Annotated in this window: 41 protein-coding genes and 2 pseudogenes (1 of these 43 only partly in view); 27 read left to right on the top strand and 16 right to left on the bottom strand. The window is 39.1% G+C overall.

Annotated elements, in window-relative coordinates:
• The 15 genes from QNI22_RS22980 to QNI22_RS23050 all read left to right on the top strand — a co-directional run.
• On the top strand, nt 1-198 hold the end of the coding sequence (locus tag QNI22_RS22980) for a DUF1896 family protein (protein WP_313996161.1). It extends 246 nt beyond the left edge of the window; 198 of the gene's 444 nt are visible here — the last part of the coding sequence; its start codon lies beyond the left edge, outside the window; the stop codon is at nt 196-198.
• A 70-nt stretch (nt 199-268) separates the two neighbouring features.
• Nucleotides 269-4,723, top strand: coding sequence for a helicase-related protein (locus QNI22_RS22985; protein WP_314514191.1), 4,455 nt, complete (start codon nt 269-271; stop codon nt 4,721-4,723).
• A 27-nt stretch (nt 4,724-4,750) separates the two neighbouring features.
• On the top strand, nt 4,751-5,821 hold the full coding sequence (locus tag QNI22_RS22990) for a hypothetical protein (RefSeq protein ID WP_314514193.1): 1,071 nt from the start codon (nt 4,751-4,753) through the stop codon (nt 5,819-5,821).
• Between the two features lie 12 nt (nt 5,822-5,833).
• Entirely contained in the window at nt 5,834-6,163 is a 330-nt protein-coding gene (locus tag QNI22_RS22995) for a DUF4133 domain-containing protein (RefSeq protein WP_314514195.1), read from the top strand.
• A gap of 68 nt (nt 6,164-6,231) precedes the next feature.
• Nucleotides 6,232-8,697, top strand: coding sequence for a TraG family conjugative transposon ATPase (locus tag QNI22_RS23000; protein ID WP_314514196.1), 2,466 nt, complete (start codon nt 6,232-6,234; stop codon nt 8,695-8,697).
• 30 nt (nt 8,698-8,727) lie between these two features.
• Complete coding sequence (locus QNI22_RS23005; RefSeq protein ID WP_314514197.1) at nt 8,728-9,402, top strand: conjugal transfer protein TraI; 675 nt, start codon at nt 8,728-8,730, stop codon at nt 9,400-9,402.
• Nucleotides 9,403-9,435: 33 nt separating this feature from the next.
• Entirely contained in the window at nt 9,436-10,086 is a 651-nt protein-coding gene (locus tag QNI22_RS23010; RefSeq protein ID WP_314514198.1) for a hypothetical protein, read from the top strand.
• A 16-nt stretch (nt 10,087-10,102) separates the two neighbouring features.
• Nucleotides 10,103-10,735, top strand: coding sequence for a TerB family tellurite resistance protein (locus QNI22_RS23015; RefSeq protein ID WP_314514199.1), 633 nt, complete (start codon nt 10,103-10,105; stop codon nt 10,733-10,735).
• Between the two features lie 15 nt (nt 10,736-10,750).
• A complete protein-coding gene (traJ, locus tag QNI22_RS23020; RefSeq protein WP_314514200.1) occupies nt 10,751-11,959 on the top strand; it encodes a conjugative transposon protein TraJ in 1,209 nt (402 codons plus the stop codon).
• Between the two features lie 27 nt (nt 11,960-11,986).
• On the top strand, nt 11,987-12,604 hold the full coding sequence (gene traK / locus QNI22_RS23025) for a conjugative transposon protein TraK (RefSeq protein WP_314514201.1): 618 nt from the start codon (nt 11,987-11,989) through the stop codon (nt 12,602-12,604).
• A 51-nt stretch (nt 12,605-12,655) separates the two neighbouring features.
• A complete protein-coding gene (gene traM / locus QNI22_RS23030; RefSeq protein WP_314514202.1) occupies nt 12,656-13,972 on the top strand; it encodes a conjugative transposon protein TraM in 1,317 nt (438 codons plus the stop codon).
• Between the two features lie 30 nt (nt 13,973-14,002).
• Complete coding sequence (gene traN, locus QNI22_RS23035) at nt 14,003-14,842, top strand: conjugative transposon protein TraN (protein ID WP_314514203.1); 840 nt, start codon at nt 14,003-14,005, stop codon at nt 14,840-14,842.
• 100 nt (nt 14,843-14,942) lie between these two features.
• A complete protein-coding gene (locus QNI22_RS23040; RefSeq protein WP_314514204.1) occupies nt 14,943-16,028 on the top strand; it encodes a hypothetical protein in 1,086 nt (361 codons plus the stop codon).
• Between the two features lie 12 nt (nt 16,029-16,040).
• Nucleotides 16,041-16,325 carry a hypothetical protein gene (locus tag QNI22_RS23045; protein WP_314514205.1) on the top strand — a complete coding sequence of 95 codons (285 nt, stop codon included), beginning with the start codon at nt 16,041-16,043 and terminating at the stop codon, nt 16,323-16,325.
• 69 nt (nt 16,326-16,394) lie between these two features.
• Entirely contained in the window at nt 16,395-16,676 is a 282-nt protein-coding gene (locus QNI22_RS23050; RefSeq protein ID WP_314514206.1) for a hypothetical protein, read from the top strand.
• 237 nt (nt 16,677-16,913) lie between these two features.
• Here the strand turns inward: QNI22_RS23050 and QNI22_RS23055 are convergent, their stop codons facing one another.
• The 4 genes from QNI22_RS23055 to QNI22_RS23070 form a co-directional block, all read right to left on the bottom strand.
• Nucleotides 16,914-18,032: a hypothetical protein gene (locus QNI22_RS23055; RefSeq protein WP_314514207.1), complete on the bottom strand. Its 1,119-nt coding sequence runs from the start codon at nt 18,030-18,032 to the stop codon at nt 16,914-16,916.
• A 27-nt stretch (nt 18,033-18,059) separates the two neighbouring features.
• Nucleotides 18,060-18,824, bottom strand: coding sequence for a coiled-coil domain-containing protein (locus QNI22_RS23060; RefSeq protein ID WP_314514209.1), 765 nt, complete (start codon nt 18,822-18,824; stop codon nt 18,060-18,062).
• A 195-nt stretch (nt 18,825-19,019) separates the two neighbouring features.
• Nucleotides 19,020-19,655 carry a hypothetical protein gene (locus QNI22_RS23065; RefSeq protein WP_314514211.1) on the bottom strand — a complete coding sequence of 212 codons (636 nt, stop codon included), beginning with the start codon at nt 19,653-19,655 and terminating at the stop codon, nt 19,020-19,022.
• A gap of 200 nt (nt 19,656-19,855) precedes the next feature.
• A complete protein-coding gene (locus QNI22_RS23070) occupies nt 19,856-20,008 on the bottom strand; it encodes an integrase core domain-containing protein (protein ID WP_419836237.1) in 153 nt (50 codons plus the stop codon).
• A gap of 65 nt (nt 20,009-20,073) precedes the next feature.
• On the opposite strand from QNI22_RS23070, the gene QNI22_RS23075 reads away from it, so the two are divergent.
• From QNI22_RS23075 to QNI22_RS23090, 5 genes are all read left to right on the top strand, one after another.
• The gene (locus QNI22_RS23075) at nt 20,074-20,292 is read left to right on the top strand and encodes a hypothetical protein (RefSeq protein ID WP_314514212.1); all 219 of its coding nucleotides are present in this window, start codon (nt 20,074-20,076) and stop codon (nt 20,290-20,292) included.
• 17 nt (nt 20,293-20,309) lie between these two features.
• Entirely contained in the window at nt 20,310-20,879 is a 570-nt protein-coding gene (locus QNI22_RS40340; RefSeq protein ID WP_419836238.1) for a type IV secretory system conjugative DNA transfer family protein, read from the top strand.
• Complete coding sequence (locus tag QNI22_RS23080; protein WP_314514214.1) at nt 20,807-21,091, top strand: hypothetical protein; 285 nt, start codon at nt 20,807-20,809, stop codon at nt 21,089-21,091. Before QNI22_RS40340 ends, QNI22_RS23080 begins: the two co-directional genes overlap by 73 nt.
• A gap of 220 nt (nt 21,092-21,311) precedes the next feature.
• Nucleotides 21,312-22,994: a hypothetical protein gene (locus QNI22_RS23085; RefSeq protein WP_314514215.1), complete on the top strand. Its 1,683-nt coding sequence runs from the start codon at nt 21,312-21,314 to the stop codon at nt 22,992-22,994.
• Nucleotides 22,995-23,078: 84 nt separating this feature from the next.
• The gene (locus QNI22_RS23090; protein WP_314514216.1) at nt 23,079-24,566 is read left to right on the top strand and encodes a ComEC/Rec2 family competence protein; all 1,488 of its coding nucleotides are present in this window, start codon (nt 23,079-23,081) and stop codon (nt 24,564-24,566) included.
• A gap of 284 nt (nt 24,567-24,850) precedes the next feature.
• Here QNI22_RS23090 and QNI22_RS23095 read toward each other — a convergent pair whose 3' ends face one another.
• The 9 genes from QNI22_RS23095 to QNI22_RS40345 form a co-directional block, all read right to left on the bottom strand.
• Nucleotides 24,851-25,813 carry a carboxypeptidase-like regulatory domain-containing protein gene (locus QNI22_RS23095; RefSeq protein ID WP_314514217.1) on the bottom strand — a complete coding sequence of 321 codons (963 nt, stop codon included), beginning with the start codon at nt 25,811-25,813 and terminating at the stop codon, nt 24,851-24,853.
• A 45-nt stretch (nt 25,814-25,858) separates the two neighbouring features.
• Complete coding sequence (locus QNI22_RS23100; RefSeq protein ID WP_314514218.1) at nt 25,859-27,388, bottom strand: ComEC/Rec2 family competence protein; 1,530 nt, start codon at nt 27,386-27,388, stop codon at nt 25,859-25,861.
• A gap of 195 nt (nt 27,389-27,583) precedes the next feature.
• Nucleotides 27,584-29,833, bottom strand: a complete 2,250-nt coding sequence (locus QNI22_RS23105) for a gluzincin family metallopeptidase (RefSeq protein WP_314514219.1) — start codon at nt 29,831-29,833, stop codon at nt 27,584-27,586.
• A 403-nt stretch (nt 29,834-30,236) separates the two neighbouring features.
• Nucleotides 30,237-31,462, bottom strand: a protein-coding gene (locus QNI22_RS23110) for an IS3 family transposase (protein ID WP_419836239.1) whose coding sequence is annotated in 2 segments (ribosomal slippage) — nt 30,237-31,213 and nt 31,213-31,462 — 1,227 coding nt in all. Because the reading frame shifts where the segments join, the coding sequence is not laid out codon by codon here.
• A gap of 199 nt (nt 31,463-31,661) precedes the next feature.
• Nucleotides 31,662-32,243 carry a hypothetical protein gene (locus QNI22_RS23120; RefSeq protein WP_314514220.1) on the bottom strand — a complete coding sequence of 194 codons (582 nt, stop codon included), beginning with the start codon at nt 32,241-32,243 and terminating at the stop codon, nt 31,662-31,664.
• Between the two features lie 228 nt (nt 32,244-32,471).
• Complete coding sequence (locus QNI22_RS23125; protein ID WP_314514221.1) at nt 32,472-32,636, bottom strand: peptidoglycan recognition protein family protein; 165 nt, start codon at nt 32,634-32,636, stop codon at nt 32,472-32,474.
• 74 nt (nt 32,637-32,710) lie between these two features.
• Nucleotides 32,711-33,511, bottom strand: a complete 801-nt coding sequence (locus QNI22_RS23130) for a hypothetical protein (RefSeq protein WP_314514223.1) — start codon at nt 33,509-33,511, stop codon at nt 32,711-32,713.
• A 218-nt stretch (nt 33,512-33,729) separates the two neighbouring features.
• Nucleotides 33,730-34,041 carry a peptidoglycan recognition protein family protein gene (locus QNI22_RS23135; RefSeq protein ID WP_314514224.1) on the bottom strand — a complete coding sequence of 104 codons (312 nt, stop codon included), beginning with the start codon at nt 34,039-34,041 and terminating at the stop codon, nt 33,730-33,732.
• A 571-nt stretch (nt 34,042-34,612) separates the two neighbouring features.
• Complete coding sequence (locus QNI22_RS40345) at nt 34,613-34,864, bottom strand: transposase family protein (protein WP_419836241.1); 252 nt, start codon at nt 34,862-34,864, stop codon at nt 34,613-34,615.
• On the opposite strand from QNI22_RS40345, the gene QNI22_RS40515 reads away from it, so the two are divergent.
• From QNI22_RS40515 to QNI22_RS23165, 6 genes are all read left to right on the top strand, one after another.
• A complete protein-coding gene (locus QNI22_RS40515; protein WP_314514225.1) occupies nt 34,769-35,233 on the top strand; it encodes a hypothetical protein in 465 nt (154 codons plus the stop codon). The two genes, QNI22_RS40345 and QNI22_RS40515, sit on opposite strands and share 96 nt — an antisense overlap.
• A 93-nt stretch (nt 35,234-35,326) precedes the next feature.
• Nucleotides 35,327-36,145, top strand: a complete 819-nt coding sequence (locus QNI22_RS23145; protein WP_314514226.1) for a hypothetical protein — start codon at nt 35,327-35,329, stop codon at nt 36,143-36,145.
• Entirely contained in the window at nt 36,105-37,226 is a 1,122-nt protein-coding gene (locus QNI22_RS23150; protein WP_314514227.1) for a hypothetical protein, read from the top strand. The genes QNI22_RS23145 and QNI22_RS23150 overlap by 41 nt, the downstream gene beginning before the upstream one ends.
• Nucleotides 37,227-37,407: 181 nt before the next feature.
• Complete coding sequence (locus QNI22_RS23155; protein WP_314514228.1) at nt 37,408-37,980, top strand: hypothetical protein; 573 nt, start codon at nt 37,408-37,410, stop codon at nt 37,978-37,980.
• Nucleotides 37,977-38,711 (top strand): hypothetical protein, encoded by a 735-nt coding sequence (locus QNI22_RS23160; RefSeq protein WP_314514229.1) that lies wholly within the window; start codon nt 37,977-37,979, stop codon nt 38,709-38,711. Before QNI22_RS23155 ends, QNI22_RS23160 begins: the two co-directional genes overlap by 4 nt.
• 80 nt (nt 38,712-38,791) lie before the next feature.
• Nucleotides 38,792-38,929 carry a hypothetical protein gene (locus QNI22_RS23165; RefSeq protein WP_314514230.1) on the top strand — a complete coding sequence of 46 codons (138 nt, stop codon included), beginning with the start codon at nt 38,792-38,794 and terminating at the stop codon, nt 38,927-38,929.
• A gap of 134 nt (nt 38,930-39,063) precedes the next feature.
• Here QNI22_RS23165 and QNI22_RS23170 read toward each other — a convergent pair whose 3' ends face one another.
• The 3 genes and pseudogenes from QNI22_RS23170 to QNI22_RS23180 form a co-directional block, all read right to left on the bottom strand.
• Nucleotides 39,064-41,250, bottom strand: coding sequence for a carbamoyltransferase C-terminal domain-containing protein (locus QNI22_RS23170; protein ID WP_314514231.1), 2,187 nt, complete (start codon nt 41,248-41,250; stop codon nt 39,064-39,066).
• The gene (locus QNI22_RS23175) at nt 41,247-42,110 is read right to left on the bottom strand and encodes a hypothetical protein (RefSeq protein ID WP_314514232.1); all 864 of its coding nucleotides are present in this window, start codon (nt 42,108-42,110) and stop codon (nt 41,247-41,249) included. Before QNI22_RS23175 ends, QNI22_RS23170 begins: the two co-directional genes overlap by 4 nt.
• Before the next feature lie 408 nt (nt 42,111-42,518).
• A pseudogene (locus QNI22_RS23180) lies at nt 42,519-42,716 on the bottom strand (integrase core domain-containing protein); the annotation flags it as partial.
• 263 nt (nt 42,717-42,979) lie between these two features.
• Here QNI22_RS23180 and QNI22_RS23185 point away from each other — a divergent pair.
• A pseudogene (locus tag QNI22_RS23185) lies at nt 42,980-43,181 on the top strand (hypothetical protein); the annotation flags it as partial.

The following is a 43,181-nucleotide window of genomic DNA, read 5'->3' on the forward strand; positions in this document are numbered from 1 at the left end:
ATTCTGGAAGAGGAATTTGAAAGTGATTACCAAAGGCTTTCAACTAGCAATCTTCTGACTTACGAAGTGATTAACCTGATTGAATTCTGTCAGCAGGTATTTGAAGAATTTGGTTTCAGTGAAGCAACTGAAGATAGTATTTCTCTCCGAAATGCCATTATTGGCAGCATCCAGATGTATTGGGATTCCACAAAATAACACATCTGCATAACAGAGTACAGCAGATTCCGCAAAGAAAAGCAAAGAGACGAGATAGACCCTGTGTTGTATGGCATATTCGCTTTCCCAAAAATTAACAGATAATATTGAAGCTATCCAAATTGCTTTAGATTGGAAACCAACCCAGACGCTTAGCTCTACGCAAATAGAAGTCTTGCAGCATTATTCAGGGTTTGGAGGCATCAAAGCTATGCTTTATCCTGCTGGTGAAAAAGAAGCCTGGCTTCGATTACATGCTACTTCAGAGGATATGCGGTTGTATGAATCGATGATGCAACTGCATACCATTCTTCAATCACATTTTAGCAAAGAAGAGTATAAGCAAGTAGTGCAATCATTGAAAAACAGTGTACTCACAGCTTTTTATACGCCCGCTATTGTCCCTCAAACACTCTATAGTGTTTTAAAAGAACAGGCCATTGTACCCAAACACATTTACGAACCTAGTAGCGGAGCTGGTATTTTCATTTCAGAAGCAATAAAAGTATTTCCTGATTTGGAACAAATTGTAGCTGTAGAGAAAGATCTTTTAACCAGTCAGGTCTTAAAAGCTTTACTGAGTCAATTACCGATACAATCTATTGTCCACAACAAAGGATTTGAAAATACTCCTTTGGAGGAAAAGGGAAAATATGATCTGATAGTCAGTAACATTCCATTTGGCAATTTCTCAGTGCATGATCCATCATTTTCAGATAAAGCACTGTCAGGCAGGATTCACAATTACTTCTTTGCCAAAGGACTTGAAAAAATCAGTGATGGTGGTCTGCTGGCCTATCTTACCACAGATAGTTTTCTAAATAGCCCTTCCAATCGGGCAGCACGGGAATATCTTTTCAAGCAAGCTGATTTCATTAGTGTGACTGTCATGCCGGATAATCTGATGAAAGAAACTGCCAATACAGAAGCTCCTTCACATTTACTTATCGTCCAGAAAAACGAGAACAAGCCCAATCTATCTACCAAAGAAGACTTTCTGCTTGAGACAGTTGAACAAGAGAATGAGTATGGACGCTTTTCTGTCAATGCCTATTTGCATCGGCATTCGGAAGTGATTGCAGCAAACCAAATTTCAGCTGGTACCAATCAGTATGGAAAAGCGAGTCAGAAGGTATGGCAACATGGCAATCTAAATGACATTGCTGGTGCACTAGCTGCAACCATTGCAGAAGGGCTTCAGAAACGATTTAATGCAGAACGTTTTCAGCAAAGCCAGTCCAGTTTAACACAACAAGATCATAAGTCCAAGCTTACCTTGTTACCTATTCCTGAAGGTCAAATAAGTACTTCAGGATTACAGCTGAGTTTGTTTGATACTAGTTCTGTAAAGGAAGTGAATCGGGCTCAATCCTATCTGACTTCTCAAGATCAGGATATTATTCAATCTGCTTCTGCTCGCATTGTTCAGAAAGTAACCACCAAAGCCAATCCGGAACATGAAAGCATTGTTCTGCTGACAGCCAAGTCTAAATCATCTAAGTTATATGTGTATAAGCTTTGCTCTAATGTAGCGGAGATTGAGTTTCCAACTGAATGGACAAATGCAACAAGTATCACCAGACAACTGGAAAAATTATCTCAAACACTCGCTCAATATGATCATGAGTATATATATCAGGGAGATACTTCTTTTCAGTTTAAGGAAAATAATGCTGCTACCACACTTTCAGAGCTACTGCATCCTATGCCTTTTTATCAGGAAGGGACATTGGTTGTGCAGCAAAATCAGGTAGGAATTGTAACATACAATGGTACTCCTTCTGGCAAGGCTTTGTTTATGTCTGTGTCTAGTCTGGATGCAAATCTGGCTTTTTACAAGCTCTATACTCAACTAAGAGATAGCTATCTGATGCTTTCTCAACAAGAAACATCCCAGAGACAGGAGTTTTCTGAGTTAAGACTACACTTACAGAAATCGTATCAACAGTTCACAGAAGCGTATGGCTTACTCAATCTGAGTGTCAACAAACAACGTATTTTCAAAGATGAGCCGTTTGGACAGAATATTATTTCTTCTCTGGAACGGAAAGAAGGGGAACATTTTGTTACATCTGATATTTTTCAAAAGCCTCTTTTTCCAACCAAAACAACTTTTCAAACTACTGATCCATTAGAAGCACTGACGTACTCTCTCAATGAAAAAGGAAAAGTAGATCTACCCATGATGCGTCAAATCACTCATTTGTCAGAAACTGATTTGATCCAAAGGCTTCAAAAACATATCTACCTGAATCCTCAACACAATAGCTGGGAGACAACCGATCAGTATCTATCCGGAAATGTCGTTGAGAAACTTCGTATTGCACAGCAAAAAAGCCAGCTAGAACCAGACAATGTGCAGTACCAACGAAGCCTAGAAGCTATTGCGCATGTGCAACCTGAAAAGATTCCCTTTGAGTTACTGGACTTTAACCTGGGTGAACGCTGGATACCAACTTCATACTATACACAGTTTGCCTCCAAACTATTTGACTATCCTGTAGGAGTCAGTTATTTTCCTTCACTGGATAGCTTTAAGGTAGAGGCCAAAGGGTATAATGCCAAAATCACACAGGAGTTTGTGGTTACGCCTAAAGGCGGGCGAACCATGTATGGCAACACACTACTGGAACACGCCCTGGAAAATACAACCCCTTTCTTTACCTATGAAGTAGAAGGAGCCGATGGCAAATCTATCCGAGTACCCGATAATGAAGCGATTCAACTGGCACATCAGAAAATAGAAACCATCCGCAATACCTTTGTTAGCTGGCTAAAAGAATTACCTGCCTCAGATAAGCAGCAACTGGAAACACTCTATAACCAGACATTCAACTGTTATGTACTCCGTGAATACAATGGCGATCATCTGACTTTTCCAGAACTGGATAAAACCAGATTGGGTATTGATGATTTATACTCTTCACAGAAAAATGCTGTATGGCGTATTCTACAAAACAGAGGGGCGTTGGTTGACCATGAAGTCGGTCTAGGTAAAACGCTGACCATGGTGGTAGCAGCTCATGAGATGAAACGATTGGGCATTGCACACAAACCCATGATTCTGGCACTGAAGGCCAATGTGAATCAGATTGCTGATACCTACCGAAAAGCCTATCCCAATGCAAGGATTCTAGCACCTGCAGAAACTGACTTTACACCCGATAAACGCAAGAGGCTTTTACATGAAATTAAAAATAATCACTGGGATTGCATCATTCTTACCCACGATCAGTTTGGTAAAATACCGCAGTCACCCCAGATTCAGCAAACCATATTTGAGACAGAACTTGCCAATGTAGAACGGGATCTGAAAACGCTCAAAGAGCTGGGTGGTGATATTTCTAAACGGATGCTCAAAGGACTAGAGATACGTAAAAACAACCTGGAAGATAAGCTCAAAACGCTAACCAGAGACATAGAATCTAAAAAGGATACAGGCATATACTTTCGGGAACTGGGTGTAGATCATCTGTTTGTAGATGAAGCGCATAAGTTCAAAAATCTCACCTTTACGACCCGTCATGACCGTGTAGCAGGTCTGGGTAATACGGAAGGGAGTCAGAAAGCACTCAATATGCTCTTTGCTGTGCGGGAATTACAATCTCAGTTTGATTCGGATTTGTGTGTTACGTTTCTGTCCGGTACACCTATTTCCAATAGCCTGACGGAAATGTATCTGATTTTCAAATACCTCCGTCCGAAAGAACTAGAGCGGCAAAGTATTGAAAATTTTGATGGGTGGGCAGCAGTCTTTGCTCGAAAAACAACAGACTTTGAATTCTCTGTTACCAATGAAATCATTGCCAAGGAACGCTTCCGCCATTTTATCAAAGTACCAGAGCTAGCCCTGTTTTACAATGAGATTACAGACTATAAAACAGCTAAACATATTGAACTGGCAAAACCTGAATTACAGGAAACGCTAATCAATATTCCTCCTACTCCAGCACAAAAGGAATTTACACAAAAACTCATGCAGTTTGCCAAAACAGGTGATGGTACGCTGATTGGTAGATCGCCACTTTCAAAACAAGAGGACAAAGGACGTATGCTTATAGCTACCAATTATGCCAAGAAGATGGCTGCAGATATGCGTCTGATTAATGAAAGTATATATGAAGACCATCCCAATCATAAAGTAAATGTCTGTGCCAGAAAGGTAGCCGAGCTATATCAACAAAGCACACCATACAAAGGCACACAAATTATATTCTCAGACATTGGCACACCAAAATCGGATTCATTCAACATCTATGATGCTTTAAAACAAAAGTTAATTACTGACTTTCAAATTCCTGCTCATCATATCAGCTTTATTCATGATTGGAGCGACAAACAAAAGCCAGAGCTTTTCCACAAGATGAATCAGGGAGAGATCCGGATTTTGATTGGAAGTACCGAAAAAGCCGGAACAGGGCTAAATGTTCAGGAAAGAGTGATTGCTTTGCATCATCTGGATATTCCCTGGAAGCCATCCGAACTAGAACAACGCAATGGTCGGGGAGCCAGACAGGGAAACTAGCTGGCAAGAGAACAGTATGGTAATAAGGTGCAATCTTTTGTCTATGCTGTTGAGCAGTCACTGGATAACTACAAGTTCAATCTGCTTAAAAACAAGCAGACCTTCATTAGCCAGATGAAAAACTGTGAACTGAATGTTCGAACCATTGATGAGGGAGCTGTAGATGAAAAAAGCGGGATGAATTTTTCAGAATACATCGCCATCCTTTCAGGTGATACATCACTACTTGAAAAGTCCAAACTGGAAAAGAAGATAGCCGTTCTGGAAAGTCTGAAAGTAGCTCACTACCGCGAACAATCCAAAGCGAAAACCAAGCTGAACACTCTTATACAGGAAAAGTCTGTTACAATTAAAATTCTAAATCAGTTAAAGGAAGATGCAAGTTGGTATCATAGCCAACTTCGGTATGAAAAAGAGGGAACAAAAGCAAATCCCATTCAACTGACAGGGTTAACTTCTAATAATACAGAAGCAATTGGAAAATATCTTATCCGGTTACACAATACCTGGAATCAGGAGCAAACAAGCAAAATTGGAACGCTCTATGGATTTGATCTTTATATCAAACGAGACAGAGAAGATCAATGGGATACAAATCAGCTTGTAGAAAGCTATAAAAATAGTTTTTATGCTCGACGGCCAGGAAGTGAGATTCTGTATACGTTTAATCAGGGTCAGCCTAATAAAGATAATCCCAAACTGGCAGCCCGTTATTTTCTGAATGCGATAGATCGGGTTGATTCTCTTCAGGCAAAGTATCAAAAGGATTTAGAAGAACTAAAAGCCAATCAAACTATACTTACAGAGCTCACTTGCAAATCCTTTGATAAGGAGGCAGACCTTATTCAACTGAAAAATGATCTGGCAAGAATCGAACGAGAAATTACCCTAAAGATCCAACACAACCAGCTTACACAAACTGAGCAGAAGACTATCTCTGCAACAGAGAAGAATACCCAATCTGTTTCTCCAAGTATCTGCCAGTATGTTACTCAGCCTTTGCTGAAAGTGATTACTCGTTATACAAAGGCTACTACTAAATCTGATATCTGTAAACCTTCGCCTATTGTCAAACGCCACCTGAGAGCTAAACTTTAACTACGTACTTCTATGACTAACAGTGTCTATACGATCAACAAAGGCATTAATAAAAGCATTGAATTCAAAGGCCTCAAAGCTCAATACATCTGGTATCTGGGAGCAGGTGTTGTAGGCTTACTGGTTCTATATGCCATATTCTATTTTATAGGCTTAAACACATTTATCAGTCTGGGTATCATTCTAACTTTAGGTGCAAGTATAACGCTTCAGATTTATAAGCTCAGCAATACCTATGGTGAATATGGTCTGATGAAAAAGATTGCCAGACGACAAATTCCTAAGGTTATCAAATCCTATAATCGGGACATATTCCTTCGAATAAAAATCAAAACACAGTAAGTAGGAAATCCTAAAGATTACCACTCTCAATCATACTACTTTATAACTCCTTTCAACTATGTATCAAGATGGAAAAAGTGCTGCAGGATATATTTCCCATTATGGGCATTGAACATGACTGTTTATTGTCAAAACAAGGTGATGTCACACTGGTATTTCAGGCAGAACTTCCTGAAATATTTACTCTCTCGAACCAGGAGTATGAAGCATTTCATCAGATCTGGATTAAAGCCATTAAGGTATTGCCACGTTTTTCTGTATTTCACAAACAAGACTGGTTTTTAGAAACACAGTACAAACCTGACTTTACTCAAGCTGACAATAGCTTTCTATCCCATAGTAGTGAACGTTTTTTTAATGAACGTCCCTTTCTGGAACACCAATGTTATATCATGCTAACAAAAAAGCCTTCAGGTAGAAAAACTAGCAGTTCTCTATTTTCCAATCTGATTCGCAGTTCGATTGTTCCACAAGAAGTGTTAAAGCCTCAAATGCTTCAGGACTTTCTAGATAACGCAGGGCAGTTTAAACGGATTCTGGAAGATAGTGGCTTTGTTAAACTGAAACGCCTGACAGAACAAGAGTTAGTAAGTCAACAAAGTAAAATGGGCTTAGTAGAACGGTATTGCTATTTGTCTACCCAAACAAGCTCACCGCTTTACAAGGACATTCATTTTGAAGAAGGTATCCAGGTTGGAGATCAACATTGTCAGGTATATACTCTTGCAGAAGCAGAGGATCTACCTGCCTTGTGTGGTTCACGAATTAATTATGATCGGTATTCTACAGATAAAACTAAATTCTCTGTAGGGTTTGCTTCTACGCTGGGTCAGCTTTTACCCTGTAATCATATTTACAACCAATACATCTTTATAGAGGATTCACAGAAAACCATCCAGAAGTTAGAGTCCAAACGGTTACGCTTACAATCTCTTTCGGCCTACTCCCGTGAGAATATGCTTGCGCGTGATGCGACCAATGCCTTCTTAAATGAAGCAATCAGTGAACAACGTCTACCTGTAAAGGCTCACTTTAACCTTTTGGTTTGGACAGATAGTAAATCCAAACTAAAGGATCTGAAGAATATGGTTTCTTCTGCACTTGCTCAAATGGATGCAGTCGCTAAACAGGAAACGGTAGGCGCTCCACAAATCTTCTGGGCAGGCATGCCAGGTAACGAAGCTGACTTTCCAAGCAATGATACCTTTGACACCTTTGCCGAACAGGCTGCCTGCTTTCTTAATCTGGAAACAGGGTATCGGTCATCTTTGAGTCCTGTAGGTATTCGGTTAGGAGATCGGTTAACAGGAAAGCCTGTACATGTAGATATCAGTGACGAACCAGTCAAACAAGGTATCTGTACTAATCGCAACAAATTCATCCTTGGTCCTTCAGGAAGTGGTAAGTCATTCTTTACCAATCATATGGTACGGAGTTACTACGAACAGGGAACCCATATTGTACTGGTAGACGTAGGTCATAGTTACAAAGGGTTATGCGACATGGTAAAGGGATACTACTTTACCTATGATGAAAAGAATCCTATTCGGTTTAATCCCTTCTTTATTGGTGAGGAAGACAAACTGGACACAGAGAAAAAAGAGAGTATAAAAACCCTGCTATTAGCGCTCTGGAAGAAGGACAATGAAACATTCAATCGCTCTGAGTATGTAGCCTTATCTAATGCCTTGCAACTCTATTATGAGAAACTAGAGAATACTCCTACCCTATTTGCGTGCTTTAATAGCTTCTATGAATTCTTGCGGGATGAGTTTGTGATAATACTCAGCAATGACAAAGTAAAAGAGAAGGATTTTGATGTCGACAACTTTCTGTATGTACTCCGCCCCTATTATCAGGGAGGTGAGTTTGATTACTTGTTGAATGCTACTGAAAACCTGCATATGCTCACTGAACGGTTCATAGTTTTTGAACTAGATAATATCAAAGATCATCCTATTCTGTTTCCGGTTGTAACAATCATTATCATGGAAGTCTTTATTTCCAAAATGCGCAAGCTGAAAGGTATCCGCAAAATGATTCTGATTGAAGAAGCCTGGAAAGCAATCGCCAGAGAAGGGATGGCAGAATATATCAAATACCTGTTCAAGACGGTACGTAAATTTTATGGAGAAGCGATTGTTGTCACGCAGGAAGTTGAGGATATTATTAGTTCACCAGTAGTCAAACAAGCCATCATCAATAATAGTGATTGCAAGATTCTACTGGATCAGAGCAAATACCAAAATAAGTTCGATCAGATACAAGAACTATTGGGATTGACAGAAAAAGAAAAGGCACTGGTTTTATCTGTCAATAAAGCCAATGATCCAACCCGAAAATACAAGGAGGTTTTTATCTCGCTGGGAGGTATGGTTTCAAAAGTCTACCGCACAGAGGTCTCTCCGGAAGAATACTTTGCCTATACTACCGAAGAAACCGAAAAGATGAAAGTTCTTCAGTACGCCCGCAAATACGGAAGTATACAAAAAGGCATTGCCGCTCTGGTCAATGATATAAAAACAAAAGCCTAAAAAGGAATCACAAATGTAAATCGTACAGAAATGAAGAAAGCATGTATTCTAATCACTCTGATAATGGGTTTATTTCTGGCACCCATTCAACAGACAAAGGCACTAGGCATTGCTGCCATTATTAAAGCAGCCGTTGTGAAAGTAATCAAAGCTGTCGATCTAAAAATCCAGCGACAGCAGAATAAAGTCATCTGGTTGCAGAATGCTCAGAAGACACTGGAAAATACCATGTCTAAACTTAAACTGGATCAGATCTCGGATTGGATAGAAAAACAGCGTAGCATCTACAAACAGTATTACGATGAACTGGCACAAGTCAAAGCTCTTATCACCTACTACCAGCGAATCAAAGACATAAGCCAAAAACAAATACGCCTGGTCAATGAGTATAAACGAGCCTGGCGGTTATTTCAACAGGATAAACATTTCTCTCCTGACGAACTGAATTATATGTCTAAGGTCTATACAGGTATTCTGGAAGAAAGTGCAAACAACATGGATCAGATTCTGCTAATCACTCAATCACTGACTACTAAAATGACCGATGCACAACGCCTCAAAATCATCCATGCAGCAGCTGACCAGGTAGAAACCAACTATTATGATCTGGTCGAATTCAATACCCAGAATCAGATGCTCAGTTTACAACGATCCAAAGGCCAGCAGGATATTGAAGCAACCCGCAAACTCTATGGTTTACATTAGTTTAAGATCCTGTTATCTTCTACAACCAACTATATGAAAAAACTAGGCATACTAATCGGATTCTTTTCTGTCTTCACAGCTACGGCCTATTCTCAGAATGTTAAAGAATGGCTTCAACAGAAAAAGACTCAGAAAGAATATTTGCTCAAACAAATAGCTGCCTTACAGGTCTATATCAAGTTTCTAAAAAAGGGATATTCTATTGCCAAAGATGGTCTTACGTTTATTGGAGACATCAAAGACAAAGAGGTCTCTTTACACAAAAATTACTTTCAGAGCCTGGACGATGTTAATCCTGCGGTTCAAAACTATGGCAAAGTATCTGCCATACTCCAGTTGCATGTAGTCATTAAAGAAACTTGTAAAAAGGATAATAAGGAGATTAAATCCAGTCAGGTATTGACCGCTGATGAAATAAGTTATATCCAGCGGGTATATGAGAGATTGCTATCTGAATGTCAGCAGACAATAGATAACCTGTCTGCACTAACAACCAGTAATATACTTTCTATGAATGATGCAAATCGGCTAAAGCGAATTGATGAGTTATATATCCAGATGCAGGATCACTATACTTTCCTCAAACACTTCCATAGTGAAACAATGGTTCTTGTTACTTCTCGCATCCGGTCGCAAAAAGATATACAAACCAGTCACACGTTGAATGGAGCTTCGACACAATAGAAAACGGAATACAACTATGAAAAAGCTATGTATACTTCTGATTCTTTTCCTTGCTACTACAACCACTAAAGTACAGGCGCAGGAACAGGAGATTCAACAACTACTCTTGAATATAGGAAAGCTTGCCCAATTCAAGCAAATCCTGAAAGATCTGAAAAAAGGGTATGAGATTATTTACAAAGGTTATACGACTATCAAAGGTATATCTGAAGGCAACTTCAAGCTACATCAGGTGTTTTTGGATGGTTTATGGCAGGTTAGTCCAGAAGTGAAGAAATACAAAAGGGTAAAAGATATTATTAACTACCAGTTTCTACTGGTAAAGGAATACAAACTTGCTTACAACCGATTTCGAAAGGATGACAATTTCACACCGGAAGAAATCAATTATCTGGGATCTGTATACGAACAACTCTTCAAACAAAGCCTTACCCATCTGGATGAATTAACCGTTGTAGTTACAGCCAATAAATTACGCATGAGTGATGAAGAACGCCTCGGGGCTATTGACCAGATCTTTTCACATATGCAGGATAAGCTTCTTTTTCTTCGAGAGTTCAATAAAAGTACAACTCTTCTGGCTATTCAACGGGCACACCAACGCAATAACAATCAAACATTAGAAAATCTATACGGCATAGCCCAATAGCTTAATCTACTACTTATGAAAACCTGGAAACAAATCACGTTACCCGTGATCATAGGACTGCTTTTGCCTCAGCTATGCTGGTCGCAAACAACAGCCCAGCAGATGAATGGCTTACAGCCCATACTGGAACAATTGTATAACGAGATGATACCTCTATGCAGCAAGCTTATCAGTGTTGCCCAAGGGATCGCAGGATTTGCAGCACTCTTCTACATTGCAGCTCGGGTATGGAGACATATGGCCACTGCCGAACCGATTGACTTTTACCCACTCTTACGTCCTTTTGCACTGGGCTTCTGTATTGCGCTCTTTCCATCTGTATTGGATGTGGTCAATGGAGTACTCAAACCTACTGTTACAGCAACTAGTTCTATGGTTAAAGGCTCTAATCAATCCATTGCGTTACTACTAAGGCAAAAAGAGGCAGCTATCAAACAGACCAATACCTGGCAGATGTATGTGGGTCAGTCAGGCAATGGCGATAGAGATCGCTGGTACAAGTATACGCATGAAGGCAGTGATCCATCTACTGAAGGTACATTGGAAAGCTTAGGCAATGATATCAAGTTTGCCATGGCCAAAGCCTCTTATAGTTTTCGTAATTCCATCAAAGAATGGATGAGTCAGGTACTGGAACTCATATTCGAAGCAGCAGCTCTATGTCTGAACACGCTTCGTACCTTTCAACTCATTGTACTAGCGATTTTGGGGCCACTTGTATTTGGGATAGCTGTTTTTGATGGCTTTACACATACACTCACTGTTTGGCTGGCTCGGTACATTAATATCTATCTCTGGCTACCCGTTGCCAATATTTTCGGTAGCATCATTGGCAAAATCCAAGAGCAGATGCTCAAACTGGATATCAATCAGATCCATATAGGTGGTGATACATTCTTTAGTCCTACCGATACAGCCTATTTGATCTTTCTGATCATTGGTATAGTTGGCTACTTTACTGTTCCTTCTGTTGCCAGTTATATCGTCCATGCAGGAGGAGGCAATGCACTCGTGCAGAAAGTGACTACTCTTTTTGGTCACTCTTCGCGTGGAGTAGTTAATACAGCAGCATCTGGTGTCGGGATGGTTAGAGATGCGATGGGTGGCTCCTCTTCTCAGATGTCTCAGAGTATGGAAAGCCACCATTCTGCATCCCCCTATTTCAAAGATAAACCCGAACCTTCTTCCAACTATATGGAAGGCAAGCTCAAAGGAAACGCCTGATACACTCTTACAACCTATTTCAATTCTATGTTTACAAAAATCAAACACATTGATACGGCCTTTCAGTATGTCCGTGGTTTTACACTTCTGGTTATTCTGGCCTGTCTGCTTATTGTCTGTTTTGCCTTATACAAGAGTTATCAGCTTGTCAAAACTATGCAAAGCAGGATTTATATTTTAGCGGATGGTAAAGTCCTGGAAGCCTATGCTTCTGACAGAAAGGATAACATCCCAGTGGAAGCCAAAGACCATATACGCAGCTTTCATCAACTTTTCTTTACGCTTGATCCGGATGATAAAGTTATTGAAAGCAGTATTACCAAAGCACTCTATCTGGCTGATGGTTCTGTCAAACGGGAATACGACAACCTGAAAGAAAATGGCTATTACTCAGGTCTGATTTCCGGAAACATCAGTCAGAAGATTACTATCGATAGTATAGTAGTAGAGCTTGAGCAGCATCCATATCCCTTTCATTGTTACGCTACTCAACGGTTAATACGAGCAACCAGTACAGTCCATCGCAGCCTGGTCACCCAAGGCTTTTTACGAAACGTTGCCCGCAGTGATAATAACCCACACGGATTTCTGATTGAACGGTGGAAAACAATGGAAAATAATGACATCAAAGTTGAAAATCACTGACAGTGTCCAATCTGCTTATTTAATTCTATAATCCTTTAACCTAGTAACACTATGAAAACTACACATCCATCTTCTCATCTTTTACAGCAACGCAAATTCCTAACTGTATTACCCTTGCTGGTCTTTCCTTTTCTGACACTATTATTCTGGTCGTTGGGAGGAGGTAAAGCTGATACCCTTCAAAAAGAAGCGGATTCCTTTGGATTCAATATGCAGTTACCAGAGCCAGCTTTACTAGCCAATTCTGCTCTGGATAAAATGAGCTATTACAATCAGGCACAGACAGATTCTATCAAACGGTTAAAACAGATCCAAAACGATCCCTATTACAAGCCTGATATCAATAGTCATACATCTATACCTACTTCAGAATTGTTGTCTCCTTCTATTCAGGGATCTTTCAAACAGCAACCCATGAAAACAAACACTGGCCCCACTTCTAGTGAGGCAAAAGTGTATGAGAAGATAAATCAGCTCAATGCTGTATTGGCAAAAGATGCGTCTACACCTATGACGGATAGTAAAGAATATCAAAGCAGTCTTTCTTCCAATCCGACTCTACCGTCTGCCGTTACGAATAAAGCAGATATTGAAAAACTGGAAAAAATGATGCAAACAGTCAGTGAGCCAACAGAGGAAGATCCGGAAATGACGCAAATCAATGGAATGCTGGAAAAGATTCTGGATATTCAACATCCCGAACGAATGCAGGAAAAAATCAAACAGGTTTCTGAGCAAAAGACCAATCAGGTATTTGCGGTTTCTGCGTCAATGGATACAAATCCAGTTTCACTCCTAAGTGGAGTTGTACCAAACCAGCAAGTAACCTCTAGGTCTAATAATGGATTTTACGCTCTTAATCCAGATCCACTAACGGAGCAACCAACAGCCTCAGCTACTCTTTCAGGAGCTATTGAAGCTGTCATGGCGCAGAGTCAGCAACTCACCAATGGCTCAACAGTAAAACTTCGGCTTACCCACCCAATTTATATCAATGGCATTTGTATTCCTAAAGATCAATATCTCTACGGCATAGCTTCTCTGAATGGAGAAAGGCTGGAAGTAAGTATCAAGAGCCTTCGATACCAAAACATTCTTTTCCCAATTGAATTATCGGTTTATGACACAGATGGACTCAAAGGTATTTACGTGCCAGGAGCCATTACCCGAGATGTAGCCAAACAGTCCACCAATCAAATGCTGCAAGGCATCAACCTCAATACAATGGATATCTCCTTGGGTGCACAAGCAACCAGTGCAGGTATTGAAGCGGCTAAGAACCTATTAAGTCGCAAAGCCAAGCTTATTAAAGTCACTGTGAAAGCAGGCTATCGGCTTTTCCTACATGATGAAAAGCAAGGACAATAACTAAACACACTACTTTCAAAACGAACAATTATGAAAACTATTCAACTGGCTATCATTAGCCTATTACTAATCAGTAGTAAAGGATTGGGTCAATCTACCTCTCCTACTATTCTGCCTTCCTATCCACTCTCTGTTACACATCAAAAAACAACCACACTGATTTTTCCTTATGCGATTAAAAGTGTGGATCGGGGCAGTCAGGATATTCTGGCACAAAAAGCAAGTGGTGTTGAAAATGTACTCTGGATTAAAGCAGCTCAAAAACAGATAGAACAAACCAATCTGACTGTTATTACAACAGATGGAAATGTCTACTCTTATCTTGTTAACTATGCGTCCAATCCAACCGTTCTTACCCTTTCTTATTCGGCTTCCAATCAGTTATCAGAGAAGGTTCATTTTTCTGAAATGCACCCTAACCAATCCCAGCTAAAAGCAACCTGTCAACAGATTCTGGCTAGGAGAAAACTATTTCGCAGAAAGAAAGATAGTCACTTTGGCATCAGTCTTCACCTGGAAGGAATCTATATTCAGGATGAGGTGCTCTATTATCGTATCCGACTACACAATCAGACTGCCATAAATTACACAATCGATCAACTCCGTTTTAGCATCCACGATAAAAAGCAGGCAAAACGAACAGCTACACAAGAGCAAGAGTTATCTCCGATTTATATCTATTCAGCGGCTGACTCTACAGAGACCATCAAAGCTCACTCTCAACAAACCTGGGTGGTTGCGTTAGACAAATTCACCATTCCTGATCAGAAATATGTATTGATTGAGACCAACGAGAAAAATGGCGGAAAGCATCTACACCTTCAGATAAAAAACAGAACGTTAGTAAAGGCTATCCCTATAGGCAACTAAAGCAGATCCTCTAACAAATAGCACTCTAGCATTAGAGGGAAATAAGCAGTCTAACAACATATGTATACCTAAGTATTTCAACTCCCAGACATTTACTACTATGCAAACAGAACATGTCTCAAACCGTGTAGAAGCCGATTTGAATCAGTGGAAGCAGAAAGAAGAACGGTTTAGTCAACTATTTTCTTTCAATGTAACCAGCAATCGGGATTTCTTAAAAGAGAAACTCCAATACTACAATCGTATTGCAGCCAAATATAAAAACTCTGATAATCCGGAAGAAAAACTGGCTATCCGCATTCTCAAGCAAGAGCAGAATCGTATAGAAAAGCAGCTCTATCCAAATCTGTGGCTGCGTTTATTACGAAAACTGAATGTCGAACCTATCCAGCAAAAATACATTGCCCAGAAAGAAGAGAAACAGATAGTTCAAAATACAGAAGCCCTAAAAAATCTGATTCACAAAGCAGGCTTTGGTCAGGTGACTTCACAACTAGAAGAAAGTATCAAACAGGGTTTACCCGAATTTAAAATCCCTGTGTCTTATTATGTCAGTGAAAAAGAGCGAATGAACTTTCAACTAACCTTTCATAAGGATAAGAATGGACAGTATCAATTTGAGAATTACCAGGCTATACTTCAATCTGACAATAAGTCTGTACAAAATCGCCAACAAACATTCCGACCAGACAATACAACTTCCATTACAGCTAATCAAGCATATAATCTCTTATCAGGTAGAGCACTTCAGGTTGAAGCCTCCCAACTAGAGGCCAAACAAGGCAAATGGGTACAGCTTGATTTTACAGACAAGGATGCGATGGGTAATTATCGAATGAAAGAGTTTCGTGCAGATTATGGCTATGATTTAAAGCAGGTACTGAAAGAGTTACCTCTGGAACAAAAGCAAAATCAGCAGCTAATGGATAAGCTATTCAAAGAGCTAGTAAATGGAAATCGGCAAATGGTTTTTCTACATAAAGGTAATCTGGAACAGAAGTATTTCATTGAAGCCAATCCTCAACAGAAGTCTATTACCCTATACGATGCCCAGATGAAAAAAGTAAGTCTGAGTTCTGTGCTGGAACAAAAAAATGAGAAGCGAGAAACACAGGCAGCTCAAATAGCCAAAACGATCCAGTTACAACCTGGAAAAGCTAAGAGAAATGGGCTCTCACTTGGTTAATGCCTACAAGGGATGGATGCACTAGAACCATTATCTGCCTTTTTTACAGCTATCGAAAAAGATCCGCGAATTAGTATTACCCATATTGGGATTTATGCAGCTCTGCTTCAGTTCTGGAAAATAAACCACTATACAAATCCTATCCAGGTATTCAGCTACCAGATTATGGATATAGCCAAAATCTCCGCTCCGGCAACCTACCACAAATGCATCCGGGACCTGAGCACATTTGGCTATATCCACTATGCACCCTCTTTCAAACGGAATCAGGGTAGTAAAGTGTATTTCTTACTTTAAAGCACCGCATATCAGTCATCAACTCATTTCAATATGTAATTGGTCGGCTGCATACTATTTTTCAGAGGAATGAGAATCAAAGATGCTATAAATCTTCACTGGTCAGATGTATATAAGTATCATATAGCCTATTATCCAAGCAAAACCGTGCGTTTTAAGAAGAAAATAGTCGTTCCGATAACAGAACCCCTCAAAAAGATTTTGGCTCAGTATAAAGCAATAGAGAAGGAAACAGACGGGTTTGTAACCATGACAAATAAGCGATACCCCCTTATTCTACAACCGGGCCAGACAAAACCAGAAGCCGAACAAATGTTACATGACAAAAGGGTTTCCATTTACAATAAGTAGCTGAAAACCCTTTCAAGAAAATTGGGATGGGATATTAAGCTTTCAACACATTCGGTCAGACATAGCTTTGTGAACTTTATCTATGAACAAACTGGTGATATTTATCAGGCTAGGCAAGCTGCCGATCACAGTAGTGTAGATATTACTGAGGAATACGTTGAAGATCTGAGCGCAAACAAAGTTTCTCAGATAATGAAAAACTTATTTAATTAAGAGATCTTCCCCGTTCATAAATTACTAACCATTGCGACGATTTTGTTCTCTCAAGCCCGATGCAAGTGCAGTTATATCACCAGGCTTGAGAGGTGGTTCTTTTTTATTAACTTGTTCCATATTCTCAAGAAACCTCTCAATTCCTTCATTTGTCATTTCAATTTGAAACATAACATTTCCCATATTTAACTCAAATTTGGACTGAGCTAAAGTTGGTTGATCCCATACTTCTTTTGCTATTGCAGGTTGAGAAGCTTGTAAGCCTTTTGGTATCCTAACCCGATTGAAATATTTTATCTTTCCTGGCATAGGTACATTTACATCTATATATTTATTCGCTTCCCATTCTGAAGGATCAAAAGGTGTATAAGGAAAGCATGACACTAAAGAAGCGAAAGACATACCTGATCCTGAAGGATCGCTTAAAGCCATATCTTGTATACCTTGAGCGATGTTTTCAGAGCCATATGCTGTATAAAGATTGTTTTCAAATGAAGTTCTTGTAAGCTTGCCATCGAGAATAAAACAATACATTGACTTCCTTATGCGTGCATTTAATCTATGTTCGCCCATTTCAGCAAATGACCAGGACAAGAACTGTTTACCAGTTAATTCAGCTTTCTTTATATAACTAAGTTGATGATAAAGACTTGTACTAAGTGAAGCCCAAAAATCTTCTGCTTCCTTAGTTTGGGCATGGCCTAAAATAGATATAGTCTGAGGAAGAGCATCTTTAAGAGCATCACTCGTAGATATAGAGTTAGCATCTTGAAAACTATTCTGCTGAGTAGGTACCGCAAGGAATTCTTGTAAATCTATGTGCCCAGTAAGAGATTCTTTAATAGACAATATCTCTTTGTGAATACTACCAATCACTGCATATTTTAAAGACATATCCGCCTCAAATCTTTCTCTTTGATCATAAATGTCAAATATCCCGCTTAGATTATGAGGTACTAAAATAGTGTCTTTAATTAAGTTATACTTATCAAAACGCTTTAACAATAAATCAAGTCTATCATAATCTTCAAGTTCTGCAGTACTATATAAAAATGCATGAGCTAATCGATCCAAATTGAGATTAATTGGTTCGCTGTTTTCGAAAACCAAGCTATTTATTTGTGCAATCTCTTCCGTACTCATAATTATAATAATTTGTCGTTCAATCAATTACTGATTTTTACCTTTTTGCGCTTCTAAGGTATTTATCCTTTCCAGAACTCTTGTTACAACAGTTCTAAGATTTACTAGTTCTTTGTTGAACTTTTCAAGTTCTGCTAAACTTTCTTGAACCATTAATGGAACTTTAGACAGTTCGGTTTTAATTGTATCTCCTTCACCTTTTATTGCATTGCTTTGATCTTCTAAAGATTCTGCATAAGTCTTTATCTTATCTGCAATATCGTCAGTATCTTCAAGAACCTTTGTAACCTTTTCAAGGTTCCCATCTAGTGCACTTACCTCACTGTCAATTGTATTCTTTGTGTAAATATATGTTCCAAAAATATTAGCTGTGAATATAAACGTAAGAACTCCTACTAATATACCTAACCAAGTAGCAGATGAATTTATCTCATTGGTTTTACTTCCTACCTCTATCCTTAACACCTCCATTTTGTCATTGATTTGCCTGATCTCTCTTTGAACATTCTCTGGAATATCATCAAAACCTTTCTCAGCAGATGTATCTTTTGTGGTTTTTGCCTTTGGAGGTAGTTGATTTGCATTCACCCGATCAATCATCTTTTCCATTTCTTCGTTTTTGGCCTTTATGTATTTTTCCATTTCATTGTTAAAATACATATGGGCACATATACTAACGATAATCATACCAATTACAAGTAAAACAGCGGTCCAAAAAAATCTTCTATCATATAAATCTAGTTTAATTTGAATAGGATGTTGAGGAGTTATTGGTTGTTGAGGTTGTTGCATATCTTTTATGCTCTGATTGAGGTAAAGAAAAGATTACTAAAATAATGTTTTTTTCTATCCCAATAGCTGTTATTTAATACTTTATATGATTAGTGTACGATATGTAAACAAATCACAGCTGGGAAAGATTCTAAAGTTCAAATTTGTCTCATTAAGGTTAGCGAGTACTTTTTTCTACAGAAAGAAACCATCATCTTATTCTTTTCTATTCTGTTGCTGTTCCATTTTGTTTTGTATAACCTTCTTTATATCAAGGAATTCCCACTCTAATGTGCTAGTATTTATCTTTCCATATATAGAACTTTCCAGATTATCCTTCTTTATTTCCAATGTAAGCTGATCATCCTTTCCATTTGTAAAATGTTCATCCAATAGAGTTATTATTTTATCAATACAGGTGTTCCATTGCTCGATTGATAAGTTGTCATCAAATAGAAACTTTAATTCATGATCATCATTTGTGACTGTACTAATCGAAAACGCCCTTGATTGATTATTCTCTTCAAGCTTATGGATAGACCCATCACTAGAGACAGTAGTTATTTTTATCTTTTTTGCATCATTGGCAATTTTCTTGATCCAATTCTTTAAACCTGTATAATGGTCTTTTGCTAATTCTTTTATGAATCCATCAAGATAAGGTTTTATAAAATATAGACCTATCATAGTAGGAATTGCCCACTCAAGAGAAGCATACATTCCTGCTTTATATTTTCTAACATCTAAATTTATATCAGATATAGTGTTGTCATTCACATAACTATCAAGTAAGGTGTCCGAATATCTTTCATTAACAAATATGCAAATTTGAATTGGTTTCTGATCGTCCATGGTTATTTTATCAATTTGATACGACTAATAGGTGAATACTTTTAGAAGTTACTATTATAAGAATAAAATCCAATATTATTCTTTTTTTGTAGAAAAGTTCCATATAACCTAACAAGCTGACATGCAAAATATTAACATAATCTATAAAAAATATTCACTATGAGTTAAAACACTTCTAGCTCAATAACGTCCTCCCAAAATTAGGACCGGGTAGAAGTGGAAAAATCGGCGGTAGTGAACAGTTGCGATTGCTCTTCCATCTGACAGGGTGTAAGTCCTTTCAGTGAACTATGAGGCCGGAACTGGTTGTATTCCAGCCGCCAAACTTCGATTTTATCAGCTGCGTCGGACAAAGATAAAACCAGTTAGTATTTAAACACTCATCTCGAAAACTTCCATTAAACAACTCAATCAAAGCATGATCCGATCCATGCTGACCGCTGCTGAGATGAAGGCAGCCAACCAGACGGCGGGCATGGTATCAACCCTTCAGCTGGGCTTGGGCCGGATCAACACCCCCGAAATCTGCTACGGACTTTCAGGCGATGAGTTCAGCCTGGATATCAACGATCCGGCTGACCCCAAGATACTGTGTTTGGGCTCCTCGCCCACACTGGCCGAAACGTTTGCCCCCTGATCAGCTGCACGATCACCGTGGCTTTGAAACTTATGAACCAGCAGGGCAAACGGCACAGCTTTGTGCTACTCGATGAAGCGCCCACGCTCTACATTCCCCACCTGGACCAGCTGCCGGCCACGGCCAGAAGTCACAAGGTAGCCACCGTCTACATGGCCCAGGACTTCTCCCAGATCAGAAAACAGTACGGTCAGAACGAGGCCGAAGTTTTGATCTCGAATCTGAACAACCAGTTTTTCGGAAGGGTGGCCAATCTGAATACGGCCGAGTATGTCTCGCGTCTGTTTGGAAAAGAAGAAAGAGTCATACGCTCCGAGTCAAGCAGCAACAATACTCCCAACGCATCCGCGCTAGCAGGTGTGCTGCTCAATCCCAGGTCCTCAGCCGACTCCCAAGGCAGCTCAATCAGTCATTCGCTGGTCGAGCGGACGGTGGTCTATCCGCAAGAGCTTCTCAGTCTACAGGTGGGTCATTTCATGGGAACCACCTGTAGACTGACTCTGTCAGCTTTTCAATGCAGTTTCAATCACCTGAGTATACCCGAAGCAGGATTGAGCCGTTTCGTACGCTGGAATTGGGCGAAGTGAGTGCTACCTGCGCGCAAATCATTGCCGAGGCGGAAAGCATTCTGGTTACGGCCTCTTCGGTTCCTATTGAAAAAAGTTCTCATTATCAGAAACTTCTCATTATCAGGCAGGCTAGCTCCTATCAGCCATTAATCATCTCAGACATTCCCAATACCTGTGGTCATCTTTCAGACTGGAAAAATACCTTATTTGAGGTATTGTCCCTTATATGATTGGTTTAGATATTGCCCTCTGAAAAAAGTATACTTAACTATACTTTCTTAGCTTATCCAATTACTGGTATATCAAATTTATACAATCGATAAGTTTAGGGTTTAGTGAAATTTAAGATTAACCAGAACTGAAACTAAACTATGAAAAACGGAAAAAAGTAAGATAGTAATATCCTATTGTAAGCTCAATAAACAATTTTAATTTCTCAAACTTCTGGGTATGTCACGAATTGTCTGTTACATAAGTCTACTGCTTGTTTTTTCAGATGCTTTTTCACAAAGCAATACTGATCAAATGCTTGGTGCTCCGAAGGTGAAATATTTTCTTCAGCTCTGGCATGACTTTCCAAACAAGAAGTTCTACTACACAATCGATGATAGTGAATTACCTTCGAGCAAGTCAAAGACCTTAAAAGGATTGACGGTCGGTGTACCGATGCGATTTAAAGAGATTGCACTGACTATCAAATTTTATAATCCACTGCGCTACACAATCAAAACGAGCGATTCACTGCTGGCAGATCCAAGTTATCAGAGCATTGGCGAGTTTGCAGGGGCTTTAACCACTTTACTGGGTAACCTGCCTAATGCAGCCCCCAAACAGTCTCCAACTGTTACGGCAGGAGCCGTACCTGTAGGGAATGCAAATGCAACGGTTGCCAGTGTGCACGATCCGTTTCCCATTTATCCGGCAGGGAAGTTTGATCCGATTATGGTAAAAACAACGAACGATAAAAATCTACCAAAAGCTAGTGTAATTTCAGCAGATGAGTCTAAGAACTGGGCAAAGAAGATCAATGCCCTTGCCGCGGAAGAATTGGCTGAATGGAAATTTATCTCATTGCAGGGAAACGTCCAGTGTATTGATACTACCAGTAACTTATTGAAACTATTGCAGCAATTGGATGACAGGTATTTCAACGCCTCCATCCGTGGGGTCATGAAAGCCTATCTGTTGCAATTAAGCCAGCCAGATGAAATGGAAGAATTTGGCAGGGTTAACAAACGTTTCAAAGTGGTACTCGATAGTCTTGACAAGGTCAATCAGGAAAATATCAGACTCCTCCAAACCTTTAACGGGATAATCTCTGAACCCATATCGAAAGACCTTTTGCGTAAAAATGCGCTCAGTACCAATGATTACTCATGTGAAAGCTTTGCTACCTACTCGCAAATCGTATTTAAACGCTTTGCCAGGGCGCGTGCTGAGTTTCAGGAAAAAAGAAACCAGATGCTGGATTTAGCAAAAAAAATAAATAGTGAGGTAGATGGATTAATGAAACAAGTAGTTTTGCCTGGTGACGGGTCTGTACGATTGACAAACGCCTTTATTTTGAGCCGGTATGATATTCATACTGAAAATATGAGAGATATTCGTATAGTTGTTCAGGAGCGGAAGTTAAATTTAAACGGATCCCCTCCTTCCATTGATAAAACCGATAACAGCTTTGAGGGAAAGCTTCGGTTACGTGCTGCCCAAACCTTTGTTGCCGAATTTTCTATGGGCGGATTTTATACCAATATGACTTTTCCTGAATACAGCATAAAATATATTGATGGTGTATCGAAGATTGCAAAATCAGATGAACGATATTCAGTTGGAGTTGCGGGTATGCTTAACCTGACTCTAAATGCAATTGATGGATTGGCTCATCCATTGATTCAGCTTGGGGTAGGTTCTGGAAACAAACGCCCTGTATTCTTAGCCGGAGCAGGAATGCGGTTGAGTTGGAAAACACCAATAATCATAACGGCAGGACCCATCTGGCACTGGCAGCAAGTGCTCAAAAACGGATATAAAGAGGATAGTCCGATTGCGGATGAGGCCGTATTGAAGGAAAATCTGGAATACCAGTTTGTAAGTAAGCCAAATCTATACCTGGGAATTCAGATAGGATTTTAATTTTTTCATCAATACCTAAAGTTTGAATTCTATTTTTCCTCAAACATCATTTTTCAATACAGATGTACCTTCAAAGCATTTACCATGGCTCTTGATCCGATTGTCAGTCAAACTAAGGTAGGCTATGCTGTCTACCCATCGGTTTTTGTCTATGAACTTAAAACAGAGGTGGCTAGTGGAAAAAAGATTCTTACAAAAGGCAAGCAATTGCTTTTCGGAGATAGAATTAGTATCAAGCACGTGGATGGCCAACCTGTCGTACATACGATAGGTAAGAAAAGCTATGTGAGTATAAGAGCAAGAAATACCGATGGATTTGTATTGGATTCCGACATTCAGCCTGACCGTATCCTTGAGGTCAATTTTATAGATGTAGGCCAGGGAGACGGCTGTCACATTGTGACGCCTGATGACAAACACTTTCTCATCGATGCAGGGCCAGGTGACAATATGTACCGTTTTCTCAGATGGCGCTTTAACCTTAAAAACGCCAATACCCCACCTCCACCTTTCACAGTCATTGTTTCTCACTCAGATTCGGATCATTATGAAGGATTCAGATATATTTTCAAATCTGATGACAACACCCGGCAGCAGTTTACCATTGACAAAGTTTACCACAATGGATTGGTTGAACTAAACGGTAATTCGATTAATACTCTCGGGAGGGTGATCCAGAGCGATGGGATTGATTATATTACTGATTTGTGTGACGACCAAGCAGGTTTTCAACAGCGTGCGGATAGCTCATTGAAAGGAAATTATGTCTCGATTCTTTCTCAAACTTCCGCATCCAAAGAATCGCTCCGGTTGGGAAGTCCGCCCGTTTATGATTCCAACGGATTGAAAATAGAAGTATTAGGTCCGGTTGCACAATTGATTGAGGGGAAAGCTGCTCTGCCTGTCTTTAAAATAGACAAAGGAAAAACGAAAAATGGTCATTCTATTATTTTAAAACTGACCATGGGACGAGTCAAAATGTTGTTGGGAGGTGATCTGAACGAGCCAGCGGAAGACTACCTGATGAAGCATTATACAAATGTGGACATTGCTTCCCTGAGAAAACAGCTTGCCAATCCTGAAGCTGGTCCTGAAGCTGTCTTACAGATTAGAATGCAATTGCTCCTGGCCGTTGAGCAAGCACGAAAGGTTTTACAGGTGGATGTGGCCAAATCCTGCCACCACGGCAGTTCAGATTTTACAAGTGAATTCATGCAGGCTGTAAATCCGCTGGCCACTATAATTTCAAGTGGTGATAATGAACCACATGTGCATCCTCGCCCCGATACGCTGGGGACGATCGGTAAGCACAGCCGGGGGGAACGATCCCTGATTTTTTCAACCGAACTGGCACGTTCAAGCAAAGAGTTTGTCGAACTGGCACTGAAAAAGAAAGATGACAAGGTAAAGACACGCGTAGTAACGGTGTATGGCATGATCAATGTGCGTACCGACGGGCAGCGGATGATAATTGCGCAGAGATTGGAGAGGAAGGCCGCACGCGGGGACTGGGATATACATCAATTTGTTTGGAACCCAGCCAAAGATGAGATCGAATATCAAATTAAGTAAAACCAAACGCATCTCTCATCAAACGTTCGTTTAATAAACGTGCCTGTTATAAACGTGCCTGTCATAAGATGTATGGAATAACCGGATTGATTTCGGGCTAACTCAATTTGCTTGTGTATGCCTTCAAATTCTTCGGGATGTGTAGGAACCAGATAGTTTTACGCTTGCAAACATATTTCCAAAAACGCACCTTTAAAATGGTCTGCTGGTAAAAGTCAGCAACAGGGACTTTCAGTTCAGGAAGGATCCCGTTTACGGACCCTTGGTCGAAGACCGGGATGAGGCTATTTTTTCAAAGTAATTTTTTGCTCTCCGGAAGATGGGTACCGGAAGGGTTTGTTTTCACTATCGGTACCCTGAATGATAAAACCTACCTGGGTTAGGTTTTTGACATTTGTATCTAGCATAAAGGTCTCTTCAATTATTCCACTCTCTGATTGCTTGTCTGTTATTTCTCCGTTGATGCTTTTGGCGGGTTTGAAATCGATTGAGTACAAATAAGGCTTTTTTCCTCCTGTGACCTGCATTTTCAAATTAAACCGGGTACCGGCTCTGGGAGATTCAGGAATAACTTTAATATTCTGTACCCTTACTGAATCCGATGCAGGGATGGCAGCAGTTGCATTGTCTTTTGTTGAGGATCCGTAATAGAATCCGATAATTGTTCCCAGTATTCCGATAAGGAGCGTAAGGATTTCTTTGCCTAATGCAAACCGTTTGTCTAAGTCCTTGCCACCAGTCAGAATGGAAGCAAGCATCAATAGTGCAGCCATGGCAATTGTGGTGACTGCAACAAGATAGGTGATAACGCCTCTGGCAATCGACATATCCTTCAATAACAACAGTTCGAAAGAGAGTTTGTCTCCTATCAGTTTGTAGAAGAAAAACCAACCGGTGCCAGCCAGAAAAATGTACTGGATATATTTTAAATAAACGTACTTGTCATTGGCAAAAAAACCTACTGAACTTCCCGTCTTCGGTACTAAGGACATATCAACAAGAAAATCCGCATGTGTATCAGTAGTTTGGTCTGTTAGCATTTGAATGGTCTGTTCAGAAACATAATTGTTTTTCGGAATCAGAACCGACAGCTTGTAAATGGAAGGCTTAACATTTACAAACACGAACTTACCTTCTGTATCTGATTGCTGTATTTGAGAAGAAACCTCTTCTTCTCGTAAAACAAGAATGGCGGATGAAACAGGTGAATTATTGAAGTCGACTACCTTACCTGTTATGTTTGGCATGGTGTTTATTGATTACTATTTTTTGAATTGATAAAGTTAATGTCTTTAAGCCGGTGTGTTCTCTGGCTTCGTAATTGTAAGCTTGCATGAAAGGTAACTGACCGCATTTTCTTTAGTATCCTGGTTTTCTACATCATTCTGGTATTTTACAGTGTTCTGGTATTCGACAGAGACAATCGTATCTGCTTTCCAACACTGTGGAACTGAATGTAGATTCGTATCGTCAGATCTGAAATATCTTACCTTTCTTTTGTCAAAAGCATCCAGCAGGTTGGCGTATGGGATTGAAGGCCACTGACTCCTGGGGCTGACAGATATCAAAGCCAACAGTGCATTTGACGTCAGTTTGGAGAGTCCGGTTCGATCAGGCGTTGCATTATGACTGCCATGGTGACCTACTTTGTATAAAATGGTTCGCGCTAGCAGATCTTCGACATGAATGGTTGCCACTTTACCTTTTTTATCCTTTCTGCTCCAGCTGTAGGTACGATTGTAACTATGCGGGTTTTCCTTTTTTCCTTCGGTTTGCAGATATTCCTGATGATTTTTTAAGTCATCGTCCCATGCCAACCAGACGCCGTATTGGGCATCTCCTGAAAATAGCATTACTTCCCCGGTTTGCTCAATCTCGAAAGCTAAGACCAGACTAGTGTTATTTATATGATTGTTTAATTCTAATGCCAGTCCATCTACAACCTGTAACCAATCGTAATCAATACGCCGCCAATTTTGATTCTGATTAGATGATTTTGGGGTTGTGCCAAAATAAGACTTGTATACATCTGTTTTTTCGAGCTTTTTATTTTGGTTTTCTAGCTTCTGGCTTATGGGAGTACTTGTGCTTTTTGACAGATTTCCTATGCCTGTTTTTGCATTTTTCACGTCTATGGGAATAATATATTCCTCATCAAAAGGGGCAGCGCGTACGTAATCCCAGAAGTTTTTCTCTTTCTCATCAAAGGCTATGCTTTGCGTGAAAGAGAAATCACCTGTATAATCAGCCTGGATATATAGTTCATTTTTTTTTCTGCTATCTTCTTTGCGCAAGTATTTGAAATCCTCCGGAGGACCAAGAACATAAATATTGATACCTGGTATGGTACAAATAGGTTTTCCTGTTTTGCCAGTTTCCGTGCCCAAGGCACCAGGCCGGTGATAAAGAATGTTTTTTTTATTGGGCACCTTTTTTTTTATTTTTTCAAAGATTTCGTTTTTGCCAAAACCCTCTCGGTAGTTTAAATCAGCATCAGCTTCAAAATTTAACATATTTGTCAAAAAACCGGATAAACTGTTTAATTGCGCAACGCCTTGTATTTCTTTTTGAATCTGACGAAGCTTTTTTCGATCGTTTGCCTGATTTTCCTTCCAGTCTGCTGAAAAAGGGTGTTTTTCATCTTCTGTCCAGGAAAACCAAAGCTCGTTTATGATCAAATCCGACAATTCATCCTCGGCCTGTTTGAAGCCTGATATATGATCTTTGTGTTCATGTGTAATCACCAATAAATCCAGAACGGGTTTACCGCTTTTTTTATCTTTGTCCAGATGGGACAGCAGATTACGCGCTATTTGTTTCATCTGCTGATCAGTTGTATCCAAAGAACCAAAATCAATACATACTGATTTTTTAGATTCTGGAGAAACGTAGTGGAATTGTAGTAAAAAACAATCCCCAAATCCTACATTATACATTTTTATATCTATGTTTTTAAGTTTCATGAGACTGATGCGTTTGGGATTCAATGATGAATGGGATTTAATGATGACTGGGATTCAATGATTACGATGTAACAAGGCAAATGGCTCAAAAGAGCCGGCATCTTCGGGCCAATTGGATGGGGAAAAAGGCGATTCGGTTTCCTTCAGATTAATGTAACCGTAACGGCGACATAACTCGCGGGCCAGTCTTTGATAATCCAAACGGTCCTCTTTTGCTTTAAGGATCCCTTTGTTTATGAATCGGATTGTTTTTAAATCAATATTGATCACCACTGTACATCCTCCCCGGAACTCATATTCTGTACCGTTGGATAAACCAACGGTACATGTTTGCATAAGAGTCATAATTACCTGATTTATGACATTTGCATCGGGTCCTACCCGCTGGGCCCGGTGAAGCGAATGTATCTCGAAACTGATTCCTTTTTCATACTTTTTTTTATCCCTGTTCCATTTCTTGATACACATATCGTTGACCTTGAAAGTGGAGGGAAATTTGATGTTCTGTTTTTTAGCCTCCTGCTTAAGGACAAGATTTACTTCGTCGATTTTTGAAAAGTATGAATTATAATCAACCGACCGGATCAGAATGCATGTCAGATTTTGGAGCGCAATCTTAGTCGAGTTTTCGGCAAAACTATTTATCAGATTATGCAGCCTTCTTTTGTATGACATGGATAGTTCAAACAGATTTTCGCGATCTTTCAGATGAATAGCTGTATCGTTGAAGTAATCCCTGATAAGGTTTCTGAATTTAGCAAAGTCTTTAACAATAGGCTTTGATTTAGGAGGTTTTGGTTGTATCAAATCGTTTACCTTTTGAACTAATCTCTTGATATCTCCCCTGATTCCCCCATTATCCAGATCGTCCATATAAAGGTAATGTTGCTCGATCTCTATATCGTCGATTAAGCGCTTGATTCGTTTGTCTAATTTTTTAGAAGGTGCGTCTTCAGTAGTGTTTACTTTGCTTCCTAACTCTGTGACTTCTGATTCGTTGTATGAGTAATAGGAAAGGTTTTCTACTGCAAGCGTACGGATGTCAACCGGATAAATCCCCCATTTTCTGAATGACTCGATCAAGGCAATTCGATAACCATGTAAGTCATTTGGTACCAAATCAAGATCTGCCGTGATCATGGCTCGCAAAAGCTCTCCAAAGCTAGTGCCGGCTGGAGGACAATAATCCAGTGCACGGATACAAATGGATAGAAATTGTTTGGCAGTTCGCGAAGCTTCATAGGCTAATCTTTTTGTTAAATCCGGATGTATTTCACCGTCAAGCAGAATACCGGTCCCGTTTGATGCAATTCGATACAGATCGCTTGTCCGTTTTTTATAAATATTCAAAAATGCATCAAAAATGGCCGCAACCAGTATACTTCCTCTGCCATGAGCCTCATTTTCCTCTTGTAATCGCTTCGGATCCGGTTTTATTTGGGTCCATGTGTTTGTCTTATCTGTACTGCCGATAGCGTCACGTAAGGAATGGTAATTTCCAATCGCTATGCCAAATTGCTGTGCAAGTTGAGAGAGCAATTGCTCTCCTGTCAGTTTACCTCTTGTGCGAGCAATCTGATTTTCAATGATCTCAGTGAATGTGAAATGCTGAAACAAGGCTACCAGGTCTGCGATAGCTTCATGCAATGCCAACGTGTCTTCATGGTAAGGAAACACATAGCGTTTGTAAATACCGTCAATCAGAGCATGGGTTACCTCATGAGCAACAATGTCATGGCTCAGGCAGGTAAACACCAGGCTATTGGGCATTATCAGACTGAGCGAATTTGGTTTTGCGGAGAAATATCCAAACAGAACGGCTTTTTTCTTTTGACTGTAATAGGCGTTGGCATCACGGATTGCGTGAGGGTACAATCGCAGCCGTTTGACGAATTGTTCTGAAGTTCCATTTTCCACATTGTAATCAGTTGAGGACCACTGCGCCGGTCTTCCCAAAGCTTTTTCAAAATTTTGAATGGTAAGCATTGCCACTGCATAAACCATTTGCTGATGAAATTGGGGATTGGATTCGGATGGAGGCAGTCCATCCTGGGCGATTAATTCCGGATCTTCTAAATTTACGGGTGGGTAGAAAGCGCTGCTTGCAGGATCAATGTCTATGACTTCAATGTATTCCCCTATTGGACCAGGTTTCAATTTTTCCCATTTGACATGATATACGACTGTGTCAATGTCTAACGCATCTAGCTTTGTGGCAAAGCTGGGATCAAAGGCATAGCCTCTTAATCTACGGTAGATTGGTTGCAATGAAGAATCCGAAACATTAGTATTGGAAGGGCTCATTCTGATATGATGGTTATCATATCAATTTCAACAAATGAGAGGTGTAGTGCAATACCTCATTTAAGGTATTTTTTAACTTGATTGATCAGGTTTATAGGCTTTAGAAATAGAAAGTATTGACCTGAAAGCTCAGTATGTTTAAATAAAAATAAACTTTGGTTTTCAGGTAACGACAAGTTTGAACTCCTAATGATCGATGAATCAGGTGAACATAAAAGAAAAAAGTGTGAACATGAAAGAAAAAAGTGAACAAAAATATAAGTTCAGGTCTAATTGCCAGAAACACCCCAATAGCCCATTCTTTTTTTGGCAAGCCCCTCAGGCAGTGTGTAGGGACTTGCCAAAAAAAGAATAAGTAAAGAAAATTAATGAATCATCAAGCGTATATGAGCATGTATGTTTGTTAGGCTGCTGTTGAGAGATGTTTTTCCTGTTGTTTCTCTTCTTGTTGGCTTTGACAAAGTTGCTCTTCTTTTTCAGACGGAGTTAGATTCCCTAACGCTGTATGAATGCGTTTGCGGTTATACCAGATTTCAATAAAAGTAAAGATCTCTCGTCTGGTTTGTGCTTTACTTTGAAGACCTAACCGATAGATCCATTCGGTTTTCAGGGTCTTAAAAAAGCTTTCTGCGACTGCATTATCCCAACAATTACCCTTTCGACTCATACTTTGTCGCACTTGAGGAAAGGCACTTAGTTCTCTCTGAAATAGATCACAAGCGTATTGTACCCCTTGATCTGAATGAAAAAGCAGGGAGTGATCCGTTTTTATACTCTGGTGTGTAATAGCCATTCGCCAGGCAGTAATCAGCGTAGATTCTGTCTGTAAACTCTCACTTACAGACCAACCGACCACTTTTCTATCTGCTAAATCGAGAATGATGGTTAAATACAACCACCCTTCTTTGGTGCCAATATAGGTAAGATCACTGACCCATACCTGATTGAGTTTTTCTACCGTAAACTGACGATTTAACAGATTAGCGGCTCGTGGATAAGTATGATCAGAATCAGTAGTACACACTTTAAATCCTTTGGCAGGCAAGCCTTTTAGCTGGGCTTGTTTCATTAAGCGAGCTACACGAGGACGCGAACAGGAAAAACCTTCTTTTTTTAGTTGTGTGCTGATACGTGGACTACCATAACAGGATTTACTTTCTTTGTGTACACGTTTAATCTGTTCGAGCAAGTGCTCATTGGCTTGTTCACGTTTGCAAACAGTATGTGTAGACCATTGTTTCAACCACCGATAATATCCGCTCCGGCTTACACTCAATAGAGTACACATCTTTTCAATGGCAAATTCAGAGCAGTGTTTGTTTATGAATTGGAAGAGTTGCCATTTTCTTTGGAAAAGATGCTGACTGCCTTTTTTAAGATGTCCCTTTCCATTTCTGCCTGGCGTAACAATTTTTTCAATCGATAGATTTCTGCTTGTTCGGCAGAGAGATTGCCCTGGCCTGAAAAGCTGTTTTCTTTGTTTTGCAGATATTCTTTTTTCCACCGATTGAGCATTTGTACCCGAATACCTAAATCGTCAGCTACTTGTTGGGAGGCTTGCCCATTCAAACATAGTTCGACTGCCATTACTTTAAAGGCTCTGTCATAGAGTTTTCGTGTGCTACTCATCTTGCTTACAGATTAAGTTCAACCATACAATAAAGATAGCAATTGATCTTAACTTGATGTCCACTCAAAGATAGCAACCACAGAATGAAAAACAGGATTACATGGCAAAGTATTGCCATAGATGTGGCAGCAACACCAAAACCAGCATGAGCAAACCCGAGTGTTATAATTGCTAAAAGTGATTAGGCGGCTTGGCCGCTTATTCCAGGGGAAGCATCTCAGTCGTGATTTTTGACTTATTGTTTTTCGGAATATCCCATAGGTCTATCTCGATGCAGTACCGGTAGAGTGCGTCGAGGTAGTCATTTTTCTGGCCTGCCGATAACCCGTGTCGTTTCACTTTATGGATCACTTCGGCTGTCTGCTGTGGCTTGGGTTGCAAACCAAACTGCTTGCTGACCAAATAGACCAGTCCCAAGCTCTTAAAAAGCAGGGTTACCACCCGGCGGGGGCCATTGGTGTATTTTTCGCTGGCAGAGGTGCCTACGTTGTCTTTGCGCAAACCCCGAATCAGAATGCCACCGTCACTATCTTCGGTAGCCTCAAATGTCATATCCAGGCCCTGTGCATGACCCCGCCACTGGTAGCCTTCATACTCGTGCTCATGGGTGGCGTAGTCTTCGTGGATACTCGTCTTAAAAAAGTAAAACTCAATTTCGGTAAACGAGTACAGGTCGTCATTGACGCGCAGGTGCCAGCGGTGAATCAGCTCCCTGGCAATCCGGTCGAAGGACTGGCCGATGGTGGCTACTGATTCGGAATTGATGGTTAGGTCAAGCATGTAGATTAATGTAAAATGTTTTCTTACTATGTCTAAGTGTGGTCTTTGGCATTAAACTAAACTGGCTTATGACCAATGAGTAAAAAATAATTAGAAACAGGATCTAAACAATATTCAATACCTCAAATGAGGTATTTTTTATCGTTTCCATGCTTGTTTAAAATATCTTTCATACCCAAATGGATCTCGCCACTCAATATTATGCTCTGGAATGCCTAACTGCTTGAGCTAGGTGGGAACAAAGAAGCTGGGGCAACCTTTGTTATCGAATTGGTTGTGCCCGGCAATCTTCACATTTGGCGCATAGCCTAATACCTCACTGATAATGTCCAGCATAGTTGAGATCTGCTGAGGGGTGCGGCTGTCTAGTGGCATTTTGTGAGACGAGTCCATACCACCTACATAACACAGATGACTGGAAATAGAGTTGATGCCTGCTACTCCATTGGTAATCTCAAAGGAATCTATTACTTGGTCATTGTTGTGTTTTGAACAACTTCAATATTTATCCTCGAAAGCTCATTTTCTTTGACTGTAAAGTCTAGATATTTTTTTTTGTTAATTAACTTAAAACCCGAACCTTCTCTGAACTCTAATCTATATTTACCTGCAGGAAGTAGAACTTCTTCATCTACTGGACTAATGGTTTGTTGCTGTGAGATGGGGTTATCTAAGCCTGTGATTTTACTAAAGATAATAGGTAATGTTCCGTTCGGATACGCAAGGACAAATATTACTCCTGTTTTGGCATTTGGAGGAACTAGAGGCTCTTCTTTTTTTCTTATTTCCTTGATTATTTGTTTTTGTTGGAGTATTTGGTTATCAGTTTTATTTTTTATTTTATTAAGACTATCATTCAGTTGTTCAAGCTTTTTATACTCAGCATATTCAATTTTTACAGAGTCATAATAAGCTTTCCATCCGTCTTTTATTTCTCCACTTGGTGCAACAGTAGCGAAGTATTGTGACAAATAGTATCTAATCGGTACACCTTTGACTTGTTTTAGGTCTGCAACATATCTGTCCAAGTATTCAAGTTCCTTGATATCTTGTTCCCGTTCTTTAAATAAATCCGAAACGATTAAGGTAACAGTAGTGATTGCTACTGTTACGATAGAATACTTGAATAACTCGATTAGCTTATTCAACTTTGAAACAGTTATCAATCCTTTTTTGATAATATAAGTCGCATAAAACATGGCTATAAGAGTAATAATGATAAAGCTGATGTAAAGCCAAAAAGAGATAATGCCAGTATTTGAAAACATATATCTATGTATTGAAGTGATAGTTACAATACGCTGTCTACGTGAATAAACCAGGAAAGAATAAGTACTCCAATTTCGCCAATATTAACTATCACTTCAATACCTCATTTAAGGTATTCTCAGCTATTCAAGTGCTTCCACATATGCTTAGAATACCGTTCATACCCAAACGGATCTCGCCATTCAATATTATGCTCTGGAATGCCTAACTGCTTGAGCTAGGTGGGAACAAAGAAGCTGGGACAACTTTTGTTGCCAAACTGGTTGTGGCCGGCAATCTTCACATTGGGGGTATAGCCCAGCACTTCGCCAATGATGTCAATCATCGTGCTGATCTGTTGCAGTGTTCGGCTGTCCAGGGGTATCTTGTGGCTGCTGTCTATCTCACCCACATAGCACAAATGCCGGGAGATCAGGTTAATGCCCGCCATGTCGTTGGTCACCTCGAATGAGTCAATAACATGGTCGTTGTTGTGTTTGACAAACGTGTGACGGGTGCCATCCAGTAAGATCAGATCCGAGTAGACCACTTGTTTCCAGCCGTTGCCGTAGGGTTTACGAGCCGTGTGCCAGCGTTTGACATCGTCGGTAATGATTCAGCGGCCTGCCGGAGTGGCGGTGCCGTGAATGATTAAGTATTGAAAACTAGCCATAGTAAGTTGAAAAATGAAAACCTCAAACAGTCTTAAATATACCACAAATGAGGTATTGTGATTGAAAACGTAAATCTTAATATTTGCTTTCATGCGTTTTAATTGACATTAATCCTAGATAGATGTTAGTATTTATAAAACCGTTTCTTTATAGTAGAGTTTCTATGGAATGAATTTCAACTAGTTAATCTTAAAATTAACTAGTCTGGTACATACATAGAATATTGTATAGAGCACTTTTACGCACCGAATTCGTTTTCTTGTTCTAAGAATAAAAAATGATTTCAGATTTACTATAGAATCATTTATTTTGATCCTGACACCTGCTTATCGGCAGATGGGCTTGAAATAATACTATTGTATTCTTTGGCAATATCATCTAGAGGATCATGTTTGGATGCTTTGAAAGGAATATACAGGTTTTCTGTTTCCACTTGCTTTTCAATCCCTAAAAGCCCGAATCAACCCACAGGGTCAATCGGAAAAAATCCAGACCTGAGAAAATGGATTTAAAGATGGCAAAGTCATGTATGTGTCCAGCGTGAATGGCACTGGAAAATAAAATGCGTTTATTCCGGTCAGTAATCAGAAGCCATTTACAGGTATGCGTTTTTTTGCCACTGGATTGCTCGGCTGGCTTGTGTTGATTGACAGGACGTTCTACCGGAATTTCAGTGACATCAATGATAATTTCCTGGATGCCTTCAAAGGCTTGGCCAAAGGATTTCTAATCCTTGAAAACAAGATTTTTCAACGGTGCATACTGATTCAGCGCCGTTTTGATCAGGGGCAACAACAAGCGAATGTATTCAGAAGCCGTGGCTTGGGCAAACCCAAAGTAGAGTGCCAGGTTTTCCGAAGTCGGATAAGCTTTCATGTAATGCAAAATGAAGAACAACGCTTCGCGTTTATCGATCAATTGCGGTTGAAGATGAGTTATGTAGGGGGGTGGCAGTCTTTGGAACGTACAATTTTTCAAAGACTGCCAACAGATCTTCAAATTATTGTTTGCTCAAAGCTGTTGCCGCTTTGTATTGTCAATCTGTGCGTAGGTTATGATAAATGCTAGCCATTGGAGTCTTTGTTGTGAATGGCCAATGTATAAGTAAATAACTCATTATCAAATCAAAGAAACTCTAATATATAAACGTCCGGTTGCCTTATGCAAATTTTGGCTAGTAAGAATATAACTGCACTCGCCCTCATAGTCTTTTCTTGGTTATACAGCTTTGGCCAAGTCAAGGAAATACCTAATATTTCTTTGCCACAAGATTTCAAAGAGAAATATCCTTTTATTACTGACAGATTCATAGAAATAATATCACCGGAAAAAGACGGATCATTAGGTTACTGCGTAATGATTCTCGACAAGCAAAAACTTCTGAATTATTACAAAACCAACTTTAGAGCGAGGCTGGAAGAAATGCTTCGTAAATATAAATTTTATAATGATGATTGTTATTTTAATCCCACCTGCAGCGGTACCACTGTTTTAAAAATTCAAGATTACCGTTTAGAGGAGAAGTGGCATTCTGTAAACTTAGGTACCCGTTTTGAAAAGATTAGCCTTTTTTTCGATTATATGCTTTGGGGGCGTTTTAAAGCCTGGAGTAGGAATACGCGTTTTGGAATTGATTTTTGGAATACTCGGGTATGCGAGGAAGGGCCAATTATTAAAAGTCCTGAAAATAAACTCTTGTATACCATGATTTCGGCCGAAATAAAGTTCCAACCTAAGGATGCAAGCTCTTTTTTGATGGTGATGAATCTCAACCTGTTTGGTCAAACCTTGTGCCAACTTTGCAACAAGCCTGGAAGCCCTTACACAAGTATTACTTCCAGAAGCGAGCCCTATAGCGTTACTTCCGAAGTAGGTTTTTCTGGCATAAGCGAGATTTTAGCCCTTTTCGAATTTACCAAAATTATAAAGCTAACTGAGGATGAATCCTTCTACTACCTTTACTGCATTAAAAAGAATTAGCACCTTTGTCGCTATTTTACGTCTAGTGATAGGACTTGTGGGAATTGGTGCTTTTTCCATAACGAAGAAAAAGAGCGACGTCCAAGTCTTAACCGACAGTCAAATGAGCATCTACATACCAAACTCTTATTTGGAGGTGCTAATCCGCAATCTGGTATTAAAAAACCAGCCTTCTCTTTTTGATACCAGCCGGTATGTGTTCAATGATTTAAGGGCCAGTAATACTACGGCAAACACAAAATCCTTTCGATTAACATTAAATTCGAAAGCCACTTTTGATGGAAATCCTCAAAAGCGAGATACTGATTATTATAATGAAGAAGCCGTATTGCATAAGGATATAGTGCTGCGTTGGCTTGGGGGAGTGATAGGCATTCTGACAAAAACATTCGATGGCAAGGACATTGATCTCTATAAACTTCCACTAAAGGACCTTTCAACGAACTACCAGGATCCGAGAAATCCATTTTCGATCAGCGGAAAGGTATGGGTGCTGTTCAACAACAATTCTATCGGTTTAACTTACTCTAAGGATACCATACACGTTAAGGAGATTTGCAACAGGTTAGACAATAATATTCGATATCAAAATCTTGGGGTGTCAGCCATAATTCCCCATAATTTTATTAACTCTTTTTCGCGGTCAAGTGGAATTCGCATTCAAACCGGAGATGGAATTACCGGTTCGGTATTTTTAAGAAATGTCACTATTAAGGACATGAATGGTGATAGGCTTGGACTACACGCTGCCTTGGATAGCGATAATGAAGTTCTGTTGCCCAGGCCGGTTTACCTTGAAATGGAGCTAAGTAAAAAGCAAAACACGATTCAGCGGATCTTCGGTTTTAATTATGATAATGCAAATCTGTCATCCACTGAGCGAAGTCGGATGGAAAGAACATTGACGATGATGAGAAGACAAATCGATGATGGTTGGATAAATCAAATACTAACCCCGCAAATGCAGGGTATTCCAATTGTCTTTAGTTCCAGCAAACAAAGGTTTCCAGTGGCCGCCACTGGAAACGGTTTTTTCAGTTATGAGGCTAAGGTTGTAATAACAACAATTAATTTATTTTGATATGTTCAAGCTAAGACTTTATACATGTTTGATTCTTTTAAGCTTCGTTAGCTGTGGACCAAAAAAGTCGGACATTGCAAGTATCCCAGATTGCTCCAACCCGTACAAGGGTAGGGATTTTAGTCGTTTCAATATCAAAAATACCGATCCTAGGGCAAAGGTCTACCTTAAAAGAATAAGTGTGAATATCGGAGATGTGCTACCTAATGTCAGCGGTATGCAAAACGATTTTCTGGACGTAGGTGAGGAAAAGTCTTATGCTATAACTAATGAGAATTTTAATCATTTTTATTTTTACTCCAATAGTGCTTATACGGATCTCTTAGGCTGTTTGATTATCAAAAACACATATCCTACGCTGCTGGGCATCCCAGAAGTTCAGGTTCAGGTATCAGGCAACTTTACACCAGCTCAAAACGAAATTAAGATTGTAAACTCCGAAGGCAATACGCTTTGCTTCCGTGGTATAAAGCTGCCGGATTGGCATAACTGGGGTTTTGATAACCGAAATCTCTATCCTTATGTTTTCACCCGTTTAACACCTTGCTGCAAGCCGATTTCACAAGCTTGTACACCAAGTATTAATATAGCCGGGCCGAGTTCAGAACAGTTTAGCCACCTCTACTTCTACCAACCTTCGGAGGGGTTCTGCTCTGAGAATGCAAACGAAACTTTACTCAGGTCACGGATTATATACCGTAATACCGACGCTGGAAAAATTTGTATAAACAAAATATATATCCAAGCAGAATGAAACCGCTCATTGTTGTCTGTATAATTTACCTATTGAGCATTAGCTATGCTTGGGCTCAGATTTATACAGATACAAAGCCGATCAATCCCTATTTTACTAAGATCGAGTACGTGGCGCTTCCTGAACCAGAAACAGGAAAAGCAGGTGTGATCTTTTTCACCTGTGATACGGCATATATCAACGCTTTTATGCGGGATAAAGCTCGATACACTATTGAAAAAATCAGTAATTTGCTCTATTATAATAAATTCAAGCGAAATAAGTTTCGGTACAATCATTATGAGACAATTACACAAGAGGTAAGCTACCGATCAGCACCTGATTTTAAAACATTTATCGACTCGGTCACTTTTTCCATCTTTGCTTTAAAGAATAAGCGAAGATGGAATTGGCTACGCTTCCGATTTGACTTAATTCCATTGTCAACTGATAGAATATATGCAGGCACTATTACATCCCGAAATTTCTTACAACCCAGTACCACAAGTTTCTCCAAGCAACTCACTTATGATAGTGTAACAATAAGGGTTTTTAGAAATGGTTTATTTTTAGAAAAACAGATGTCTGTAATCAACTTCCCAAATACAATTCGGTTTTTATTATTAAATTTTGATGACTATTTAATTCGACTTCGGAAAATTGATAGCCTTATCAACACTTCCGAAATGTATATTAAACCAGGCAAAAATTTCAAGGAATTCTTTTTTTATTGTCCTGTGCGCCTCCCATGATTGGCTAATCTTTCACATCTAAAAGGTTCAATGAAGCGTTTGTTCCAGAAGTTTACTCTTCTGTAATGACTGCGCCGCTCATGAGAATACCTGAAGAGGGATGCTTGCGTATCCATCCGGTGAACTATCAGGCCGCCTTTTTCGTAAAGTTCTTTGAAGCGCTAAAAGCTGTCCAACCTGTAGCCCATCACTTTGCAGGCTTTGGACACATTTCCTAAAAGAGAGGCTAACTCCAGCACTCCCACCTTGTTTTGATGATCTTTTCTTAAGTTGTCAGCGGCTTAATCGTTTGTAGAAGTCACTAATTTTTTTCAGAAACTGTCCGATTAAGTCTTGACTAGTTCACAGAATGCTAGTCTATAGTGATATAGTATAATGTAACCCAATCCTCGTCAGAAATATTAAAGTATATACGTTCTTTGAAATGTTTCCTCATCTCACTCAACGATTTAAATCCATCTCTGAGTGCATCCTCTTGCGTTAATTGACCATACTTAAGATATTCTATTTTACTAATCTTTACATATAAATCGGGGTTAATGAACTCTTTAGGATCTCTTTGCTGTTCATTTGCTTTCCAAACGGGCATTCTGGAAGAAGCTGGCCACTCAATCCCTCCATATCGTCTCCTGATAGTAGACGTTTTTGAACCGTCTCTTAACCAAAGAAGATAATCTTCCATCAGCGCAAAATAAGTTCTTATATAAATATATTGTTTTGTTTCATGCTGTAGCCAACGAATAATTTCGACGGAATTTGATGTTTTGGCTGTTCCATCTAATGGCTTATAGCCTCTAATTATTACCTCAAATGACGGAAAAGAAATATTTAACAAATTGGACTTGCTAAACGATGGAGAAGGAGGAACCCTCTTCAAAAGAATATAGTTTTCAATCATTAAAACGTTTATTGATAAATTACTAAACGTTTTAATTGCATCTTCAATTGTTTCAACTATTGGTTCACCCCTATCATTAAAAGAAGTGTTGAGGATTACTGGGTCCTCACCCAAGTCTTTTAGTGCCATCAATATAGCCCCCAAAAAGGAATCACTTTCAACAGCTTCAACTCTTGCACGATTAGTATAACTTACGGCTGATTGAAAAGCCTTTAAAGCGTCATTTCTTACTAAAAGGGCAAAAGACATAAAAGGTGTATCTATCAACGGCTTGTGCAGATAGTTTCCTCTATCACTTTTTAAAATTACAGGAGCAAATGGCCGAAACCATTCTCGGTTTTTTAACTGAGAAGCAACAAGTTTATTGACAGGGTTGTTGGCAAGCATAATAATACTTCTATTACCTAATGCCCTAGGCCCATATTCGCTTCGACCTTGAAAAACACATATAGCGTTTCCTTCAATTAATAATTCTTTAATTAGCTCTATTGAGTTTGTATGCTCAATAATTAAAGTATTGTTGAGCTGATATTTTGTAAGATTTGAAATTATAGTCTCTCTTTTAATTGTATGGCTGGTGCCTAGTTCAATATCTGTTGATTTTGTGAAAGGTGTAAGCTTCTTCTTGTTATACTTTGCCCATAATGCCGCTGCATTTCCTAATGCTTGTCCATTATCACCAGGCGCAGATGGAATATACACATTTTCAAATATATCGGACTCCGCGACAATTCCATTTAACACACAATTCAATGCAAAACCACCCGCAATACAAAGATTCTTCATACCTGTTTTTTGTTGCAGGTACCTGAGTTTTTCAAGAAAGGCTACCTCTAGATTCCACATTATATAGGCACATAAATCTTGATATGAATTATTTAATTCAATTGAATATCTTGATTTTGTTAATGGCTCTCCGATATATATATTCAAGTCCTTTCCGACATCAAGTAAAATTTTAGATGGATTATCAAAATTGTACTTTGCACAGGACATTAACTTACCTCTATCAATGTTAATAAATCTTTTTCTAGAGATATTTCTGTAGTTTCCATATGAGCTTAGTGCCATTACATTGCTTGCGTACTGAGAGCTATTCCATCCAACAAAGTAAGTTGCAGCTCGGGTAATTTCACCAAAACCAACCTCGAACGCTTGCTCGAAATCTCTATCTATAAGTTCAATCTTATTATCAGAAGCAATATAATAAGAATGTTGCTCCCTAGGTTCTTCCCACCATTTAGAATTGTTATTCTCAGATAATATATTCCCCCCTCCGTCAATAACAACAATTAATGTATCAGTAAAAGGTGAAGTAGCAAATGCAGACCAAGCATGTGACAAATGATGATTAATACTTTCCAAATTAGTTTCATGCACAAAACCAGTTTGTAGTAATGCTGCGCTCTGTTTTTCACAACAAGTGCTAATTCCTACAAGGTCAATATCTTGCAACTTGATTTTATATTGGTTTTCAAGCAGTTCTAGTGATTTGCTAAATCCTCCTGCTCTTTTTAATCTACTAACTCTTTCCTCCATAAACGCATATTTAATAATTCCATCTTCAACCAATACTAATGCTCCATCATGTAGGACTTTATTGTGTAGAGTCTGACCTTTGTTCACACCTAGGATTCTCATGACTTGATATTAGGTTTTAGTAGTTTTAAGAAGCTATATTTATCAGCTATTGTCAGTGTAAACAGTACAATAGATATGTTATAAGCTAATTGTTGATACTGTTCGGATATCTCCATTACATTAGTAAATAAGACCTTATTAAATAAAATAGTCACAACACTTGCTACTCCAACAACAAGTCTTGTTACGTTTGTTAGATTAAGCTGATTGCGTATTTGGATAGGTAAATGGATTGGAGGAAGGGGAAAGTTAGTCTTATTGGCGTCTATTGTATTTACACGAATGTCAATAAACGAGTTCTCTTTAACACTAATATCTCTTGATCTAAAAATAAATCTTAATATATCATACTTACCTACAATAACTTCAGCTTTCTTTAAAATAGTCAAATGCTCTTCCGGTGCTGAAATTTCAATAAAATGAGAAGGTGGAGGGTCAATAGATGGGTTAGGTACAACTTGGAAAATAAATAAATTGTAAAGCTTATTTGGTTTTAATTGAAAATAGCCATCTTTTACAATTTCTTTAGTTTTATTGAGAGTTGATATTTCTGATATTTTAAGAAATTCTTGACCTTGAAGAGCCGGGATAGTAAAACTAATAGTATTAATTAGTCTTCCCCAAGCTTGTAGTTCAGAATAGCCAGTTTCGTCTACATCAAATGAAATATTAGTATAAAAAACAAGTAAATTCTCGTGTAAAGTTGTTCCATGATGATGAGTTAGTTCAAAATTAAATTTTTGAATTTTATCTGTTGTGGCTTGAGGGCTAACATCATATTTGACAATTTTACCTAAAGTATACTCAAAATATAATATATCGCTTATTTGTTGAGTTTCTACAATAGTACACCAACGCAAAGGATAAATCTTCTTATCTTCTAAATTTCTGATACTAATTAAAACCTTAACAGACTTAAGGTTATTTAGATTATCGACAACATCCTTTTGTACCTATATATTCCGCCAACGATTTCTATATGAAAGTCCTACAGGCCGTCCAATTATCTGATTAAGCTCATCTTTATATGGGCTTTGAGAATTGATAATGAATATTAGATTTCTTTCCACTTTAAAACAGTTAGATTAAGAAGATACTAACTGTTAAAGTAGGGTAGATCTGACAATCGTACAATACCACAAATGAGGTATTTTTCCGCTCTTATTACAGAAAAAGAAGGTTCCGATCGATATGTTTCTTTTGTCGGCTCCCCTGTTTTCAAACAGGTTTGAGATAGAAAATTTGAATTAATTGACGTCCTCCCAAAATTAGGACCGGGTAGAAGTGGAAAAATCGGCGGTATTGAACACTTGAGATTGCTCTTCCATCTGACAGGGTGTAAGTCCTTTCAGTGAACTATGAGGCCGGAACTGGTTGTATTCCAGCCGCCAAGCTTCGATTTTATCAGCTGCGTCGAACAAAGATAAAAACCAGTTAGTATTTAAACACTCATCTCGAAAACTTCCACCGTCTCAGCTCTGATAAACGACTCAATGGATCATCTCTGACATAGCCGTCAGGCTAAGAGAAGAGAATTTAGTAAATAGAGATAAATATTTATCTCTATTTTATGAAGTGTTTTCCTAAATGCCAATTAGAAGAAAGTCAAATAGTTAACAGGATAGAAGGACTGTTTGACAAGGAAGTCCTTACTCAAAAGGCAAGAAGTACTGGTTTCATTAAACGTAGGAGTAAACTAAATGCTTCTGCGTTTTTAGTAACCTGTTTGATGAGTGCTGGAAAAGCTTGTAAGAAGAGTCTCACTGAGACCTGTACTCTGCTACAGGAAACAACAGGAATTACACTATGTAAGCAATCACTTAACGAGCGATTCTCAGCAAAATCAGTAACTTTTCTCAAAAAAGTAGTAGAAGAATTGATAGAGAAACAATCTGATCAATATCAGTTATCTACATTTTCTAATTTCAAAC

It is taken from the genome of Xanthocytophaga agilis, from assembly GCF_030068605.1.
Taxonomy (GTDB): Bacteria; Bacteroidota; Bacteroidia; order Cytophagales; family 172606-1; genus Xanthocytophaga; species Xanthocytophaga agilis.

Bases quoted from the DNA above. Each gene is read 5' to 3' on its own strand.
- QNI22_RS23120 (WP_314514220.1), bottom strand. From the start codon at position 32,243: ATGCTTGACCTAACCATCAATTCCGAATCAGTAGCCACCATCGGCCAG.
- QNI22_RS23085 (WP_314514215.1), top strand. From the start codon at position 21,312: ATGTCACGAATTGTCTGTTACATAAGTCTACTGCTTGTTTTTTCAGAT.
- traM (WP_314514202.1), top strand. From the start codon at position 12,656: ATGAAAACTACACATCCATCTTCTCATCTTTTACAGCAACGCAAATTC.
- QNI22_RS22995 (WP_314514195.1), top strand. From the start codon at position 5,834: ATGACTAACAGTGTCTATACGATCAACAAAGGCATTAATAAAAGCATT.
- QNI22_RS22985 (WP_314514191.1), top strand. From the start codon at position 269: ATGGCATATTCGCTTTCCCAAAAATTAACAGATAATATTGAAGCTATC.
- QNI22_RS23095 (WP_314514217.1), bottom strand. From the start codon at position 25,813: ATGCCAAACATAACAGGTAAGGTAGTCGACTTCAATAATTCACCTGTT.
- QNI22_RS23160 (WP_314514229.1), top strand. From the start codon at position 37,977: ATGAAACCGCTCATTGTTGTCTGTATAATTTACCTATTGAGCATTAGC.
- QNI22_RS23145 (WP_314514226.1), top strand. From the start codon at position 35,327: ATGCAAATTTTGGCTAGTAAGAATATAACTGCACTCGCCCTCATAGTC.
- QNI22_RS23075 (WP_314514212.1), top strand. From the start codon at position 20,074: ATGATCCGATCCATGCTGACCGCTGCTGAGATGAAGGCAGCCAACCAG.
- QNI22_RS23050 (WP_314514206.1), top strand. From the start codon at position 16,395: ATGAGAATCAAAGATGCTATAAATCTTCACTGGTCAGATGTATATAAG.
- QNI22_RS23080 (WP_314514214.1), top strand. From the start codon at position 20,807: ATGCAGTTTCAATCACCTGAGTATACCCGAAGCAGGATTGAGCCGTTT.
- traJ (WP_314514200.1), top strand. From the start codon at position 10,751: ATGAAAACCTGGAAACAAATCACGTTACCCGTGATCATAGGACTGCTT.
- QNI22_RS23090 (WP_314514216.1), top strand. From the start codon at position 23,079: ATGGCTCTTGATCCGATTGTCAGTCAAACTAAGGTAGGCTATGCTGTC.
- QNI22_RS23065 (WP_314514211.1), bottom strand. From the start codon at position 19,655: ATGGACGATCAGAAACCAATTCAAATTTGCATATTTGTTAATGAAAGA.
- QNI22_RS23045 (WP_314514205.1), top strand. From the start codon at position 16,041: ATGGATGCACTAGAACCATTATCTGCCTTTTTTACAGCTATCGAAAAA.
- QNI22_RS23015 (WP_314514199.1), top strand. From the start codon at position 10,103: ATGAAAAAGCTATGTATACTTCTGATTCTTTTCCTTGCTACTACAACC.
- QNI22_RS40515 (WP_314514225.1), top strand. From the start codon at position 34,769: ATGCGTTTTTTTGCCACTGGATTGCTCGGCTGGCTTGTGTTGATTGAC.
- QNI22_RS23060 (WP_314514209.1), bottom strand. From the start codon at position 18,824: ATGCAACAACCTCAACAACCAATAACTCCTCAACATCCTATTCAAATT.
- QNI22_RS23125 (WP_314514221.1), bottom strand. From the start codon at position 32,636: ATGGACTCGTCTCACAAAATGCCACTAGACAGCCGCACCCCTCAGCAG.
- QNI22_RS23005 (WP_314514197.1), top strand. From the start codon at position 8,728: ATGAAGAAAGCATGTATTCTAATCACTCTGATAATGGGTTTATTTCTG.
- QNI22_RS23165 (WP_314514230.1), top strand. From the start codon at position 38,792: ATGAGAATACCTGAAGAGGGATGCTTGCGTATCCATCCGGTGAACTAT.
- QNI22_RS23100 (WP_314514218.1), bottom strand. From the start codon at position 27,388: ATGAAACAAATAGCGCGTAATCTGCTGTCCCATCTGGACAAAGATAAA.
- QNI22_RS23150 (WP_314514227.1), top strand. From the start codon at position 36,105: ATGAATCCTTCTACTACCTTTACTGCATTAAAAAGAATTAGCACCTTT.
- QNI22_RS23055 (WP_314514207.1), bottom strand. From the start codon at position 18,032: ATGAGTACGGAAGAGATTGCACAAATAAATAGCTTGGTTTTCGAAAAC.
- QNI22_RS23105 (WP_314514219.1), bottom strand. From the start codon at position 29,833: ATGAGCCCTTCCAATACTAATGTTTCGGATTCTTCATTGCAACCAATC.
- QNI22_RS23170 (WP_314514231.1), bottom strand. From the start codon at position 41,250: ATGAGAATCCTAGGTGTGAACAAAGGTCAGACTCTACACAATAAAGTC.
- QNI22_RS23000 (WP_314514196.1), top strand. From the start codon at position 6,232: ATGGAAAAAGTGCTGCAGGATATATTTCCCATTATGGGCATTGAACAT.
- QNI22_RS23130 (WP_314514223.1), bottom strand. From the start codon at position 33,511: ATGTTTTCAAATACTGGCATTATCTCTTTTTGGCTTTACATCAGCTTT.
- traN (WP_314514203.1), top strand. From the start codon at position 14,003: ATGAAAACTATTCAACTGGCTATCATTAGCCTATTACTAATCAGTAGT.
- QNI22_RS23040 (WP_314514204.1), top strand. From the start codon at position 14,943: ATGCAAACAGAACATGTCTCAAACCGTGTAGAAGCCGATTTGAATCAG.
- traK (WP_314514201.1), top strand. From the start codon at position 11,987: ATGTTTACAAAAATCAAACACATTGATACGGCCTTTCAGTATGTCCGT.
- QNI22_RS23010 (WP_314514198.1), top strand. From the start codon at position 9,436: ATGAAAAAACTAGGCATACTAATCGGATTCTTTTCTGTCTTCACAGCT.